General features: G+C 36.9%; 53 protein-coding genes, 2 pseudogenes and 2 riboswitches (2 of these 57 running past the window's edge). Of the genes and pseudogenes, 20 read left to right on the plus strand and 35 right to left on the minus strand.

The window, feature by feature from the left end; genetic code table 11:
• The 4 genes from allC to allW all read right to left on the minus strand — a co-directional run.
• Positions 1 to 1,079, minus strand: partial view of an allantoate deiminase gene (gene allC, locus ABH968_RS11310; protein ID WP_370044125.1) — the 5' portion only. The gene continues 151 nt to the left of window position 1, outside the view; only the first 1,079 of its 1,230 coding nucleotides appear in the window; the start codon lies at positions 1,077 to 1,079; the stop codon falls past the left edge of the window.
• Between the two features lie 287 nt (positions 1,080 to 1,366).
• Positions 1,367 to 2,989, minus strand: coding sequence for a lactate permease LctP family transporter (locus ABH968_RS11315; protein WP_370044126.1), 1,623 nt, complete (start codon positions 2,987 to 2,989; stop codon positions 1,367 to 1,369).
• A gap of 528 nt (positions 2,990 to 3,517) precedes the next feature.
• Complete coding sequence (gene allB / locus ABH968_RS11320) at positions 3,518 to 4,882, minus strand: allantoinase AllB (protein ID WP_370044127.1); 1,365 nt, start codon at positions 4,880 to 4,882, stop codon at positions 3,518 to 3,520.
• Between the two features lie 15 nt (positions 4,883 to 4,897).
• Positions 4,898 to 6,343: an allantoin permease gene (allW, locus tag ABH968_RS11325; protein WP_370044128.1), complete on the minus strand. Its 1,446-nt coding sequence runs from the start codon at positions 6,341 to 6,343 to the stop codon at positions 4,898 to 4,900.
• 149 nt (positions 6,344 to 6,492) lie between these two features.
• Between allW and ABH968_RS11330 the strand changes: the two genes are divergently transcribed.
• Positions 6,493 to 8,106 (plus strand): PucR family transcriptional regulator, encoded by a 1,614-nt coding sequence (locus ABH968_RS11330; protein ID WP_370044129.1) that lies wholly within the window; start codon positions 6,493 to 6,495, stop codon positions 8,104 to 8,106.
• A gap of 193 nt (positions 8,107 to 8,299) precedes the next feature.
• Here ABH968_RS11330 and ABH968_RS11335 read toward each other — a convergent pair whose 3' ends face one another.
• The 3 genes from ABH968_RS11335 to ABH968_RS11345 all read right to left on the minus strand — a co-directional run bounded on the left by ABH968_RS11335 (position 8,300) and on the right by ABH968_RS11345 (position 11,447).
• On the minus strand, positions 8,300 to 9,556 hold the full coding sequence (locus tag ABH968_RS11335; protein WP_370044130.1) for an MFS transporter: 1,257 nt from the start codon (positions 9,554 to 9,556) through the stop codon (positions 8,300 to 8,302).
• Between the two features lie 442 nt (positions 9,557 to 9,998).
• Entirely contained in the window at positions 9,999 to 10,382 is a 384-nt protein-coding gene (locus ABH968_RS11340; protein ID WP_370044131.1) for a cupin domain-containing protein, read from the minus strand.
• 105 nt (positions 10,383 to 10,487) lie between these two features.
• Positions 10,488 to 11,447: a 2-hydroxyacid dehydrogenase gene (locus ABH968_RS11345; RefSeq protein WP_370044132.1), complete on the minus strand. Its 960-nt coding sequence runs from the start codon at positions 11,445 to 11,447 to the stop codon at positions 10,488 to 10,490.
• Between the two features lie 837 nt (positions 11,448 to 12,284).
• Between ABH968_RS11345 and ABH968_RS11350 the strand changes: the two genes are divergently transcribed.
• Positions 12,285 to 12,530: a hypothetical protein gene (locus tag ABH968_RS11350; RefSeq protein ID WP_370044133.1), complete on the plus strand. Its 246-nt coding sequence runs from the start codon at positions 12,285 to 12,287 to the stop codon at positions 12,528 to 12,530.
• A gap of 104 nt (positions 12,531 to 12,634) precedes the next feature.
• Here the strand turns inward: ABH968_RS11350 and ABH968_RS11355 are convergent, their stop codons facing one another.
• Positions 12,635 to 13,222: an SCO family protein gene (locus ABH968_RS11355; protein ID WP_370044134.1), complete on the minus strand. Its 588-nt coding sequence runs from the start codon at positions 13,220 to 13,222 to the stop codon at positions 12,635 to 12,637.
• A gap of 592 nt (positions 13,223 to 13,814) precedes the next feature.
• On the opposite strand from ABH968_RS11355, the gene ABH968_RS11360 reads away from it, so the two are divergent.
• From ABH968_RS11360 to ABH968_RS11380, 5 genes are all read left to right on the plus strand, one after another.
• Positions 13,815 to 14,150, plus strand: a complete 336-nt coding sequence (locus tag ABH968_RS11360; RefSeq protein WP_370044135.1) for a DUF485 domain-containing protein — start codon at positions 13,815 to 13,817, stop codon at positions 14,148 to 14,150.
• The gene (locus ABH968_RS11365) at positions 14,151 to 15,704 is read left to right on the plus strand and encodes a solute symporter family protein (protein WP_370044136.1); all 1,554 of its coding nucleotides are present in this window, start codon (positions 14,151 to 14,153) and stop codon (positions 15,702 to 15,704) included. It abuts the gene before it with no gap.
• A 487-nt stretch (positions 15,705 to 16,191) separates the two neighbouring features.
• Positions 16,192 to 16,530, plus strand: coding sequence for a DUF485 domain-containing protein (locus tag ABH968_RS11370; protein ID WP_053485561.1), 339 nt, complete (start codon positions 16,192 to 16,194; stop codon positions 16,528 to 16,530).
• An 11-nt stretch (positions 16,531 to 16,541) separates the two neighbouring features.
• On the plus strand, positions 16,542 to 18,086 hold the full coding sequence (locus ABH968_RS11375; RefSeq protein WP_370044198.1) for a solute symporter family protein: 1,545 nt from the start codon (positions 16,542 to 16,544) through the stop codon (positions 18,084 to 18,086).
• 99 nt (positions 18,087 to 18,185) lie between these two features.
• Positions 18,186 to 18,368 (plus strand): hypothetical protein, encoded by a 183-nt coding sequence (locus ABH968_RS11380; RefSeq protein ID WP_370044137.1) that lies wholly within the window; start codon positions 18,186 to 18,188, stop codon positions 18,366 to 18,368.
• Here the strand turns inward: ABH968_RS11380 and ABH968_RS11385 are convergent.
• The 9 genes from ABH968_RS11385 to parE all read right to left on the minus strand — a co-directional run bounded on the left by ABH968_RS11385 (position 18,365) and on the right by parE (position 28,262).
• Positions 18,365 to 18,787, minus strand: coding sequence for a DUF5360 family protein (locus ABH968_RS11385; RefSeq protein ID WP_370044138.1), 423 nt, complete (start codon positions 18,785 to 18,787; stop codon positions 18,365 to 18,367). The genes ABH968_RS11380 and ABH968_RS11385 overlap by 4 nt on opposite strands.
• Before the next feature lie 14 nt (positions 18,788 to 18,801).
• Complete coding sequence (locus ABH968_RS11390) at positions 18,802 to 19,377, minus strand: TetR/AcrR family transcriptional regulator (RefSeq protein WP_370044139.1); 576 nt, start codon at positions 19,375 to 19,377, stop codon at positions 18,802 to 18,804.
• A 437-nt stretch (positions 19,378 to 19,814) separates the two neighbouring features.
• Positions 19,815 to 20,564 (minus strand): TatD family hydrolase, encoded by a 750-nt coding sequence (locus ABH968_RS11395; RefSeq protein ID WP_370044140.1) that lies wholly within the window; start codon positions 20,562 to 20,564, stop codon positions 19,815 to 19,817.
• Complete coding sequence (locus ABH968_RS11400; RefSeq protein WP_370044141.1) at positions 20,554 to 21,303, minus strand: ABC transporter ATP-binding protein; 750 nt, start codon at positions 21,301 to 21,303, stop codon at positions 20,554 to 20,556. The genes ABH968_RS11395 and ABH968_RS11400 overlap by 11 nt, the downstream gene beginning before the upstream one ends.
• Positions 21,281 to 22,051 (minus strand): ABC transporter permease, encoded by a 771-nt coding sequence (locus ABH968_RS11405; RefSeq protein WP_370044199.1) that lies wholly within the window; start codon positions 22,049 to 22,051, stop codon positions 21,281 to 21,283. Before ABH968_RS11405 ends, ABH968_RS11400 begins: the two co-directional genes overlap by 23 nt.
• The gene (locus tag ABH968_RS11410; protein WP_370044142.1) at positions 22,051 to 22,341 is read right to left on the minus strand and encodes a thiamine-binding protein; all 291 of its coding nucleotides are present in this window, start codon (positions 22,339 to 22,341) and stop codon (positions 22,051 to 22,053) included. The genes ABH968_RS11405 and ABH968_RS11410 overlap by 1 nt, the downstream gene beginning before the upstream one ends.
• Position 22,342: 1 nt before the next feature.
• Positions 22,343 to 23,338 carry an ABC transporter substrate-binding protein gene (locus ABH968_RS11415; RefSeq protein WP_370044143.1) on the minus strand — a complete coding sequence of 332 codons (996 nt, stop codon included), beginning with the start codon at positions 23,336 to 23,338 and terminating at the stop codon, positions 22,343 to 22,345.
• Between the two features lie 174 nt (positions 23,339 to 23,512).
• Positions 23,513 to 23,622, minus strand: a riboswitch (TPP riboswitch).
• 234 nt (positions 23,623 to 23,856) lie between these two features.
• Complete coding sequence (parC, locus tag ABH968_RS11420) at positions 23,857 to 26,289, minus strand: DNA topoisomerase IV subunit A (RefSeq protein ID WP_370044144.1); 2,433 nt, start codon at positions 26,287 to 26,289, stop codon at positions 23,857 to 23,859.
• The gene (gene parE, locus ABH968_RS11425; RefSeq protein ID WP_370044145.1) at positions 26,286 to 28,262 is read right to left on the minus strand and encodes a DNA topoisomerase IV subunit B; all 1,977 of its coding nucleotides are present in this window, start codon (positions 28,260 to 28,262) and stop codon (positions 26,286 to 26,288) included. The genes parC and parE overlap by 4 nt, the downstream gene beginning before the upstream one ends.
• 694 nt (positions 28,263 to 28,956) lie before the next feature.
• Between parE and plsY the strand changes: the two genes are divergently transcribed.
• The 10 genes and pseudogenes from plsY to ABH968_RS11475 all read left to right on the plus strand — a co-directional run bounded on the left by plsY (position 28,957) and on the right by ABH968_RS11475 (position 38,003).
• The gene (gene plsY / locus ABH968_RS11430) at positions 28,957 to 29,559 is read left to right on the plus strand and encodes a glycerol-3-phosphate 1-O-acyltransferase PlsY (protein WP_370044146.1); all 603 of its coding nucleotides are present in this window, start codon (positions 28,957 to 28,959) and stop codon (positions 29,557 to 29,559) included.
• A gap of 19 nt (positions 29,560 to 29,578) precedes the next feature.
• Positions 29,579 to 29,869 carry a HesB/YadR/YfhF family protein gene (locus tag ABH968_RS11435; protein WP_370044147.1) on the plus strand — a complete coding sequence of 97 codons (291 nt, stop codon included), beginning with the start codon at positions 29,579 to 29,581 and terminating at the stop codon, positions 29,867 to 29,869.
• 128 nt (positions 29,870 to 29,997) lie between these two features.
• Entirely contained in the window at positions 29,998 to 31,545 is a 1,548-nt protein-coding gene (locus tag ABH968_RS11440) for a spore germination protein (protein WP_370044148.1), read from the plus strand.
• A gap of 14 nt (positions 31,546 to 31,559) precedes the next feature.
• Positions 31,560 to 32,759 (plus strand): Ger(x)C family spore germination protein, encoded by a 1,200-nt coding sequence (locus tag ABH968_RS11445; protein ID WP_370044149.1) that lies wholly within the window; start codon positions 31,560 to 31,562, stop codon positions 32,757 to 32,759.
• 3 nt (positions 32,760 to 32,762) lie between these two features.
• The gene (locus ABH968_RS11450; RefSeq protein ID WP_370044150.1) at positions 32,763 to 32,996 is read left to right on the plus strand and encodes a hypothetical protein; all 234 of its coding nucleotides are present in this window, start codon (positions 32,763 to 32,765) and stop codon (positions 32,994 to 32,996) included.
• Positions 32,997 to 33,031: 35 nt separating this feature from the next.
• A complete protein-coding gene (locus ABH968_RS11455) occupies positions 33,032 to 34,729 on the plus strand; it encodes a GerAB/ArcD/ProY family transporter (protein ID WP_370044151.1) in 1,698 nt (565 codons plus the stop codon).
• Positions 34,730 to 35,174: 445 nt separating this feature from the next.
• A complete protein-coding gene (locus ABH968_RS11460) occupies positions 35,175 to 35,519 on the plus strand; it encodes a spore germination protein (protein WP_370044152.1) in 345 nt (114 codons plus the stop codon).
• A 24-nt stretch (positions 35,520 to 35,543) separates the two neighbouring features.
• Positions 35,544 to 36,011: pseudogene (locus tag ABH968_RS11465) on the plus strand (spore germination protein); the annotation flags it as partial.
• Between the two features lie 90 nt (positions 36,012 to 36,101).
• Positions 36,102 to 36,284 (plus strand): hypothetical protein, encoded by a 183-nt coding sequence (locus ABH968_RS11470; protein ID WP_370044153.1) that lies wholly within the window; start codon positions 36,102 to 36,104, stop codon positions 36,282 to 36,284.
• A 33-nt stretch (positions 36,285 to 36,317) separates the two neighbouring features.
• Positions 36,318 to 38,003 carry an endospore germination permease gene (locus tag ABH968_RS11475; RefSeq protein WP_370044154.1) on the plus strand — a complete coding sequence of 562 codons (1,686 nt, stop codon included), beginning with the start codon at positions 36,318 to 36,320 and terminating at the stop codon, positions 38,001 to 38,003.
• 72 nt (positions 38,004 to 38,075) lie between these two features.
• On the opposite strand, the gene metA is transcribed toward ABH968_RS11475, so the two are convergent.
• Entirely contained in the window at positions 38,076 to 39,011 is a 936-nt protein-coding gene (metA, locus tag ABH968_RS11480) for a homoserine O-acetyltransferase MetA (RefSeq protein WP_370044155.1), read from the minus strand.
• Between the two features lie 158 nt (positions 39,012 to 39,169).
• Positions 39,170 to 39,280, minus strand: a riboswitch (SAM riboswitch).
• Positions 39,281 to 39,474: 194 nt separating this feature from the next.
• Between metA and ABH968_RS11485 the strand changes: the two genes are divergently transcribed.
• The gene (locus ABH968_RS11485) at positions 39,475 to 39,846 is read left to right on the plus strand and encodes a nucleotide excision repair endonuclease (protein ID WP_370044156.1); all 372 of its coding nucleotides are present in this window, start codon (positions 39,475 to 39,477) and stop codon (positions 39,844 to 39,846) included.
• Between the two features lie 72 nt (positions 39,847 to 39,918).
• Here the strand turns inward: ABH968_RS11485 and ABH968_RS11490 are convergent, their stop codons facing one another.
• The gene (locus ABH968_RS11490; protein WP_370044157.1) at positions 39,919 to 40,701 is read right to left on the minus strand and encodes a TrmB family transcriptional regulator; all 783 of its coding nucleotides are present in this window, start codon (positions 40,699 to 40,701) and stop codon (positions 39,919 to 39,921) included.
• A 126-nt stretch (positions 40,702 to 40,827) separates the two neighbouring features.
• On the opposite strand from ABH968_RS11490, the gene ABH968_RS11495 reads away from it, so the two are divergent.
• The gene (locus ABH968_RS11495) at positions 40,828 to 41,610 is read left to right on the plus strand and encodes a TSUP family transporter (RefSeq protein ID WP_370044158.1); all 783 of its coding nucleotides are present in this window, start codon (positions 40,828 to 40,830) and stop codon (positions 41,608 to 41,610) included.
• A gap of 544 nt (positions 41,611 to 42,154) precedes the next feature.
• Here ABH968_RS11495 and panF read toward each other — a convergent pair.
• From panF to ABH968_RS11510, 3 genes are all read right to left on the minus strand, one after another.
• On the minus strand, positions 42,155 to 43,600 hold the full coding sequence (gene panF, locus ABH968_RS11500; RefSeq protein ID WP_370044159.1) for a sodium/pantothenate symporter: 1,446 nt from the start codon (positions 43,598 to 43,600) through the stop codon (positions 42,155 to 42,157).
• Entirely contained in the window at positions 43,600 to 43,863 is a 264-nt protein-coding gene (locus tag ABH968_RS11505; protein ID WP_370044160.1) for a YhdT family protein, read from the minus strand. The genes panF and ABH968_RS11505 overlap by 1 nt, the downstream gene beginning before the upstream one ends.
• Before the next feature lie 372 nt (positions 43,864 to 44,235).
• Complete coding sequence (locus tag ABH968_RS11510) at positions 44,236 to 45,930, minus strand: methyl-accepting chemotaxis protein (RefSeq protein ID WP_370044161.1); 1,695 nt, start codon at positions 45,928 to 45,930, stop codon at positions 44,236 to 44,238.
• A gap of 443 nt (positions 45,931 to 46,373) precedes the next feature.
• On the opposite strand from ABH968_RS11510, the pseudogene ABH968_RS11515 reads away from it, so the two are divergent.
• Positions 46,374 to 46,933 (plus strand): annotated as a pseudogene (locus tag ABH968_RS11515) (DEAD/DEAH box helicase family protein).
• Positions 46,934 to 47,009: 76 nt separating this feature from the next.
• On the opposite strand, the gene ABH968_RS11520 reads toward ABH968_RS11515, so the two are convergent.
• From ABH968_RS11520 to ABH968_RS11580, 13 genes are all read right to left on the minus strand, one after another.
• Positions 47,010 to 47,627, minus strand: coding sequence for an MBL fold metallo-hydrolase (locus ABH968_RS11520; RefSeq protein WP_370044162.1), 618 nt, complete (start codon positions 47,625 to 47,627; stop codon positions 47,010 to 47,012).
• A gap of 24 nt (positions 47,628 to 47,651) precedes the next feature.
• Positions 47,652 to 47,867 carry an MBL fold metallo-hydrolase gene (locus ABH968_RS11525; RefSeq protein ID WP_370044163.1) on the minus strand — a complete coding sequence of 72 codons (216 nt, stop codon included), beginning with the start codon at positions 47,865 to 47,867 and terminating at the stop codon, positions 47,652 to 47,654.
• A gap of 19 nt (positions 47,868 to 47,886) precedes the next feature.
• The gene (locus ABH968_RS11530; protein WP_370044164.1) at positions 47,887 to 48,321 is read right to left on the minus strand and encodes a MarR family winged helix-turn-helix transcriptional regulator; all 435 of its coding nucleotides are present in this window, start codon (positions 48,319 to 48,321) and stop codon (positions 47,887 to 47,889) included.
• 609 nt (positions 48,322 to 48,930) lie between these two features.
• Positions 48,931 to 49,320, minus strand: a complete 390-nt coding sequence (locus tag ABH968_RS11535) for a hypothetical protein (RefSeq protein ID WP_370044165.1) — start codon at positions 49,318 to 49,320, stop codon at positions 48,931 to 48,933.
• A gap of 241 nt (positions 49,321 to 49,561) precedes the next feature.
• Entirely contained in the window at positions 49,562 to 51,028 is a 1,467-nt protein-coding gene (locus ABH968_RS11540; RefSeq protein ID WP_370044166.1) for a class I adenylate-forming enzyme family protein, read from the minus strand.
• A 16-nt stretch (positions 51,029 to 51,044) separates the two neighbouring features.
• Entirely contained in the window at positions 51,045 to 51,776 is a 732-nt protein-coding gene (gene fabG, locus ABH968_RS11545; RefSeq protein ID WP_370044167.1) for a 3-oxoacyl-ACP reductase FabG, read from the minus strand.
• On the minus strand, positions 51,760 to 52,671 hold the full coding sequence (gene phaZ / locus ABH968_RS11550; protein ID WP_370044168.1) for an intracellular short-chain-length polyhydroxyalkanoate depolymerase: 912 nt from the start codon (positions 52,669 to 52,671) through the stop codon (positions 51,760 to 51,762). Before phaZ ends, fabG begins: the two co-directional genes overlap by 17 nt.
• Before the next feature lie 12 nt (positions 52,672 to 52,683).
• Entirely contained in the window at positions 52,684 to 53,688 is a 1,005-nt protein-coding gene (locus ABH968_RS11555) for a 3-oxoacyl-ACP synthase (RefSeq protein ID WP_370044169.1), read from the minus strand.
• Positions 53,685 to 54,704 (minus strand): branched-chain amino acid ABC transporter permease, encoded by a 1,020-nt coding sequence (locus ABH968_RS11560; RefSeq protein ID WP_370044170.1) that lies wholly within the window; start codon positions 54,702 to 54,704, stop codon positions 53,685 to 53,687. The genes ABH968_RS11555 and ABH968_RS11560 overlap by 4 nt, the downstream gene beginning before the upstream one ends.
• A complete protein-coding gene (locus ABH968_RS11565) occupies positions 54,701 to 55,573 on the minus strand; it encodes a branched-chain amino acid ABC transporter permease (protein WP_370044171.1) in 873 nt (290 codons plus the stop codon). Before ABH968_RS11565 ends, ABH968_RS11560 begins: the two co-directional genes overlap by 4 nt.
• Positions 55,574 to 55,588: 15 nt before the next feature.
• On the minus strand, positions 55,589 to 56,296 hold the full coding sequence (locus tag ABH968_RS11570; RefSeq protein WP_370044172.1) for an ABC transporter ATP-binding protein: 708 nt from the start codon (positions 56,294 to 56,296) through the stop codon (positions 55,589 to 55,591).
• Positions 56,271 to 57,047 carry an ABC transporter ATP-binding protein gene (locus tag ABH968_RS11575; protein ID WP_370044173.1) on the minus strand — a complete coding sequence of 259 codons (777 nt, stop codon included), beginning with the start codon at positions 57,045 to 57,047 and terminating at the stop codon, positions 56,271 to 56,273. The genes ABH968_RS11570 and ABH968_RS11575 overlap by 26 nt, the downstream gene beginning before the upstream one ends.
• Positions 57,048 to 57,146: 99 nt before the next feature.
• Positions 57,147 to 57,671, minus strand: the 3' end of a protein-coding gene (locus ABH968_RS11580) for a substrate-binding domain-containing protein (RefSeq protein WP_370044174.1). It continues 714 nt past the right edge of the window; 525 of the gene's 1,239 nt are visible here — the last part of the coding sequence; its start codon lies beyond the right edge, outside the window — the gene reads right to left on this strand; the stop codon is at positions 57,147 to 57,149.

The raw sequence follows: 57,671 nt of genomic DNA on the forward strand, positions 1-57,671 counted from the left end.
ATTTGTGAGTCATGACCAGCACCAGATGGCATCACTCTATAACGATCACCTACATTATCCTTGGCCGCTTGTTCAATTATTTGAACGATGTCTTTATCCATCAAAGTTGGTGCCTCATCCATCCATAAATGAATATCATAAGTCATGTCATTTGCTTCAGCGACCAATTTAATTTTATCTTCGATTTCTGCCGCAAAATCATTTAATAGTTGTTGATCAATATGACGGCAGTCTATTGAAAAAGTAATTTCTCCAGGAACTACATTTACTGTGTTTGGTACAGGTACAACGTGACCGAACGTTAACACAAGTGGTTCTCCAATTTCTCTAGCACGTTTTGTTAAATCTGTGACAATTTCACTATACGCAACGACTGTATCTCGACGTAATGACATTGGCGTAGTACCTGCATGGTTTGCTTCGCCTTTTAAGTTGATAGTATAGCGTTTCTGGCCGACGATCCCATTGACAACACCGATCGTTTTGTTTTCTGTCTCTAACACTTTACCTTGCTCAATATGCACTTCAACAAATGCTTTGATGTCATCACGAACGACCTCTGTTTTTCGGTAATCAAAGCCTAATTGACGCATCGCAACTTCGAATTTGATACCCTCAGCATCTTCAATTGTGTCGACATCTGATTTTTTAGCTAAGTTAAAGAAGTTTTTACTACCCCAAAATGCGTAAGGGAATCGACTACCTTCTTCTTCTGCAAGCGATAATACTTCTAATGATCGTAGTGGCTGACCATATTTTTCTTTTAAATATTTCACGGCCACAAGTGCAGATAAGATGCCGAATTGTCCATCTAGATGACCACCTTCAACAACTGTGTCGATATGTGATCCCGTCAAAATCGTTTCTTCCGGATATTTACTTCCAACAAGACGCCCTGATAAATTACCGATGTCGTCAAAACTTGCTTCCAAGCCTTCTTCGTTGAATGTTTTTTCCAGCTCACGAACTGCATCATTCCATTCTTGAGAATATAACAGACGTGTAATTCCACCTTGTTCTAAACCACCAAAACTAGTGAATTTTTTATCTAATGCTTCAAAAGTTGATTGAATACCCATTACTGTTTCACTCCTTCCTCTAACTTACTTTTATTATAGGACCTTACTCACAACCATTCATTGACATAACGAACAATTATGGAAGGTTTTTTTATGCACTATCAACAAATATATTTTTTTGATTAAGATACAAAAGTGAAGTCTTGCTTGCGAAGCAAATTTAATAATTTTCGAACGACTCATAATTAGCATTAAAATAACTAAGGAATCGAATTTTAAAAAATAAAAAGCCGCATAGTAAATCAATGCAAAAACTTTGATTTACCATGCGGTTTAGTTCATTTTCATTATAGGATAAACGATAAGCCATATGTCATGATACATATGAGAAGTAGCAATCCTAAGCTGTATCGTAATGTATATTGAAAGATTTTTGACTCGTTTCCAGTCTCATTAACGGCTGCTGCTGCAATAGCGATAGATTGTGGTGAAATCAATTTTGCCACGCTTCCTCCAGCTGTATTGGCTGCCATTAACAAAGATGGTGATATACCGACTTGCGTCCCAGTAACCACCTGTAAGCTACCAAATAGTGCGTTATTATTAACAACAGACCCAGTGAGAAAGACACCAATCCATCCTAATACTGGACTAACAAATGGGAAGAAGTCACCCGTTTTTGCAAGTGCAAGTCCCAAAGAAGTACTAAGTCCCGAGAAGTCAGAGAGATTTGCAAAAGCCATTACAAGAACGATGGTGAAAACCGGTAACCACAATTCTTTAATAGTGTCACCTAGCAAATTAACGGTTTGTTTTATGTTTAACGCAGGAAATAGAATACTTGTTAAAATAATAGTCACTAGAATCGCTGTTCCTGTTGCTGAAACAAAGTTAAGATTTAAGATTGCTGGCATAGGTATTTCTTCTGTTACTATCGGCGGTGTACGCATGACTTGTTCATGTAATCCTGGGATTTTCAAGGCTACGTTTGTAAAATCAAGTGCACCACCAGCTGCAAATAAATTTTTAAATGCAGGGAGGCTCCAAATGGCTATAACACCAGTGAGCAAATAAAATGGTGACCATGCTACAATGATTTCTTTCATAGAGTAGTTTGTTAAATTACCTGTTGTTTCTACACCAGGTTCATGGTAAATCGTTTTAGGTTGCCACTTTCTTAAGAATACTGCTAAAACTACCATACTAGCTAAAGACGGGATAATATTCGCAAGCTCCGGCCCAATAACAGTAATCGTTAGTAATTGGAGCCCCGAAAATACGCCACTGACGATTAAAATTGCTGGGAATATTTCTTTGATTCCTTTGAACCCATCTAGAATAAAGATGAGGATAAACGGAACGAGAAATGAAATCAACGGTAACATAAATGCTGTCATTCTAGAAAGTTCTATAATTTCCATACCACCTACTTGAGCACCAGTAATAACTGGAATTCCAACTGTACCGAATGCACCTGTAGAGGCATTGGCGATTAGGCAAAGTCCAGCAGCTTTAATTGGTTTAAAACCAAGGGTCACAAGCAATGCTGCACAAATAGCGATTGGAACACCTAATCCTGCTGCTCCTTCTAAGAAGGCATTAAAGCAAAAGCCAATTAGCAATAATTGAAGACGTTGATCCTCGGTAATACTAGCGATACTACCACGTACTGTTTCAAATTTTCCGGCTTTAACAGAAATCTTGTACAACCAAACAGCCATAATAACGATATAACCGATTGGCCATAGCGCTTTGCCTGTACCGAGAAGAATTGCCTCGAAGGCTTTAGTAATTGGCATTCCGAAGACTCCGACGGTAATGATAAGGGTAACTCCTAATGTTAATGCTGCAGCATAAACCCCTTTTAATTTAAAGACTGTTAAACTTAGTAGAAATAGAAGAATGGGAAGGAAGGCTATGATTCCACTCACTATTTCGTTTCCTAGTGGATCGTATTGTTGATACCACATCGTTGTCACTTCTTTCTAAGTAGTTTATTTCTATAATATTTAATTGAGTTAAACCAACTTAATTGTAGATATCGTTTAATGCTTGTACACTATTAACGAGTTTTTTTCTGTTCTTCTTCGTTCATTGGTAATTCAATCACATCGCAATTCCATAGGATATGGCTCCTTTTTTCTGAAATAATAGGTTATGTTGCATCATATACATACAAAGATATTATCAAGGGCCAATACCTTGTTTCGTTGCTCCGCTCCAAGTATATCTTTGCAATACTCCAAAGGCTAAGCGGCGTATCGCTATGTTCACCAACACTATGAGTATGGATGGTTTTCAAAGAGATTTAAAAGTATTCTCCAAGTTTGTATCAAGTGTTTTTTCTACTTCCTATGACATGATGTGAAGGAAGTATACTTAATTCAATAACAGTTTGTACTAATATATTGACTGGTTTGGATAGATGCACAGCCCGCTCCTACTTATCCCTCTTCGTGTGCCTCTAAATCTGGAAATGGAGTCCTACTATCCATTACCTAAGAAATAAATCGCCCTACTTTTTCGTCTACAATCCCTTTTTCTTTGTCATAGATTTCAACACCACGAAGGATTGTTTTCACTACCTGTGCACCGATTTTGCGACCAACATAAGGACTAATTTTGTGTCGGTATGCCAGGTCCTCGGCTTTTAATTCATAAGGTGCATCTTTTTTAATAAATACGAAGTCTGCATCTTTCCCTACTGTGATGCTACCTTTTGATGCTAGATTAAAACGTCGCGCAGGGTTTGTAGCAATAATCGCTGCAAATTGTGCTAATGACATGTTACGTTTTTGTACACCTTCATCGAATAATACGTCTACGTTATTTTGTACACCTGCGATACCTCCCCAAGCTTCAAAGGCATTGTCCTTATCTTTCAAGTCTGGTGAACATGGTGAATGATCTGATGTGACGAATGAAATATCCCCATTAAGTACACGATTCCACATACCTTCCAAACGCGATTGTTCACGAATTGGCGGGGAACATTTGACAACCGGACCGATATCATCTAATTCTTCTTTATAGAAATATAGATAGTGTGTACATGTTTCGCATGTAATATCGACACCTTCTTGTTGCGCTTTTACAATTTCATCTACGCCCTCTTCACAAGCTACATGAACAATGTGCACGCGACAACCGGTTTCTTTAGCAAATAGGATTATTTTTCGAATAGGTTCCACTTCTGTAAATACAGGTCGTGAATCTACATAAGCACGTAATGATGTTTCACCATTTTTATATGCTATTTCTCCTAATCGATCAGTAATTTCAGCATTTTCAGCGTGAATAGATAATATTTTACCTGTCTCCGCAATTTGTTTCATACCTTCATATAGTGCATAGTCATTTACGTTCATGAAGTCACCTTCTATAGAACGGTCACCACATGTCGCTACAAAACATTTATACGCAACGACACCATTGTTATCTAATTCTTGAATACCGCCGTCTAAGTTAAATGGCACTAATCCACCATAGCTTGCAACATCTACGGATAATTTCCCTTCTCCAGCTCTAAATTTTTCTTTGATAGATTGACCATCAATTGTTGCAGGTACTTGGTTTAACGGCATTTCGATAATTGTTGTTACACCACCTTTTGCAGAGCCACGTGTACCTGTATCATAACCTTCCCATTCATCACGATACCCTCCTCCTGGTTCCGTAATATGTACGTGTGCATCTACCATACCTGGAGATACGATTAAGCCTTTTGCATCAATAATCTTTGCATCTTCACCTAAATCTTTACCGATTGCGGTGATTTTACCTTTTTTAATCCCTATTTCGACTTCTTGCTCACCATTTTCTAGAATAACTAATCCATTTTTGATAATTAAATCGAATTTCATGAGAATCATCCTCCTCTATTTTTTAAAAATGTTTAATAATAAAAGTAAAATACCTGCTGTGAAAAATCCGATAAACCATGAAAAATCCAAAATGACGTGGAACTTTGGTATAAAACCTAATAAGGAAATAAATACACCAACGATGGTTGCAATATAAGCTTGTATATTAATTCTCACTTTTGGCCGTTCGTTGCTGTTTCTATCAAAATACAATTCATCGATATCGATCCTACGCTTCGAAATGAAGTAGAATTTTACAATCATGACACCCGCAACTGGACCAAGAATGGCACCAATCATATTTAAAAACATGAAGATACTATCACTATTCTCCATCATCTTCCACGGCATGGTAATAATACTTGCGATAGATGCAATCCATACGCCACGACGATAATTAATTTGCTTTGGAAATAACGCACTTAATTGGTATGCTGCCGGAATAATATTACTTGTTGCATTTGTAGAAATTGTTGTCAATAGGAGTACTCCTGTAGCAAAGAAGATAGCCCAAATACTATCCCATTGATTGATAATATTCAGTATATTCCACTCTTGTTGACCAAAATAAATTGACCCCCCAATTAAAATTGTTACACTTGAAAATGCAAACAAAATATGAGCAGCAACAATACCAGAGACTTGTCCAATAATTTGCGTTCTTGTTGATTTCGCATTTTGTGTGAAGTCAGAAACACTTGCGCCTGGTGCAGCCCAAACACCAAGTAATGAGTTAAACACTAAGATAAATGCTAAAATGGTTGGATATAAAAGATTCCCCTCCGAACTCAGTTCATAGCTCAAAATATTACTGAGTCCACCACCAGCTTTAATGCCCCAAATAGCCATACCACCAAAAACTATATAAATCATTGGGTTTAAAATAGCAGTAAATTTATTTAATGTTCCCCCTCCGCCAATACCAATGGCAAAGTTAATTACCCAGAAAAACAAGAAAGCTATTAATCCCGGAATAGTAATACCTAAAATTGTAGTACCACTCCCAATATCACTGAACCCTGGAAAAATTTTATTCATTAGAATCAATAAAGCTTGTGAACCAGCAAATGTTTGTAAACCAAACCAAGCAATGCCGGCTACAACACCACGTAATACACCTGGTAGTTTGGCACCTATATCACCATATGTATGTCTTAAGTGCATGGCAAATGGGATACCATATTTTGAGCCTGCGTATCCATTTACAACAAGTAGTAAAGCAATTAAGAATGAACTTATAACAAGTGATAACATCACTTGAAATGGTGATAATCCTAATAGTAAGAATCCACCGACAGCTGTATAATTAGGAATGTTATGCACTGCCCCCATCCACAGCGTAAAAAAGTTAAATGCAGATGAATTTCTTTGTTCAAGCGACTTTGGCATGATATCCTTGTTGTAACCGCGCTTTTCAAAAAACGAAGTATCTCGTTGAATACCCTGACCTTGTTCTAGCATAATGATTCTCCTTTCATATTAATAAAGGATTATACGTATAATAACCTTCAAAAATAGTATACAATCAGAGTGATAGGTTATCTTTGTAACATCATACATATTTAATTTTTATTTTGGCTTTTTCAAACAAAGTTAAGGAGAGCGTTCTTATGACAACATTAAAAGAATTAATGTCTGTACAACAATTTTCAGATTTAATATTGTTAAATGACGAAGGTGATTTAGAGAGAGAGGTAGAAATGGTCGATATTACCGAAACACCTGATATCAAAGATTTTACAGCACAACAGTCATTTATCGTAACAACTGGTATGAATTATCAACACGATCAATCTGGATTAATTGACCTTATTCGAGAATTAAATGATATACAAGTTGCTGGCTTAGGTATCAAGTTATCTCGATTTTTAAAAAAATTAGATGATGAAGTCATAGAATTCGCAAATGAATTGAAATTCCCGATTATCGGAATTCCTGATAGTTGGAATCTAGGATCGATTACTCATCACATATCGTCATATATCTTAGATGAAGAAACTGAAAAATTATATTTTGCATTAGATATCCAGCAAGAATTAAATACGATGCTTATTAGGGGTTTAAGTTTGGAAATGATGATTGAACGTATGAGTAGACTCCTCAGAGTGCCTGTGATGCTATTAAATCCTTTCCATCAAATTAAATCGATGAGCCATCACTTCCACGAACACCCAGAACATGTTCAAAAAAATCTTAGTTATTTCAAAAGGTGTTTAGATTCCAAACAGATTACACCAAATAATAGAGCATCTTTCCAAGAAGAACATATTATATTCGAGGTTCCAGCATTCAAATATTTCCCATATTATCTTATGATTTCAAATGTCAATACGCTCAGTTATCCATTTAGTTTGCTAACAATAGAACAAGCCGTAAATACACTCAGTCTCGCAATTTATAAAAATAGTAAAATCAAGGAATCAGAACAACAAGATGTGAGCCAATTTTTCGAATCCCTCATGTCTGAACATCCTGATAACCTCATTTCAATAAAGCAGCACCCTGAATTTTTAAAAAAGCATCATATTCAACTCTCAAATTTCTATCAAGTGATAATTTGTGCGATTGACAAAGAGCAGGATGTAGAAAATAATATCTATTTGCATGAGCGGTATCAAATGACTTTTGAATGGCTAACGCATAAGTTGATTGATATTGATCCCACTATCAGTATATATACGTCTCCAGGTAATCATCGATTTACGATACTTTTACAAACGAGACATCAATATTATTTAGACTACTGCAAATATCTTAATAAAGAGTATCAAAAAATTTTTAATAATTCATTATCATTCGGGATTGGTAATGAAGTCTCTGAATTTTCACAGTTACCACTATCTTATTTCGAAGCAAATGAAGCATTTGATAATAAGTATGAAAATAGTGAAGTTGGATTTATAGAACTCTATAAATCCAAAAGTGTAGAAGAATTATTACAGCTCATTCCAGCTAATAAATTAAAACCGTTCATCACGTATACATTAGGTCCATTAGCCTATCCGAAAACGACGAAGGAAAAAGAACTTAAACATACTTTAAAAATTTATTTGGCAAACCATTGTGACCTCACAAAGACGTCAGAAGATATCTTTATTCATCGTAACACTGTTAAATATCGTATTAAAAAATGCGAAGAAATTTTAGGTCAGTCTGTTGAAGCCTCTGAAGCATCATTGGATATTAGATTAGCATTATTTGCATCAGAAAAAATTACGTTTTAAAAAATCCCGCTAAAAAGCAGTTTTGAATGCTTTTTAGCGGGATTCTTTTTTAGTGCGTAAAAATGGAAATATACTGTATTATCCACCACAGTTAAAAATGAATAAAATGTGCCCAATTAAAAAAATTAAATATATCATAAAAGTAAACCATCAGTGGAAGATGTAGAAAATCTCCACTGATGGAAGTATTGCTTTATTCTTGAGTTAAAGGAGTTAGGGGCTGTTTTTTTTCTCTTAACATAACTACAAGGAAAAATAAAATCGCTGCGACTGCAAGAAGTATAGCTGCAATATAAAATGCTAATACCTTCGAGCCAGTGATATCACCAATATAACCAGTAAGAGTTGGCGCAACAACTGATGAACTCATGCCAAAGAAGTTAAAGAAACCTAATGCTTTAGCAACCCGATCTGATGCTACTGAATCAGATACATACGTGATTAAAACTGGATCAATTGCAAGTTTACCAAATAAGCCATATAAGATTAGCGCAACATAAAGCACTGCAGGGTTAGGTGAAAACACTGTTAAACCAATTGTGACAGCTGCACCAATTAGCAAGAGTAAAATTAAGCGCAGACGCATATGTGAATTTTTGTCAATATATTTAGAAAATATCAAAGCACCAGGTACTGCTGAGATTGCAACTAATGCAGCTACATATCCTACTGAACCTTGTTCAAATCCTTTTTCTGCGACAAGGAATGACGGTAACCATGTAACAATCATGTAATAACCATAACATGTTGCAAAATATACAAAATATACAACTAACTTATTTAGTGAAAATAAATTTGTGCCTTGAGAATCTTCGTCAAGTGTTGTTTTCTTACCTTCAGATGCTTCTTCTGTAGCTGATTTTTTGTCTTGTTTAATGATCAAAACAAATACAAATGTTACTGCTATTATTAAGATAGCTGTCATAAAAAGCATATAATTCCATTTGATTTCAAGACTACCTACTAACACTGATGAGCCAATTAGACCAATTACCATACCTAATGCAGAACCACTATTTATGATAGCATTAGAAAAACTTTTTTTATCTTTTGGCATATGTTTAGCTGATAAGGAGAAAGCTGCACCATAGTATGAACCAGTCGAAATACCTGCAAATAAGGCACCAATGTACACTTGAGTGATTGTCGAACTTGTTCCAATTATAAATGCTGCTATTGCAAAAATGATAAACGCTGGGATTAATACTCGTTTTTGACCGAATTTATCTACGAGTATCCCTGATGGAATTTGCATACCTGTATAGGCAAAGAAATAAATAGAAGCAACAAGTCCTACTTGTGTATCGCTAATATTCCCCAGCGATTCTTGAATTTGTGGATATATTGGCGTAAGTAATGTACGATAAATCCAAATGACTACCCAACCTAAAAACAGTGCAATAATTATTTTTTTGTAATAATTCGGGTCGTTTTTAACTGTTTGTCCCATAATATGACACTCCCATTTTTCGTTTTTGTACTTATGTATTGCTTAATTTAATTTTAGGTTATGAGTAAGTAAATAACATTGTTCACTTTTAACAAAAACAGAACCAGCATTGCACATTTTATACAAAAACTAATACTTAAAATTTATGAAAGTATGACTTTTGGTATGCTCGCTTGCCGATTTCTTCGTAGTACTTTTGTATTTTGTAAACTCTCTGCATAGCAAGGGAGGTCCAAACAAAAAATAAGCCCGACTACCCTTAAGGTTATCGGACTGATCTCAATCTACAGTGCAACACATCAACTTAAATTCCATTTATCTGAGGTGTGACAATCCTTAGTAAATACACGAAAGATTCCTCCTTGGTAGATATTGCATCTACAAGGAGGAATCTTTCTTTTTTACTATGAAAACTAGTTAATCAACAGACGTGATATTTAACTTAATTATGTTTATGCGGAATAAAGCCGATTGGTGTCGGACCCGCAATTCCTAACATAACGAAATCTCTACCAGAATTATTAGTCATTCCGTGCTTTTCACCAGCACGTGCAACAACAACATCACCAGCTTTAATTTGAACCATTTCACCACATTCTGGATAAAAATCTGCTGTTCCTTCAATAACAATCCAAATATCATCAGCTTTCTCGTGCGAGTGAATTGGCAAATTTTGCCCCGGGCGCATACACCATACAGCTCCTACAGTATTAGGTGTTTCATAGAAAATATGTTTTGTCGCTTCCTCTTCTCTAAACTCTTGAATATTTGGCCAATGGAAAATACGGTTTTTTAAATCTTTTCTTGCTATTTTTTTTAATGTCATTGTATTTTCTCCTTGCTTCGAATTTCCAACTAAATTATACCCACATTGTTCAGTTATTCGCATATCGTTAAATATGTGTGAGATTTGTAGGAAAATCTCAAAATATTATCTTTTAATAATGTTTTGGGGTCTACCCTCTAGGAATGCAATGGTATTATCGAATGCAATTCTAGCACGCAATTCCATTGCCTCATCAGTAAGGAAACCAACGTGTGGTGTTAAAATAGCGTTTTTTGCATGTAAAAGTTTGTAGTCTCCAGGAATAGGCGGTTCCATATCAAATACGTCGATACCGGCTCCTGCAATTCGCCCTTCATTTAATGCATCCGCCAATGCATCATTATCAACAATCGGGCCTCGTGCACAGTTGATTAAGATGGCTGTTTCCTTCATTAATTGTAACTTTTCTTTAGAAATTAATCCTTTCGTGCTTGGTAGTAATGGAATATGTAATGACACAATATCAGATTGTGCCAATAACTCATCTAATTCCATATATTCGATACCTAAATCTTTAGCTTCTGGATTTCTGCTGGATTGGTCTGAAGCGATTAAGTTTGCACCAAATGCTTTAAACAAACGAGCGGTCATTAAACCAATTTTACCTGTACCAATCAAACCAACTGTTTTCCCTTTAATTTCACTACCTTGGAATGCCCCGGGGAAGTTATCGGCACGAGTTTCCTTATCACCCTTAGTAATGCGACGATACACATCTAATACTAAACCAATTGTTAATTCCGCAACTGCTTGATTCGCATATCCAGCTGCATTACATAGATTAATATCTTGGTTTCTAGCTTGAGTGATACCAACATGATCAACACCTGTAAAGGCAACATTGATTAATTTTAACTTGTCATTTTGATCAATCACTTCTGTAGGATAAGGATTATTAGCAATCATAATAACATCTGCACCTTCACTACGTCTTGCTAATTCTGCCCAATCAGTCGTTTTCTCATTGTAATAAACAAATTCATGACCGTTCTGTTTGATTGGTTCCGCTAATTTTTCAATGATCGAATCTGAAACATTTAATGGTTCTAATAATTTAACTAACATTCAATCCATTCCTTCCTATTATGTTCTAATACGTCTGTTGATTAAGTAGTTACCATAGTTAAAAGAGAGAATCATCCTTCATCAAAACTGTTATTTCACCCAGGAAGAGGTGGATGAAATTTCAGTTTATTTTTTTGTATACTTTGCACAAATAATGTGGCATTTTCATTTATAGCCACTCCCATTTTTTCGTATTTTCTTATGTTATTGCTTAATTTGATTGTAGAATAGGCGCAAATAAATAACATTGTTCACTTTCAACAAAAATAGAAACTATATTACATATTTTTGACAAAAGATAATACTTAATATTTTATGAAATAATTTCGATACGGGCAAAAATGATATGGTATCTTTAGTTTTGATTTTAGTAGACATAATAAAATTATAGGATAATAAAGGTTGGATAATGAGTTACTATTGGAGGCTTAGAATCGTTTAATATAGGTTTCTTTGTATTTTATTTTTTGACCTATTAGCTATATTTGTTTCAGCAAGCTTGGAGTGTAAGTCGAAGTGCAGCTGCTATCCATCATCTTTAGGTACTCATAGGTATATTGTTAAAACAACAATCAAGGGTATGTTGATAGAGGAAAATACATTGATTTAAGCTCTTCCCACTCTTACTACAATACAGATTTTGCTTCGAAACAAAGATTAAATGTTCGGGGATACAATGACGGATATGCGTATATAAAGGCAGAAAAAGGTGCTTCAGGAGAAGGAATTTCACTCCTTTCTTTTAAATTACAAACGTATTAATGTAATATAAAATCAAAGAAACTAATCTTTTTTATTAGAAATTAGTCTTTTGATTTTTACAAGATAGGAGGAAGTATGGAGGATTTTAATACAATTCTATTTCTTTGGAGACTTTCATTTTTCATTTCGGGTGTCACGTTAATTATAGGTATTGTTAAAAGGTCTTGGCTTTTTATGCTGATAAGCACGATTACTTTTTTGCCTATAGCTTATTATTTTTCAGGTGCAGTAAATGCTTTTAAATATATCGGACTGACACCAGTTGTTCTGCTACTATTAGCAATAAAATTCGGGTTTTTAAAAAGAAAAAAACAAATATAGGTACTCGAACACCTCTACGTTGATTTGATAAGATTTGACCCCTTTTATATTTTCATCCATAAAAAATAACTCAGAAGTCATTCCAACCTCTGAGTTATTTTCTATTATTTAGTTAATGCCTTCATATCTGCCACAATCGTCTCAACTGGTACATCTGTGGTACCGTTATAATCCTTCACAACCATACCATCAGCATCCACTAAGTAATAACTTGCCATATGTGTGACTTGGTCAGAATTTGGATCATTCCTTACTAATGAATTAAACGATTTCTTTGCAAACTGTTCAATATACTTTTGATCATAGCCAGTTAATAGCTGCCATTTGCTTGCATCGGGCACAGAATACGTTTTTAAATAATTCGTTAAAACTTCTGGCTTATCCACCTGAGGATCAACACTAAAAGCTACAATTTGATAATCTTCCACGCCTTTATCTTGAAGTGCCTTTTGCACCTCTGTCATGTTATACGTCATTGGCGGACAAATGGAATTACAGTTAGTAAAGATGAACATCGCTAACCATGGTTTGCCTTTAAAGTCTTTAAGGCTAACCTGTTCATTTTTTTGGTTTGTAACCGAAAAATCTTGTACTTCTATGTTCATTTCTGGTTCAAATTTATAACTTCCGCAAGCAGTAAGTATGCTACTTAATGTTAGTATCAAAACGAGCATGACACTGTTCTTTTTCATTTATTTGCTCACTTCCCTTCAATTTACCATCGTTGTTTATTGTATAAATTATAGTTACTTAATACAAGATATGAGCTTATCCTTTCATTTTTTTATGTCAATTCAATGTATATTGTACGATTTTGGTATATTAATATCCTGTATTTTCTAGACAATTCACACTTTTTTAAAAATTTATTAAAGCTGTTTTTTTACTATTTTGGTTATTTCCCAAGACATCATTTATTTGTTATATAACAAAGTTTTTTTGCCTTTCTGGCTCCTCCATCATATGATGACACACAATAATAAATCCACCAAAATTCTCTTTCATGTTCGAATTTTCTCCTACAGTCAATATTATCATCAGGAAAACTATTTAAGAAATATTATTCTAATAGATAATCCCATTCTCCTTCATACAGATTATTTCTATTAAATCCTTATTATTTCTATGTTATTTCCACATTTTGAAAGTGATTAAAAATTACAAAAACTCAAAATTTAGTATTGCATTATAAGAATATTCCCCATAAAATAAGTGAATATAACGGCGAAAGAAAAAGAAATATGTCGTTTAAAACAGAAATATAACACTTTAGGGGGAATAATAATGGCAAACATTTCTGGGAACAAAAATATAGATTCAGTTGACTATAGTGCAATTGAAGCTATGGAATCGTTCAACAAGTTCGTGAAAAAGAAAAATACCTTCCTTTTCTCGATTACAGCAATTTTTTTAACACTTTATATTTTGCTACCAATCCTTGCTTTCCAACCTGTACTACAACAAAAAATCTTCGGAAATATTACGGGTGTTTGGGTTTATTCAGCTGGATTATTCATTATGACAATCGTTCTTTGTACAGTATATGTGAAAAAAGCTTCTTCATTTGATAAAGCTGCTGCTGCAGTGCTAGCAGAGTATCACGAGAAAGGTGGAAATTAAATGAACTTAGTATCCGTTGGTTTCTTTTTAGGAATCGTTAGTTTAACACTTGTAGTAACATATATCGCAGCGAAGCGTACGTCTTCTGCAGCTGACTTCTATACAGCTGGCGGTGGTCTTAAAGGTTGGCAAAATGGCTTTGCGATCGCTGGTGATTATTTATCTGCAGCCGCATTTCTTGGAGTGTCCGGTGCAATTGCGTTAACTGGTTTTGATGGTTTCTTCTTCTCTGTAGGCTATGTAGTAGCTAACTTAGTTCTTCTTTATGTAATTGCAGAGCCTATGCGTAACTTAGGTCGTTATACTTTAGCAGATATGCTTACTGCCCGTTTTAATGAAAAACGTATTCGCGGAGTTGCTGCGTCAGGCACAATCATCATCGTAATCCTATATATGATTGCACAATTAGTAGGTGCAGGTGCCCTTATTAAACTATTATTTGGTATTGAGTATTGGATTGCGGTTTTAATCGTAGGTGTTATGATGACTACTTATGTATTATTCGGTGGAATGACAGCTACTTCTTGGGTGCAAATTATTAAAGCTAGCCTTCTATTATTCGGGACAGGCGTATTAGCTACATTAGTATTAATGAAATTCGATTTCTCTCTTATGAAAATGTTTGATACGATCGCCACGGATCATGGCGAGAAATTCCTTGTACCAGGGATGAAATATACAAGTACCATTGATTCGGTTTCGATGATGATGGCCCTTGTTTTAGGTACATCTGGATTACCGCATATTTTAATGCGCTTCTTCACTGTTAAAGATGCCAAAACTGCTCGTTCTTCTATTTCATGGACAACTTGGATTACAGCTATTTTCTTCTCATTAACTATTTTCTTAGGGTTTGGCGCATTAAATTTTGTAGGTATCGATAAAATTCTTGCTGAAAGTAAAGCTGGTAACACGGCAGCCCCACTTCTTGCTAATTATTTGGGCGGTGATGTGTTAATGGCATTTATCGGTGCAGTAGCATTCGCAACCATTTTAGCAGTTGTATCAGGCTTAGTTTTAACAGGAGCTTCTGCCATTTCTCATGATATTTATGGTGAAATTATTAAAGGTGGTAAATTAACAGAAAAGCAACAAGTTGTAGCAGCTCGTACTGGCTCGATTTCTATTGCCATTGTATCGATTATCCTTGCATTATTTGCACAAAACTTAAATGTATCGTTCTTAGTATCCTTCGCATTTTGTATCGGTGCTTCAGCAAACTTGCCAGTTATTCTTTACACAATTTACTGGAAGAAATTCAATTCAACAGGCGCTATAACAGCGATGTTAACTGGGTTAGTATCATGTTTAGTTTTAGGTGCAATGGGGCCAAATGTATGGAGTCCTGTTGAAGGTGCGGCAATCTTTGTTGGCAATCCTATCGTACCTTTAGCTGTTCCAGCGGTCATTACAATTCCACTTGGCTTTATCACAGGTTATTTAGGCACTGTTCTATCTTCTAACAAAGTATCACAGGAAGAAGCAGATCGTATTTATAAGGAAATTCGCGTTAAAGCAAACACGGGTGTTTCTGTTTCTGATATCTCTCATTGATCGCCCCTGACAATCCAAATAATTGAAAAAACATCTATCAATTATCCTATTTATCTTAATAAAATTATCATGTTAAAAAACTCGATTTTTATCGGGTTTTTTAACTTTTTATTTCAAAATATTTACCAATTTACTTATCGAACAATACTATTCTCTTTCAAAAAAAACTGATTTTCACTGAGTAAATAGTGTTTATTTTTTATAAAAAACCATTTCTTTTTAGAAATTTTATCCATATTTTTCGCCTAGAAATCTAGAATTGACCTAACTCTACTCATTTATCAGAATTTTCTAAAATTCTTTTATTTCTAGGCTTTGTCATGTATATTCTCTCCTAAGACTATTTTTCTAAAAATTATTTTTTCATAATTTTTCTGAAATGTATTGCAATTTTGTGAACTGTCTCATAAAATGAAGATGTGAATTCACTAAACTAGCAAAATCAAGTCTTTAAGCAGTAAAAATAAACACAAAATGGGGAATGTTAATGGGGAACAATCAAGCAAACAAGGGCGTCGTGATAGACTATGATGCAATTGCAAATCAAGAATCATTTAAAGCGCTTGTGCGAAGAAAGAATTCATTTCTTTGGTCAATGACTGCGATCTTCTTAGCAGCTTACATGTTGCTACCAATTCTTACTTCGTTCACGAAAGTACTACATCAAAAGGCAATTGGGGAAATTACTTGGGTGTGGGTATATGCAGCAGGGCTATTCATCATGACTTGGAGTTTTTGTCACTTATATGTAGCAAAAGCAAATAGATTTGATAAAGAGGCAAAGGCGATTATCGCTGAATACGAGAACGGAGGTGGCCGCCGATGAATAACGGGGGGATGAGTTATACAGCCATATTCTTCTTCGTAGCCATTGTTGGTTTAACATTAGTTATTACATGGTGGGCATCTAAACGAACTTCTTCTGCAAGTGATTTCTATACTGCAGGCGGTGGGTTAACAGGCTGGCAAAATGGACTAGCCATCGCTGGTGACTACTTATCAGCAGCATCTTTCTTAGGGATCGCCGGAGCAGTTGCATTATTTGGATTTGATGGATTCTTCTTTTCTATCGGTTATTTAGTAGCTTACTTAGTGGTTCTATACATCGTGGCTGAGCCATTACGTAATCTTGGTAAATTTACATTAGCTGACATGATCACAGCGCGCTTTGATAGCTCTAAAGTTCGTGGTACAGCAGCTTTAAGCACTATTACAATTGTATTATTCTACATGATTGCACAACTAGTTGGTGCAGGAGCACTTATTCAATTACTTTTAGGAATCGACTATTGGGTTGCCGTACTAATCGTAGGTTTTATGATGACGACTTACGTACTATTCGGTGGTATGACTGCAACATCTTGGGTACAAATTATTAAAGCTTGTCTTTTAATGTTAGGTACAGTTATTATTTCATTCTTAGTATTAAAAGAGTTTGGCTTTAGTATTGCAACGATGTTCAAAGAAATGGAAACTGCAACTGATAGCGGTGCTGCTTATTTGAATCCAGGTCTTAAATATCAAAATGGTGTTGATACTATTTCAATGTTAATCGCTTTAGTATTAGGTACAGCTGGTCTTCCACATATCCTAATGCGCTTCTTTACAGTAAAAGATGCGAAAACTGCTCGTTCCTCAGTTATTTGGGCTACTTGGATTGTAGGTATTTTCTACGTTCTTACAATCTTCTTAGGCTTCGGTGCAGCTAAATTCGTTGGTAAAGAAGATATTATTGCTGCAAACGCTGCTGGTAACATGGCTGCTCCACTTCTTGCGGAAGCACTTGGTGGGGACATTCTATTCTCATTCGTATGTGCGGTAGCTTTCGCAACAATCTTAGCGGTAGTAGCTGGTCTTGTGCTTTCTGGCGCATCTGCCCTATCACATGATATTTACGGTCAAATCATTAAAAAGGGTAAAGTTACAGAGAAAGAGCAAGTACTTGCAGCTCGTATTGGTTCCATCACAATCGCTATTATTTCAATCCTTTTAGCACTTGGTGCACAAACATTAAACGTAGCGTTTTTAGTATCACTTGCATTCTGTATTGCAGGTTCAGCTAACTTACCAGTAATCATTTATACAATCTACTGGAAACGCTTTAATACGGCTGGTGCTATTACAGCAATGTTGACAGGTTTAATCTCTGCTTTAATTCTTGTTGCAGTTTCACCAAACCTTTGGAATCCAGTTGAAGGAAAAGCAATTTTCGTTGGGAATCCGTTAATTTCGTTAACGAACCCAGCAATAATTTCTGTACCACTTGGCTTCCTTGGAGGTTTCATCGGAACATTACTTTCTAAAGAAACAAATGATAAGAAATATCGTGAAGTGGATGTTAAAGCAAATACAGGTATTTCTGTTCAGGACGTATCTCACTAATAATAGGATAACCGCCTCGTAAGTTCATACTTACGAGGTTTTACTTTTTCTTCCGTATTCGGTACGATATTTACAAATGACTATTGGGGGTAAGATAACTTGACTCAATCAAAAGCAAAAAAGAAGCGCATGCATATAAAGCGCACTAAAGGGAAGGATGTTGAAAAAAATCGTCAATCCTCCCCTTTCAGTACACATGAGCGTGTAACGAAAACTAAAAATGAAAGCATTGAACAAAATTTTACAAAGCATAGAAAACACAACCACACTGAGGATGATTAGTGGTTGTGTTTTGCTTGTAATGAAACATCTTGATGTTTAAAAGTAATTAATTTTGGAATAAAGTACAATGGATACAGTAAAAGAAAAAGATTAGGTATCCACCACATAAGATCAAAATCACGCTTTATTGTCCAAAAAGCAATCGCCTGTAATCCAGAGCAACATGTTAGTGTCAGAGATAATAAGGCCAATGCTCTCCACTTTTCATTTTTCACTCTAAATAGGTAGAGACTTATAAATCCAGTAACTGAAATTAAAATATCTAGCGGGAAAAACGACCAATTCCATATTACTAATAATTCATTTTGATAATCCTGATATAAATACTCTTCTGGAATCAAATGAAAAAAAGTGACAAGCCAATAGAGTATAAAAAAGAAATCTGTAACTAAAAATAGTAATCTTAAAGCTTTACTCATTTACAGCCTCCCATTCAGTTTTCTTCATGAACGTCACCTTTAAGAATTCCAAACATAAGAATGTCCACCATTTCGTGCATTGTATCCTGAAGTGAAATCATATTTCTGTTTTTTGATGCATGTTCCATCAATCGATAAAGTCCTCCAATATAGACTTCTATAAATATTTCTTTATTAATGGGACGTATTTTATTTGCGGCAATCCCTTCATCTAGTAACAAAAAGATGCCTGTCCATTGTTCATGAATAAATTGATCTACAGTTTCCCATTGCTTCGGGTAATATCGTTGAAGCTCCTCTAAATATTGGAGCTGAGCAAATTGAAAATCAGCTGGAATGAGTACAAGACATTTCTGTAGTTTTTCTAATAGATTTAAAGTTGAATCATGCAGTATTTCATTCTCTTTCATCTTCATTTCATCAATTGCTAGATCAATCATCTCATTTAGTAGTTCTTCTTTTGAGGGATAGTATCCATACAATGTTTTAGTACTCATACCAAGCTGCTTTGCTAGCTCCCCCATCGTAAATCGGAATCCTTTTCGTTCAGCTTCACTCATTGATACCTTTAAAATTCTATCTTTCAACATGATCACCTACCAATCGGAAAATGAAAAAACATTTTTATTTTCCATGTTTTCCATTTAATAATAGTACCTAATGAAAATAATGTCAATTGAGGTACTCCCAAGTGGAGGATTCCTAAGAACATCTTCGTAACCAAAAGTTTGAAATAGTCTATCCCCGCAGTTCATGCGGTTAGAAGTCTTATTGCTTCATTTTAGATTTTGTCCTACGTTAATATCTATATCATGATTTGTATTTTTATCAGCGATGTTTGGTGCTTTATCAGCGATGTTCGAGGTTTTATCAGCGATTTCGGCTCTTTTATCAGCGATGTTCGAGGTTTTATCAGCGATTCTGGTACTTTTATCAGCGATGTCCGCTGTTCTACCGGCGTTCAACTCTTTTATCGGAAATTGATAAAAAACACAACCGCTCTTTAAAAGAACAGCTGTGTTATCTATTATAAATGATAAAATATTGTCGTATTTCTTGTGATGATGCGCGCCGCTTCCTGTGTTGTAAGCCCCTTTAACGAAGCGATAACCTCGATGGAATGATCCATCATCCAAGGAGATGTTCGTTTATTTTTAAAAGCACCTTCGAATGGCCATGGTCCATCTGTTTCTACCATCAACAGCTCGATTGGATATTTTTTGATCAGCTGTTGAATCTCAGCCTCATACGTACAATCAGGCGTTACAGAAATGAAATACCCATTATGAATCATCCGTTCAATCACTTCCGCATCACCTTTAAACCAATGAAAATGCACTTTCGTTACATGATGTTTTTCTAGCAAATCACAAACAATAGCCGCATCCTCATAAACCGCATGTAACACAATCGGTTTATTTAATTCCTTTGCCAATACAATAAATCGTTCTAACAATGCTACATAAGGACGATCATCAATAGCCTTCTCTTGTCTCAAATAATAAGGCAATCCTACCTCGCCAATCGCCACCATTTCATGAGCGTGTTGGCGTATCCAATCGAATAAAGCTTGTTCCTCCGTATCACTAGGTAACGGTTGTTCGGGATGAAAGCCAAACGCTGCTTTTACCTTTGCATAGGCTTTCGACAGCTTCAACGTCTTCTCACACGATTGAAGATTCATGCTCACGGCAATTACATGTTCAGCTTCCTCTAGCAAAGTTGGTATGTCGTTTTCCTTATATTGATCTAAATGAATATGTGCATCAATCAACATTCGCCTCATCCTTTTCTTCTTTTAAATACGTGAATAGCTGTTGCTTCAATGCTGTAAATGTAGCGGAATGGCGAATTTCTTCTTGTCGTGGCCTTGCAAAAGGTACGATAATTTCTTTTTTAATCGTTGCAGGCCGTTTCGTGAGTACGATGATACGATCAGCTAAAAAGAGAGCTTCCTCGATACTATGTGTAACGAACAGTATAGATTTCCGATCTTTCTCCCATATCGATAAAAGCCAAGCCTGCATTTCAAGCCTTGTAAACTCATCAAGCGCAGAAAACGGCTCATCTAAACATAGAATGGGCTTATTACTGACAATTGCACGTATAAACGATACTCGCTGTTGCATACCACCCGACAGCTCATTGGGATACGCATTTTCAAACGCTGCGAGCCCCACTTTGTCTAACCATTCCTTCGCAACGTTGACATTTGGTTTTCCATGAAGCTCCTCGACCATCGTGACGTTTTCTACTATCGTACGCCATGGTAATAAGCATGGCTGCTGAGGCATATAGCCAATCGTTCCTCTTTTTTGCTGGATATCTGTATCGTTTAATAAAATGGCACCCTTATCAATAGAAGAAACACCGCCAATTAATTGAAAGAGTGTACTTTTTCCACTGCCTGACGGACCGATAATCGCCACAAATTCGCCGTCCTTCACCTCAAAAGATAAATTTCGAATAACCGGAAGAGCATCAAAGGATTTATCAATGTTTTGAATGCTTAGCATGGAGTCCTCTCCCCTTCACAACAAGTTTTTCTAATAATTGAATAGCACTAAATAATAGTAAACTTAAAAAAATGATAGCAAAAATCGCTACAAATACACGATCCGTCCGAAATGAAGATTGTGCCAATGTCATATAGACACCAATTCCCTTTTTCGCACCTAGCCATTCTGCAATGACAGCCCCCATTACGCTATACGTTGCCGCAATTTTAATGCCTGAAAAAATTGCCGGGTACGCAAATGGCCATTCAAGCTTCCAAAAGGTTTGTGCTTTCGTTGCACCAATCATCTCAAAATAATGCTTCAGCTCAGGTGAGGTTTGACGAAAGCCATCCATTGCCGAAATAACGATGGGGAAAAAGCACACAAGACAAATAATAATGAGCTTTGGCAATAAACCAAAGCCAAACCAAATGATTAATAACGGTGCTAGGACGAGCACAGGGACATTCTGCGACATAATGAGAATAGGATAAAATAGCTCCCGCACAAACGTAAAACGATGTAATAGCACGGCAACCGTTAATCCACATAATATCCCGATGGCTAGACCAAGAAGTGCTAATTGAACAGTCGCAAAAGCATGTGGCACAAACGTCTCATACGATTGCAAGCCTTCTTTTAAAATGGCACTTGGTGCGGGCAATAGCCAATGTGGCACGTCTGCAAAACGGACAATTAGTTCCCATATGAATAAGAGGAAGGCGATAAAAATTATCGTCCTTCCTTGTTTGAAAGCCTGCCTCATCACTGATATTTCTCCGTTAGTGTATCCATAGTAATACCGGATGGCTGATATAAAATTTTCACTTGTGTAATGACATTAATAGCGCCAAGCTCAATCATCTTATCATTCATTTTTTCAATGATTTGTAGTAAAGTCGATAGCTCACCCTCCATTGTCGTTTCTAATGGATGAACTTCATATTTCACCCCAGATGCGTCGATAACCATAATCGCTGCATCGACAAATGGGATCACATCTTCATATTTTTCAGTTTTCGGGATAATTTGTACACTTATTAATGAGTTTGCCATACTATTTTGTCTCCTTTTTCGGTAAAAAGTCGTTTGTAAATGCTTGTTTTGCGTTAAATTCGCCCTCTAAAACTTTGTTGCTGGCCATCCATTTCGCATAGTTTTCCCAGACAGCTAGCTTTTGCTCGCCCCATTGTGCAGCGTCGTCTTGATACTTATCTGCTAGCCATTCCTGACTTTTATGCACAAGGTTTTTATCTAAATCAGGTACCGCTTCTAGTAAAATATCAGCTGCCTCATTTGGATGTTTTATCGCATATTCATAGCCCTTTGCTGCAGCAGCGACAAATGCTTTTACCGTCTCTGGGTCATTCTTAATCATTTTTTCATTTGTTGCAAGTACAGGTGTGTAATAATCTAACTGATCACTATAATCTGTTAAATATAACATGTTCAGTTTTTCACCACGTTGTTCTGCTTCGATACCTGTCCATGCATAATAAATCCACGCAAAATCAATATCTTTTTTCATCATTGTGAAGAAATCTATATCGCCTGCATTGACAATATCTAACTTATTAATATCCGCATTTTCTGTTTGCATAAGTGATTGTAGTACTGCCTGTTCAAGTGGTGCACCCCAGCCACCATATGTTTTACCTTCAAAATCCTTCGGTGACGTAATCCCTTTTGATGCAATGGATGCAAAGCCAGAAGTATTATGTTGAATAATCGCTGCAATCGATACTAAAGGTACATCCTGCACACGTGCCTGTGTAACCCCTTCCTGATAGCTTACACCAAACTGAGCTTTACCAGATGCCACAAGCTGATCTGCACCCGCTTCGCCAGGTAATAAAATATCAACATCTAAGCCCTGTTCCTTAAAGTAGCCAAGTTTTTTCGCTACATATAAGCCTGTATGATTTGTGTTCGGTGTCCAGTCGAGAACGACCGATACTTTTGTTAATCCCTTAGCATCCTTTTTATCCTCTTTTTCGCTACAGCCCGCTAATGTTAAAAGCGCAGCCAACAGGATCAATAACCATTTTTTCATGCTGAATCCTCCCAGTAAGTAGTTTGAAAGTGTTCATGAATGAATGTGTTGACCAGAAGAAAGCGTATTCACTTTATGTCTGCACCCAAGTTTTGTGCATACAACAATTGCTTGTAACATAAAAAACGCCTAGGATTCCTCCCAGACGTTTTGTAATCAGTATCAAAAATTTAAATTTTTTGAATAGATGTTCCCTACGCTGGTACGAGCCAAATCAGGTTCAAAGGGTCAGCGTCTATCGGACACAATCTCAGCTGGCAACACCAGCCCCCCTACATTCTTTCCATATGAACTTTTCGTGATTATTATACCCATAACTATCCGGAAATGACAAGGCTCTATTTGCCGAAAGCGCTGTAAATATAAAAGCCCATCTCTATCTTGAATTCTATTTTCTGAATTCAACGATTCCCTCCCTTCTTTAGATTGTATAGATTAGGCATAGCTTAAAGCTTGTTTTTTCAATTTAGATATAAAAAGCCCAGCTCTCAAAAGGAGCGTGGGCTAGAAAATTAGTTTTATTTCTCTTCTTTTTTGGCCGTTAATACATGTGAAATGGCACCGTCTGTAGCAATATCTACTTTAAAGGAACCGTTTGAATGGCGATCTGCTCGAGTTAATGCTTGTACATCAATAATCTCTTGTACGCCTTTTTCTGTTTCGATGATCAGCTGTTCGTCATTAGTAGCCTTGACTACAGCCACGATACGATGTGGGTTCGCTTTTAATTCTGTTAACACTTTTAAACCGCGTTTCGCACGACTAGTCATTTCTACCTCGGCTACATTCATTTTCTTCACTGCACCACGCTGCGTCACAATCGCAACATATGCCGTGTCATTTGGCGGTAAAACATTAACGCCGACTAATGCCTCTCCCTCTTTCAGCGTAATTCCTTTGACGCCGCCTGTTTTTACACCTGTTACTGGTAATTCCTCCATTGGGAAACGAATAGCATAAGCCGTATCTGTCGTTAACATTAGTTCTGCCTCGTCCGTCACGATATCTACAAAAATCATTTCATCGCCTGACTTGACATTCATCGTTTTGATTGGCTTCGAATAGCGTGTAACGGCATAATCTGCTAAAAGTGAGCGTTTAATTTGTCCATCTTTCGTAGCCGTTAAAATATACGTATTGGCCTGTTCGAATGTTTCAAAACCGTATACAGCAATAATAGATTCATCTTCCCCGGTTGGCACAATACTTGAAATATGCTGACCAAGATCCTTCCAACGAATATCAGGTAGTTCATGGACAGGCTGATAGATATAATTGCCTCGATTTGTGAACAGTAATAGATGATGCTGCGTATTTAAATTCGCTTCATATAACAAATAATCGGAATCCTTCATCGCAAAATCTTGACCATTCGAAGCTGCATGTGAACGTGTAGATGTACGCTTAATATAGCCATCCTTTGTGACAGTCACTACGACCTCTTCACTTGGGACAAGAACATCTAACGTAATTTTAATTTCTTCAATTTCTTGTTCGATTTTTGAACGACGTGGCTCTGCAAAGCGCTTTTTAATGTCAAGTAGTTCCTGTTTAATAACACGTACAAGTTTTGCTTCACTATTAAGAATACCTTCAAGCTTGGCGATAAGTTTATTTAATTCATCTTGTTCATTGCGAAGTTCTGTGATATCTGTATTTGTTAAACGATATAATTGCAAGCTAACGATTGCCTCTGATTGCACTTCTGTAAAATCAAACTTCACCTGTAAATTCGTTTTCGCATCTCGTTTATCATTAGAAGAACGAATCGTTGCAATGACTTCATCTAAAATGGACAGCGCCTTGATCAAGCCTTCAACAATATGCGAACGATCTTTAGCCTTTTGCAAATCATAAATGGAGCGGTTCGTCACGACTTCCTTTTGATGGGCAATATAAGAATCCAGTAACAATGGCAATGTCATCATTGTCGGACGACGATTATGGATCGCAATCATATTAAAATTATAAGCTACTTGTAAATCAGTTGTTTTGAACAAGTAATTTAAAATTCCTGGTCCCGGAACATCCTTTTTCAGTTCTATGACAACGCGTAGGCCTGTACGATCCGATTCATCACGAATTTCCGCAATCCCTTCAAGTCGTTTATCAACACGTTGCTCATCAATTTTCTTCACAAGATTTGCTTTATTGACATCATACGGTAATTCCGTAATAACGATTTGCTCTTTGCCGCCTTTAATTGGCTCAACGACTGCTTGAGCACGCACAATGATTTTACCGCGTCCTGTTTCGTACGCCTTTTTAATGCCATCGACACCTTGAATAATACCACCTGTTGGGAAATCAGGGCCTTTAATAACGGTCATTAATTCATCAACAGTGGAGTTCGGCTTATCTAAGCGCATTAGAACACCGTCTAGCACCTCATCAAGTGCGTGAGGAGGGATGTCCGTGGCATAACCGGCCGAAATACCCGTTGAGCCGTTGACTAGTAAGTTCGGGAAACGAGCTGGTAAAACAGTCGGCTCCATATCCTGATCATCAAAGTTTGGTACAAATTCAACGGTTTTCTTGCCAATATCGCGGAGCATCTCCTCTGCAATAGCAGAAAGTCTTGCCTCTGTATAACGCATCGCTGCCGGTGGGTCACCATCAACAGAGCCGTTATTCCCATGCATTTCAATAAGCATATGGCGCGCCTTCCAATCCTGACTCATACGCACCATTGCTTCATATACTGAACTGTCACCGTGTGGGTGATAATTACCGATAACATTACCGACAGTTTTGGCTGATTTACGGAATGGTTTTTCGTTTGTATTGCCCTCTGTAAACATCGCATATAAAATACGTCGTTGCACAGGCTTAAGACCGTCACGTGCATCAGGCAACGCGCGGTCTTGAATAATATATTTACTATAGCGACCAAAGCGGTCACCCATTACTTCTTCTAAAGGTAAATCTTGAAACTTTTCCGTACTACTCATGCTTGGTCCTCCTCTTGTTGGATGAATTCATTTTCTAAAATATTTGAATCATCCTCCATGCCGAAGTCTACATTAGCTTCGATCCATTTACGGCGCGGCTCTACCTTATCGCCCATTAATGTTGTCACACGTCTTTCAGCACGTGCACCATCCTCAATCGTTACACGAATTAATGTACGCGTTTCAGGGTTCATTGTCGTATCCCACAGCTGGTCGGCATTCATCTCACCAAGACCTTTATAGCGCTGTAATATGTAACCCTTGCCAACTTTTTTAATGGCCATTTGTAAATCTTTTTCGGTCCAAGCATATTCAATCACTTCTTTTTTACCAGTACCCCGTGATACTTTATAAAGTGGTGGTAATGCGATAAATACCTTTCCAGCTTCAATCAATGGTCGCATATAGCGATAGAAGAACGTTAATAGCAGCACTTGAATATGCGCTCCGTCAGTATCAGCATCGGTCATAATAACGACTTTGTCATACGATGAATCCTCGACAGAGAAATCTGTTCCGACGCCAGCACCAATGGCATGGATAATCGTTGAAATTTCCTCGTTTTTCATAATATCCTGAAGCTTTGCTTTTTCCGTATTTATGACTTTACCACGCAATGGTAAAATGGCTTGGAACGTACGATCACGTCCTTGTTTTGCAGAGCCTCCTGCAGAGTCACCTTCGACTAAATACAGCTCGTTTTTCGCCGCATTTCGAGATTGTGCAGGTGTTAATTTCCCAGAAAGGATCGTACTGCCTTTTTTGCTCTTCTTGCCGTTTCGTGCATCTTCACGTGCCTTACGAGCCGCTTCACGTACTTGCTGCGCACGAATAGCTTTACGCACAAGAGATGCAGACAATTCAGCGTTTTCCTCAAGTACATAAAAAATTTGCTCCGAGACAACACTATCCACTGCCGAGCGTGCCTCACTCGTCCCGAGCTTACCCTTCGTTTGACCCTCAAATTGTAGTAAATGCTCTGGTATACGAACAGAAACAATCGCCGCTAAGCCCTCTCGAATGTCTGTCCCTTCGAGATTTTTATCTTTATCTTTTAACAAACCAATTTTTCGTGCATATTCATTGAACACACGTGTTAACGCTGCCTTGGCACCAGTTTCATGTGTCCCACCATCTCGTGTACGTACATTGTTAACAAATGAAAGGATTGTTTCTGAGTAACCATCGTTGTATTGGAAGGAGAATTCTACTTCAATTTCGTCTTGAATTCCTTCTACATACTTAACGGGATGAAGTACATCTTTCTCCTCATTCAAATACGCAACGAAAGCTTCAATGCCGTTCTCATAAAAGAAAACATCACTTTTGCCTTCCTCGCGTTCATCGATTAACTCAATTTTTAAGCCTTTTAATAAAAATGCTGACTCACGTAAACGTTCTGCAAGCGTATCATAATTGTATTTTGTTACAGAGAAAATCGTGTCATCTGGTAGAAAATGAACAAGTGTTCCTGTCTGTTTTGTTTGTCCAATTTCTTCTAATGTCGTCACAGGATGGCCACCGTTTTCAAAACGTTGACGATACTTTTTACCGTCGCGGTGAATCGTTACTTCTAAAAAAGTAGATAAGGCATTAACAACAGAAGAACCTACACCGTGTAAGCCACCGCTTGTTTTATAACCGCCCTGTCCGAATTTACCACCAGCATGTAAAACCGTAAAGATAATCTCGGGAGTTGGTTTCCCCATTTTATGCATACCTGTTGGCATCCCACGGCCGAAGTCTCGAACGCTGATACTTTGATCTTTATGAATCTTGACAATGATATGAGAACCAAAGCCAGCCAGTGCTTCATCCACCGAATTATCTACGATTTCATATACAAGGTGATGAAGTCCACGGCCATCTGTAGAACCGATATACATGCCGGGTCGTTTTCGTACCGCTTCCAATCCTTCTAATACTTGAATGGCGTCATCATTATAGACGCTTGGTGACTGTTTATTCGCCAAAAAAATTCCCCTCCAAAAAACAAACGCATGTTCTATTTATATTCTCTTCCTAATCATAATAGCATTTCCTAACAATATCTAGTGGCTGGCCCAATAAATTTTTAAAATTTCCTCACAGCTTCAGCGTTTTGATCTATTTTACTGGAAGAAAAGTTTGCAATAGTTGCTTTAATATGTATTAAGAACTCTTCCATTCCCTTGACGCAGGGCAGTAAACTTTAGTTGCATAAATAAAACAACAAATGGCTAACTTCTGGTCATACTCTTTTTCAAAACGATACCAAATCGCTGAAGGCTTTGACCTTTCATTCAAAAGCATTTGAATATTCTCTGAAAAATATACAGGTACAGTAATAAATGGGTTTCTTCTGTCTAAAGAAGATTCATACTAGCTTACTCTAGAAATTAAAGATAGACTTCTATTCTACCAAAGGAATGTGTGATTGACAAAATTGCCATACTACCTATATTTTTAGAAAGGGCTTTCAAGCTGACTACATGAATCATGTCAAAAAGCCTAACCTCCATTCAAATACATATAAAAATCCTTGAAAAATAGTTATCTTTTGTAATGAATTCAAGATGCACTAAGAAATCTCCTTCATGACATTGTAGATTATAGAGAAAAAGTGTAGAATTATTGATACATATTATTAGTACCAAGTAATAATCAATGAATGAAAGGAGTCCAAATATGCTAAATGGACTTATTATTTTATGTGCTTATCTAATCGGCTCGATCCCTTCAGGCTTATGGATAGGCAAAATTTTTTATAAAACTGATATTCGTCAACATGGAAGTGGTAATCTAGGTGCGACAAATACTTTTCGTATTTTAGGAAAAAAAGCAGGAATAGTAGTAACAATTATGGATGTCTTAAAAGGTACAGCTGCAGTATTACTCGTAGCTCTTCCTATATTTTCTGAGGTGTCTATCCACTCTCTAATACTTGGACTAGTAGCCGTTATTGGTCATATGTTCCCGATTTTCGCAGGTTTCCGCGGAGGGAAAGCGGTGGCAACATCAGCAGGGGTTCTCTTAGGATATTCATGGCCTCTATTTGTCTTACTATTTATTGCTTTTATTGTAACATTAAAAATAACGAAGATTGTAAGTTTAACTTCCATGATTGCCGCTTTAGTAGCACTTATTTATTCAATCGTTTATTATTTTGTTACAGGTGATTTTGCGTTAGGTATTTTAGTAGCTTGTTTATTTACCTTTATCATGTATCGTCACCGAGCAAATATTGCCCGCATTAAAAATGGTACCGAGCCAAAGGTGAAATGGCTGTAACGAGGAGAGGAACATTCTAATGAATATCGTACTAACAGATGAAGCACTACAATGGTTCAAACAAGAGATGGAAGTAGAATCCGGAGATACTATTCGTTTTTATGCTAGATATGGTGGTTCCAGTCCTTTTCACGAAGGCTTTTCTCTTGGTATGACACGTGAAGAACCAATCAACATTGGTGTAAAGACAGTTATTGACGATGTTACCTATTATATTGATGAAAAAGATTTATGGTTTTTCAATGATCACAATTTACATGTAGATGTGGATGCTACAAATGACGAATTAAAATATGAGTATAAAAAATAAAGCAGTGTTTCCTTTCGTTTATGCGAAGGGAACACTGCTTTTTTTAATGAATACAATTCCAACCTTGGTTTATCTTCTCTCAAAGTTGTACATTCTATATTTACGTAAAAACTTGAGGAGGAAAGAACATGTCTATTTCTAAAATTGCTGATACCTCCCAAAACAATGACCAACTGTATACTTCTCTTTCTCAAAATTTGAAGATGATTAAAAATACACTCGGGAATAGTAATGACCTTGTCATACGAGAAATTACCATTGGAAAAGTTGAAAAATATACGTTGGCGATTATCTATGTAGATGGCTTATCCGATAAAATAAGCATTTCTAATTCTGTGATTTCTAAACTAATGCTTGATATTGAGGATAATCAGGATGAAGAAATAGAAAAGATTATTCGATATTTAAGAGATTCTTGTTTAACAGTCGGCGATGTGAATGATATTTTCAATTTTTCAGCACTGTACAATTCTATTTTGAATGGTGATACGGTCATCTTATTAGATGAATCTTCAACTGGTATCGTGACAAGTACAAAAGGTGCAAAAGATAGAGCGGTAATGGAGCCATCAACAGAGTCGGTCATTAGAGGACCAAGGGAATCCTTTACGGAAACGTTACGTACTAACACGGCCCTTGTCCGTCGAAAAATTAAAAGTCCGAATCTTTGGATCAAGTCCCGTATTATCGGTGAGGTAACGAAAACGGAAGTTGCCGTTATGTATGTAAACGGCATTGCGAATGACAAAATAGTATCGGAGGTTCTTGCCCGATTAGATCGTATTAACATTGATGGCATTTTGGAAGGCGGCTATATCGAGGATTTTATTCAAGACTCTAAATCCACTATATTCCCTACAGTTTATAATTCTGAACGACCTGACGTTATTGCTGGTGAACTATTAGACGGTAAAATTGCTATTTTAGTGGACGGTTCACCGTTTGTCCTAATTGTACCGGCCCTATTTACATCTTTTTTACAGTCTGCTGAAGATTATTATCAGCATTGGATGATTAGTTCTCTTGTACGTTTATTGAGATTTTTTGGAATTGGCTTAGCCTTGATAGCGCCATCGCTTTACGTAGCGATCACCACCTTCCATCAAGAAATGCTACCAACTCCTATGCTAATAAGTATTGCATCTCAACGAGAAGGAGTCCCCTTCCCTGCCGTTGTAGAGGCGCTCATTATGGAGATTGCCTTTGAGGTGTTAAGGGAAGCAGGTCTTCGAATGCCAAGAACCATTGGACCAGCCGTATCCATTGTTGGAACATTAGTGATCGGTCAAGCTGCTGTAGAAGCAGGAGTTGTATCAGCCGTAATGGTCATTATTGTGGCACTAACAGCCATTTGTAGCTTCTTGTTCCCTGCTTATGGCTTATCCAATACCGTTCGTGCTCTTCGTTTCCCATTAATGATTGTAGCAGCAATCGTCGGATTGTTTGGTGTGATGTTTGGCCTGATGATCATCCTCCTACACTTATGTGGCATACGAACTTTCGGTGTTCCATATTTAAGTCCATTCGGTCCATTAATTTTAAAGGATCAAAAAGATGCACTAGTGTTGTTCCCGCGTAGAGCTTTATTGACTCGACCACGCTTAATTAGTCAAAAAAACTCTGTCAGAGGTCATAAATATTTTAATACGAAAAAAAGGAATCAAACGAATGTGTAAACGAGGAATGAACCATGGCAAAATTTAAGGCAATATGTTTACTAATGATTCTTACTTTATTTTTAAGTGGTTGCTGGAGTAAGCGTGAACTCAATGAATTAGCGATTGTCGCAGCATTAGGAATAGATAAAGTAGATAATGAATTTGAAATAACTGTTCAAGTTGTAGATCCTGGTGAAATCTCCTCAAAACAGCCTACTTCAGGACGATCACCTGTTATTACCTACCATTCAAAAGGTACAACGGTTTTTGAGGCTATTAGAAAAATGACAACAGTAACTGCTAGAAAACTTTATTTTTCTCATCTACAAATAGTTGTGCTCGGTGATGAATTAGCAAAAGAGGGAATTAGCGAACCGTTAGATTTAATTTCAAGAGATCATGAATTCAGAAATGATTTCGATGTCATCGTTGCTCATGACGCGACTGCCGATGAAGTTTTAAATGTATTAACACCTATCGAAAAAGTACCCGCTAATAAAATGCTAAAATCTCTTAAAACATCAGAGAAAACTTGGGGTACAACTCAATCCATTAAAATTGATGAATTGATCAATACTTTAAATAACAAAGAAAAAAGTGTAGTCATGTCTGCCATTGAAATCCATGGGGATAAAAATGTTGGAATGGAACAGACGAATGTTAAAAGATCGAAATCTCCTGTGCTATTGAGGTATACGGGCTTAGCTGTATTTAAAGAAGATAAACTCATTGGGAATTTAACGGAAGATGAGAGTAGAAGCCTAGGTTATTTAAGGGACAAAATAGAAAGTACAATTGAAATTCTTGCTTGCCCTAAGGGAGGTACGTTATCAACTGAAATTACACACTCAAAGACGAAAATAAAAGGTGAATTTGAAAAAGGAGCTCCCAAAATCAATGTTTCTATAGATGCTAGCCAAAATGTCGGAGAAGTTGAATGTAATATAGATCTTACTAAAGAAAAATCGATTCTAAACGTCAATAAAAAAACGGAAGAACTTATTAAAAAACGAATCGAAGAAACAATCCGAACAGTTCAGCAAAATTATCGGGTCGATATTTTTGGATTTGGTGAAGCACTTCATCGCACAAATCCTAAAGAGTGGAAAAAAATAAAAAAAGACTGGCTAACTATATTTCAAGAGCTACCAGTTAAAGTTGAAGTACATGTGAACACACAAGGATTAGGGACGTTGGAAAACTCATTAGTGAATAAGACGAAGGGAGAATAAGCTATGATTATGACGATATTCATACTAATCATTTCTGCTGGTATTGCCTTTGCCTTCATTCCAACATTAAAAAAAAATAAAGAAACGAAAACGATTGTTATTTTTTCGATTTTTTTATTGCTCGGTGCTGCATTAAATATTGCGGTCTCATTAAGGCTCAAAATTCCGAGCCCACTCGACTTAATTACCTTTATTTTTTCACCAATTAAAGATTTAATCGTCTCCCTGACAAAATAATAGGCAACTTTATATTAAGAAAAGGGGTATCGTTCATGATGGAAAAAGAAATAATTAGTTCAAGACAATTTATGATCATTACCCTTCTCTTTTCAGTTGGCACAGCCATTTTAATTATCCCTGCAAGTGTAACGAGCGAAGCAAAGCAAGATGCATGGATTGCAGCGATCATTGGTGTCGTTATAAGTTTGCCCATAGTAAAGCTTTTCGTTGCTTTAGGAAATAGAACACCTACCCTTACATTTGTAGAGGCTAATGAAAAGATACTAGGTCGTTTTTTCGGAAAAATCACTGCAATTGGCTTTATTATTATATCCTTACTTTCTGCTGGTGAATTATTATATTTCATTGGAATTTTCATGAAAACGGAAATAATGCCAGAAACACCTACGATGGCCTTTGCATTAATGTTCAGTATTATCATTATTTATGCTGCATTTCTAGGAATTGAAGTTTTTGCCCGTTCTGCAGAAATACTATGTCCAATTTTTATTTTAATTTTTATTTTCTTTGTAATTTTTATTTCACCATCCATCCATATTGAAAATATACAGCCAATAATGGAAACACCAAAAAAATCATTATTCTTTAGTATGATTCGATTTATAAGTCTTTTTTCATTCCCGCTTGTTGTATTATTAACGATTTTCCCTTCCGCAGTTAACGTCCAAAAATCTGCACAAAAAGGTTTTTACATTGGCACAATTATTGGAGGGATTGTCTTAATTACGATCATCGCAATGTCTATCCTTGTCCTAGGTCCGGCAAATACTGCTGCTCGGACATTTCCTAGCTATTCATTAGCTCAAAGAATTTCAATCGGGAATTTTCTGCAGCGTATTGAAGTGATTATGGCAGCCATGTGGATCATATCAATTTATATTAGAACTTTTATGTATTTTTATGCTGCGGTTATCGGTATCAGCCAACTATTTAAAATTAAAAATCATCGACCGCTCATTTTTCCACTCGGCATGATTATCCTTGGGATTTCACAAATTGTTCATCCTAATATCATTCATTCAGATATTTACAATAGAGATACATGGCCAATATTTTCCTTCGTTTTCATGATTTTATTACCATTAGTTTTATTACTTGTCGCGATGATTCGTAAAATTAATGGTAATCAAGGAAATGCTACACAATGTAGTAGTAATACACAAAATGAAAATGGTAGTAATAACGGAAATGCTACACAAGGTGCAGGTAGCAATAATAACGATAATTCTTCACAGAATGATAGTAGTAGCAATGCCGGAAATGCTACACAAGGTGAAAGTAGCTGTAATAACGATAATTCTACTCAAAATGAGAGTAGCAGCAATGCCGGAAATGCTACTCAAAATGCAAGTAATATTAATAACGATAATTCTACTCAAAATGAAAGTAGCAGCAATGCCGGAAATGCTACTCAAAATGCAAGTATTAATAATAACGATAATTCTACTCAAAATGCAAGTAGCAACAATGCCGGAAATGCTACTCAAAGTAATAGTAACAGCAATGGCGGTAATACTACACAAAACGAAAGTAATTGTAATAACGATAATTCTACTCAAAATGAAAGTAGCAGTAATAACGTTATTCCTACTCAAAGTGATAGTAGCAGCAATAGCGAAAATCCTTCACCGAGCAAAAGTGATAACGCTTCAAGCAATATTACACAGAATGACAGCGATACCGGCAATACCCCAAACAGTGATAAAAATAAAAATTCTCCAGAAAGTTAATAACATAGTGGCATAAAAAAATGATGACCCTGATCATTTCATGGTCATCATTTTTTCTTTACATTTGCTATTGAAAATTAATCAATTATGTCTCGGCATAATTGCGTCCGGGGTCGGCTTTGTGCTTAGGCCTGCAGATGTTTTTTGTGCGAAAGCGCAGTGCTAACGCAGCAGCGTCAGCAACAGGATGCAGTTCAGTTAGCCGTTATCGCATGGATGCGATGATTTTAGGCTAACATCCTTTAAGAACTCCTTTCCGATTCCGTGACATCCGCCGGAGGCTTTAACTTCTTTCAGCGGATGTCTTTTGTACCGAAAGCCTAGCGACAGGTACAGATGTTTGGACACCGCTGAAAGATGTTATATGAATTCAATCCCAACCTTGGTTTATCTTCTCTCAATGTTGTACATTCTATAGTTATGTAAATCTTGAGGAGGAATGAAAATGTCTATTTCTAAAATTACTGATACCTCCCAAAACAGCGATCAACTGTATAGTTCTCTTTCTCAAAATTTGAAGATAATTAAAAACACACTCGGGAATAGCAATGACCTTATCCTACGAGAAATTACCGTTGGAAAAGCTGAAAAATATGCTTTCGCGATTATTTATGTAGATGGCTTAACCGATAAGATAAGCATTTCTGAATCTGTAATTGACAAACTAATGCTTGATATTGAGGCAACTCATGAGACAGAAACAGACAAGATTATTCGCTGTTTAAGAGATTCTAGTTTAACAGTCGGCGATGTTAATGATATTTTCCAACACTGTACAATTCAATTTTGAATGGTGATACGGTCATTTTATTAGATGTTACCAACTCCTATGCTAATAAGTGTTGCATCTCAACGAGAAGGAGTCCCCTCCCTGCCATAGTCGAGGCACTCATTATGGAGATAGCCTTTGAGGTGTTAAGAGAAGCAGGTCTTCGAATGGCCAAGAACCATTGGACCAGCCGTATCCATTGTTGGAACATTAGTAATCGGTCAAGCTGCCGTAGAGGCTGGAATTGTATCAGCCGTAATGGTTATTATTGTGGCATTAACAGCCATTTGTAGCTCCCTGTTCCCTGCTTACGGCTTATCTAATACAGTTCGTGCACTTCGTTTCCCATTAATGATTTTAGCAGCCATAGTTGGATTGTTTGGTTTAATGTTTTGCCTTATGATCATCGTTCTACACTTATGCAGCTTACGAACTTTTGGTGTTCCATATTTAAGTCCATTCGGCCCATTAATTCTAAAGGATCTAAAAGACGCACTAGTGTTGTTCCCTCGTTGAGCTTTATTGACTCGACCACGCTTAATTAGTCAAAAAAATAATGTCAGGTGTCATAAATATTTTAATACAAAAAAAGGAATCAAACGAATGATTCCAAAATTTAATTTAAATAAAGAAACGAAAACGATTGTTATTTTTTCGATTTTTTTATTGATCGGCGTTGCATTAAATATTGGGGTCTCGTTAAGAATCAAAATTCCGAGCCCACTAGACTTGCTTACTTTTATTTTTTCACCAATTAAAGATTTAATTGTCTCCCTGACAAAATAATAAGGAACTTTTAAGAAAAAAGGTAGTGTTCATATGGAAAAAGAAATAATTAGCTCAAGACAATTTATGATCATTACCTTTCTCTCTTCAATTGGGACAGCCATATTAATTAGCCCCGCTAGTGTAACAAGTGAAGCAAAACAAGATGCCTGGATTGCAGCGATCATTAGTGTCGTTTTAAGTTTACTCTTAATAAAGCTTTTCGTTACTCTAGGAAAACGGACACCTACCCTTACATTTGTAGAGGCTAATGAAAAGATATTAGGTCGCTTTTTCGGAAAAATAACTTCGATTGGCTTTATTATTCTATCCTTTCTTTCTGCCGGTGAATTATTATATTTCATTGGCATTTTCATGAAAACAGAAGTTATGCCAGAAACACCTACGATGGCCTTTGCTTTTCTGTTCAGTATTATCATTATTTATGCAGCATTTCTAGGAATTGAAGTTTTTGCCCGTTCTGCAGAAATACTATTCCCAATGTTTATTTTAATTTTTATTTTTTTTGTAGTTTGTATTTCACCATCCGTCCATATGGAAAATCTACAGCCAATAATGGAAGTACCAACAAAATCATTATTCTTTAGTATTATTCGATTAATGAGTATTTTTTCATTCCCACTTGTCATATTATTAATGATTTTTCCTTCTATTGTTAACGTCCATAAATCAGCACAAAAAGGTTTTTACATTGGCACAATTCTTGGAGGTATTGTCTTAATTGCTATCATCACACTGGCTATCCTTGTCCTAGGTCCAGCAAATACTGCTGCTCGGACATTTCCTAGCTATTCATTAGCCCAAAGAATTTCAATCGGGAATTTTTTGCAGCGTATTGAAGTGATTATGGCAGCCATGTGGATAATATCAATTTATATTAAAACTTTTATGTTTTTTTACGCTGGGGTCATCGGCATCGCACAAATATGTAAAATTAACAATCATCGACCGCTCATTTTTCCATTCGGAATGATTATCCTTGGACTTTCACTAATTGTTCATCCTAGTATCATTCATTCAGATATTTACAATAGAGAAACCTGGCCTATTTTTTCCTTTATTTTCGCAATCTTATTACCATTAGTTTTACTACTTGTCGCAAAAATTCGCAAAATTAACGGTAATCAAGGAAATAATACAAAAAGTAATTGTAGTACACAGAATGAAAGTGGTAGTAAAAACGGAAATGCTACACAAGGTGCAGGTAGCAATAATAACGATAATTCTTCACAGAGTGATAGCAATTGCAATGCTGGAAATGCTACTCAAAATGAAAGTAGCAGTAATGGCGGAAATGCTTCTCAAAATGTAAGTACTAGTAATAACGATAATTCTACTCAAAGTGATAGTAGTAGCAATGCCGGAAATACTACTCAAAGTGCCAGTAATAGTAATAACAATAATTCTACTCAAAATGCAAGTAGTAACAATGCCGGAAATGCTACTCAAAGTGCAAGTAGTAGTAATAACGATAATTTTACTCAAAGAGATAGTAATAGCAATGCCGGAAATACTACTCAAAATGAAAGTAGTAGCAACACCGGTAATGCTACTCAAAATGTAAGTAGTAATAATAACGAAGATTCTACTCAAAGTGCAAGTAGTAGTAATAACGAAAATCCATCGCAGAGTGATAGTAGCAGCAATACTACACAAAATGATAGCGATACCGGCAATACTCCAAAAAGTGATAAAAATAAAAATTCATTAGAAAATTAACAACATAAAGGCGTAAAAAAATGATGACCCTGTAATAAAAAGGTCATCATTTTTAATAGCTATTAAATAGCATTATATATGATATTCAATTTCATCAACGAAATCCCACTCGTAAGGTGTTTCTTGGTATACATAGTAGTTCAACCAATTCGAGAATAATAAATGTGTATGGGCACGCCACGAATTAATCGGTTCATTTGCTGGATTATCATGTGGGAAGTAATTCACAGGTACATCAATATCTAATCCTTTCGCAACATCACGACTATATTCATCAGCTAACGTTGTCGCATCATATTCAAGATGGCCAGTAATCATAATGTTTTTATTATCCTTAGATTGCACAATGAAAACACCAGCATCTTCTGAATAAGATAGTAAACGTAAATCAGGATGATTGAGTACTTCATCAATTGATACAGATGTATAACGTGAATGTGGTGCCGTAAATGAATCGCTAAAGCCACGTACTAAATCCACTGTTAAATCCGTAATGACATGAGAATATACACCTGAGCATTTAGCAGGAAGCTCAATTTTACCGATACCGTAATGATGGTATAACGCCGCCTGAGCACCCCAACATATATGTAAGACTGATGTTACGTTTGTTTTGGACCAATCCATAATTTCTGAAATTTCCTGCCAGTAGTTCACTTCTTCAAATGCCATTTTTTCTACTGGTGCACCCGTAATAATCATGCCATCATAACGGCGATGACGAATTTGATTGAAGGTCGTGTAAAATAACTGTAAATGTGATTTACTGACATTTTTCGATTCATGCGTAGCTGTATTTAAAAATGTAATATTCACTTGTAACGGTGTATTACCTAATAAACGTAGTAATTGCAGCTCTGTTTTTTCTTTTTCCGGCATTAAATTAAAAATTAATATATTTAACGGACGGATTTGTTGAGTTTTTGCTCTATCCTCTTCCATTACAAAGATTTTTTCCTCCCGTAAATGTTCTCCAGCTGGTAAGTTTTTCGGAATATTAATTGGCATCTTGCATTCCCCTCTCTTTAATTTCTCTCTGTTAAAATCATTTAGTGCTTTAATATCAATGCACGGGCCCTGCGCAAAGTTGATTATGTCAAACGATGAAATTAAAAAATCCCCCTCATTCCAGTTGAGATAGAATGAGAAGGATTTTTCCACGTTCACTCTTATCTCTCAAAGGACAAATCCTTTGCTGGAATTAGCACCTTTCTAACTTTTGTTAGAGGTTGCTGAAGCGTCATCGGGCCAAATCCCTCAACTTCTCATGATAAGATTATTTAATTAAAAAGAATTGTAACATGAACAATTAAGAATATCAATAATACATAGAATATTTTGTTATTAATTATGCATGTCATTGGGTAATTTGTTTAACACTAATCTTGAATGTTTACATCATGAATTGATGGTAAACATGCTGTATTTATGTTAACATATACCTTTAGTAACAGAGAGGAACGTGAATAGTTTGATTAAAATTGAATTTCCAAAACCAGATTTAGTGATTCGCCAACGCGAACAAGATTTAAAGCCAGGTGATGTACCAATCACACCGTACCATGGTTTTATTGATTTCCATAAAATCACACGTGAAAACGGTGGTATTTTCTTATTCTACAATGAAGAGAACGAACTATTATTTGTCGGTAAAGCACGTAAAATCCGTCAACGTATTAAAAAGCATTTCGAGGACAATGTGTCACCGATGAAAAATCACCGTAATGAAATTTTCAAAATTGAAGTGTATGAAGTGGAAGATCCAATGGAACGTGAAATTTACGAAACATACGCGATCAATTCATTCCGCGCTAAATACAATGTTGATAAAGTTTTTTATTAATATTTAACGAAAAAAGAATCTGCTTGCCCTCTGTAATGTACATGATGGCTTGCAGATTCTTTTTCAATACTTTCATTCTAAGAAAAAGGCTTTACGTTCTTTAGTAATCCATTCTCCAAGCTCCTTATCATCGCGCTTTAATAGTCGATTGACAAGCACGTCATGCCATATATAATCTTCTAATAAATAAATATGAACAGGATCATTTGTAATAAAAGCCGTTTCTTGATTTGACGGTGAGTGACCATAAATCATTTGCTTGCCATCTATCGATAAAATAAACCAATGAGGTGTAGACGCATTCCTCGTATAGCGAGTGATACGGTGCTGGTCAATGGAAGCTAAATGGTCCTCCACATACAAGGTAATCCCATGAACAGGGATATGCTTCGCGACCTCATGTATATCTTCTCGCAATTCTTCATACATATCTTCCCACATTGATAATAGTACTTTTTTCTGCGCTTTTTTTAATAATGACTGACAGTAATTGACGATTGCCTCTTTTCCTTTTAGCGTGACAACCTTATGCTCCGCTTCCTGCTCTTTTACCTCTAATTTTTCTAATTGATCACTAATCGACGTAAAATTCGATTGCCAACGTTGCTGAATTTGTTGTAAAAACACAGCAACAGGAATGGAAGAGTAAGTCGTTTGATCGACAGTTTCTTCTTTTAGTACTAACCCTTTTTCAACGAGTACATCAAGTATGTCGTATATTCTTGCACGTGGGATACCAGAATTTTTACTTACTTGATAGGCACTCACATGACTATTTTGGACGAGTGCAGTATAGGCCTTTGCTTCATATTCTGTGAATCCCAGTTCTTTTAATTGGGCGATTAATAATTCCATCGAATCCCTCCATTTCCTCTATTATAAGTTAAGGCTATGAAGATAAGCCAATGAAAAAAATTAGTCTTTACAGCTTCGCGAAATTTAGTTACTATTTCAGTAGTAACTATCAGAAGAGGTGTAAGCATGCTATTTGAAGTAGATTTAAATGTAGTCATATTATTAATATCTTTTGGATTTTTAGCCGCCTTTGTGGATGCGGTCGTTGGTGGTGGTGGCTTAATTGCATTACCTGCCCTTATGTTTGCTGGTTTAAATCCAGCAGCAGCGGTTGCGACCAATAAACTTGCCGGTACCATGGGTTCTTTGACATCTACCATTTCCTTTTATCGTTCCGGTCAGCTAGAAATTCGTTCAGTTATCAAATACTTTCCTTTAGCCTTTGTGGGATCACTTTTTGGAGCTTGGACTGTACATTTAATCAATCCTGAATTACTAAAACCACTTATGCTCCTAATGCTTGCTGCTGTTGCAATCTATACAATCTTTAAAAAAGATTGGGGTTCAGTAGCTGCGGTCAAAAATTTAAAGTTTACACACTTAGTTTTATTCATGCTGTTGTTATTTAGCATTGGGTTTTATGATGGGTTCCTTGGTCCAGGAACTGGCTCATTTTTAATTTTTAGCTTTTTATTAGTCGGCTTCGATTTCTTAAAGGCTGCAGGAAATGCAAAATTTCTAAACTTAGCAAGTAATTTTGCTGGTCTTTTAATGTTCGCCTACCTAGGTCAGATTCATTATGTTTATGGATTACTGATGGGTATAGCTCAAATTGCCGGTGCAATGGTAGGCTCGCGTGTTGCGATTAAAAAAGGTAGCGGTTTTGTCCGCGTATTGTTTATTATCGTAACGATTACTTTGTTAACTAAGAATGCTTATGATTACATAAAAAACGCCGTAGATATCTAGCTCTACGGCGTCTTTGCTTGTCGACAAACTTTGGCGTTCTATTTCTTTAATTCGGAGAGGTTTTCCGTTATCTCGGAGGTTCTATCCGTCGCTTCAGAGGGTCTTTCCGTCACTTCGGAGGTTTCTTCCGCCGCTCAGGAGAGGCTTTCCGTCGCTTCAAGTTACTTCCGTCGTTTCAGTGGTTCTTTCCGTCACTTCGGAGGTTTCATCCGTCGCTCAGGAGGGTCTTTCCGTCACTTTGAACTTTCTATCCATCATTTGGAGGAGCTATTCGTCACTTCGAAGGTTCTTTCCATCAATTCAGAGATTCTATCCGTCACTTCGGAAGTTTCATCCGTCGCTTCAGAGGGTCTTTCCGTCACTTCGAACTTTCTATCCATCAATCCAGAGATTCTATCCACGACTTTAGTGATTCTATCCACGATTTCGAAGGTTCTATCCACGATTTTGGACAGTCTATCCATCATTTCGAACATTCTATCCGTTGCTTATTGTCTACAGTAAAAAACGCCGTAGATATTCTATCTCTACGGCATTTTATAATTTAAATAAACAACTTTTCATCTTTAAATTTATGGCTCGTTAATAAACTAACAATAACAAATATCAATAAGGATGCGACAATCGGAATTGTCACAGTATGCATGCCAAAGACGGAAGGATAAAAACGATCAATGATAATATAAAGGATCATACCTGAAATCATTGACGCAATAGCACCATACTTATTGGCTTTTTTCCAATATAGACCTAATACGACGGTCCAAATAAAGACTGCCTCAAGTCCGCCAAAAGCAAATAAATTAAGCCAAACTAATAAATCTGGTGGATTAAGTGCAAAAACGACGACGGCTAAACCGATCACTGTTGTGACAATAAAGCTTGCACGCTTAATTTCCGTATCATTAGCTGTTGGTTTTATATAATTTAAGTAAATATCTTTCACTACTGTAGAGCTTACAAGCATAAGTAGCGCGTTGACTGTAGACATCGTTGCTGCCATTGGTGCTGCTAAGACAACGCCAGCTAAAAATGGCGGCAAAACCTTTAACGTCAGCAGCGGCATTACTTTATCACCAATCTCAATACCTGGTATTACTGGACGTGCTAAAACACCAATTAGATGCATTCCAAACATAATTGTCCCTATGGCAATAGTGCCAATGATAATGGCTAAATGCATGCTTTTTGAATCTTTATAGCTCATAGCACGAACTGCGATTTGTGGAAGCCCCACAACTCCCACACCTATCAAAATCCAAAATGTAGAAACGTATAATGGCGTTAATTCACCTTCTGCTCCAAATGGAGACACAAGATTCGGATTCTCAGCGACAAGTGAGGTCATAATATTATCGATTCCTCCACCAGCGATGATTGTCCCAATTAATAAAATAATCGTTCCAATGACCATAATCGAGCCTTGCACCGTATCCGTCAATGCAACCGCACGGAAGCCTCCAATAATAACATAAACTAATACGGAAATCGCAAAAATAAAGAGTGCAGTTGTGTAGTTTAAGCCAGTTAATGATTCAATTAATCGAGCACCACCTACCCATTGTGCCATCATTGCAGAAAATAAAAAGATAATGATGCTAATGGCAGATAAGATGACTATGGCATGACTTTTATAGCGCTCACGTAAAAAGTCTATTAACGTGATGGCTTGATAACGTCTTGCGATAATAGCAAATTTCTTCCCTAAAATCATTAAAACAAAATAACCTGCAGGAAGCTGGGCCATCGCCAGTAATACCCAGCCAAGCCCTTTCGTATAAGCAACGCCTGGACCACCAATAAAGCTACTTGCACTACCATACGTAGCAATCATTGTCATCGCAAGGATGAAGCCTCCCATTTCACGACCACCAAGGAAGTATTCCTGTAAAAATGAATCGGAAGAGCGTATATGCTTATTTGACCATATCCCAATACCAAAGATAATAACTAAAAATAATAGCAGTGGAAAAATAACTTGCCAGTGCATTATTGATCCACCTCCTCATCATCAAATGCTACCTCTTTGAAAAAGAGTTTCATGACGACCCAGATTAAAATAATCATAAAGCATGTCCCTGCAATACAGCTATAGAAAAACCATGCAGGGAAACCGAATACATACGTATAGCTTGTTGGATCACCAGAGCCTAGTCCATAGGCAAAGCCAAACCAAATCGCAAAGTTGACGATAACAAGCCCGATACCGATAAGCGCCTCTCGATGCGCAATTTTAAAGCGTTGATCTTTCAAAATATAGTCCCCCTAACCTACTCTATTTTACTGATATGTTCGTATTATGGGAACCTTTGTGAGAAAAATAAATGTTTGATTAAATAAGATTTAATTCTTTGCTTTTCTCTCGGGACATTATTTAGATTATTTAGCATAGCCACTACAAAAAATGAAGACAAAATGAAAAGGCATGAGTCCAGTAAAATACCGAACTCATGCCAGCCAATTAGCTGCATAATAAAAACTCTAACTTTAAGGGGTCACTACCTTATTTAAGCTCTCCTATCCTTTTAATCAAATTTTATTACAATGTTCGTTTAGAAAAAACTGTTCCCTTTGTGTACTTGTTTGTACTTCAAATCGTTAGGATATCACCGTTTTTCAACATCTTTAATATTGGAATTTCTTTAATAAGCTTTGAAGTTCGTCTGCCTGTTGTGCCATCTCTTTGGCTGAAGAAGCCATATTATCTATGAAAGCTAATTGCTCTTCCGCTGTTAACGTAACGTGTTCCGTACTTTCAGTTGCCTTGCTCGCAATACGTGCCATTGCTTCTGTTGAGGCAGTAACTTCTTCAACACTCGCAGACATCTGCTCCGTCACAGCAGAGATGTCATGCAACTGTGTACTTACCCCCTTAATCGACTGCATGATCTTGTGGAAAGCTAGCTTTGTATCATCGACAACATCCATACCTGCGGCAGCTTCTTTCGAGTTACTAGAAATAGCCGTAATAACATTGGCCGTATCACTTTGAATTGAATGAATAAGTGATGCTATTTGGTCAGCAGATTCCTTTGATTGTTCTGCTAATTTACGAACCTCATCCGCAACGACAGCAAAGCCTTTTCCTTGCTCACCCGCACGAGCCGCTTCAATGGCAGCATTCAAGGCAAGCAAATTCGTTTGATCGGCGATGCTTGTAATCACATCAACGATATTGCCAATTTGCTGTGACTGATCACCTAATATTCGCACCTGCGCCTCTACATGGTCAGATGATTTATTAATAATTGTCATTTGATTCAATACACGATTCAAAGAGTCATTTCCTTGGGCAGCCTCATCACTCATTAAATCAGCAGCATCTGAAACTGTTGAAGCAGTTTCAGCAACTTGTTGAATGCCAATCGCCATTTCTTGCATGGCCGTTAAGCTATCACCTGTACTATGTAATGTTGTTTTTGAACCATCTGCTAAATCTTGTAGTGTTGAAGTTAGCTGTCTTGTCATATCCGCCGTTTGCTGCGATTTAGTTGTTAAGCCATCAGACGATAAATCAACCTGTTTAGAGGATTGGGCTATTTGTTGCATTAATACTTTTAAGCTTGTCAGCATTTTATTAAAGGATTGCGCAAGCTCACCTGCTTCATCCTTGGAATTAATTTGTAGCTGTTTTGTTAAATCTCCTTCTCCATCCGCAATGTCTCGTAGTTGATTATTTATTTCACGAAGCGGTTTCACAAATGCTCTTGTGAAAAGGAAACTGCCTAATACAGCAATGACAGCTCCGATGAACAATACAATGAGAAGCTTACCGATAAATGCAAAAATAATAGCATTAACCCCATCTATCGTTTCACCGACAAACCACATTCCAATGATGTCTCCATTTGCATCTTTAATGGGTGCATAGAGTGTTAAATATTTCGTTCCTACTACATCTGCTTCACCTATAAAGGTTTTCCCTTTATTCATTACACTTTCAACGACTATTGGATCAGCATCTTTGCCAACTAAACGTTCTCCATTTAGCTTTAGATTGGTGATAAGTCCTTTTGTGCCTTGGAAAATGGTTACACCACCATCGATGCTTTCACCTACCTCATCAACAAAGGCTTCCTGATTAACTATTTTTGTATCCCCTTTGTAAAGATCCCCATCTTTTATAGCCCAGTCTCCCTTAAATCGTTCCTCTAGCAGCTTATAACCGACCTTTGAAATATGGGTTATGCTCTGCTCAAAATTGTTACGCATAATTTGTTTCACTTGTATATGTGATACAAATCCAATCATAACGCTTAAAAATATGATGACTCCAATTAAAAGCAAATTAAATTTTGTACTTATTTTAAAAGTGCGCAATAAATTTGTCTCTCCTTTCTCATATTTATTAGGAATATTATGTATAAAATGTAAACCAAGTTAATTAAACATTATTCTATAAATAGTTTCAATACCTTATCAATAAATTAACAATTTTAATATAAATGAGCTGTTAATGAGCAGTGGCAATAGGAAAGACAATAATTCTCTAATATTTGTTGAATAACAATTTATTAAAACATGTTTCTGTCGCTCCATCTTTCGCACAGAAAAAATACTCTCCGTTCATAGTTTCGCCTTCCGATAAGTTTTTCTCTACGACGAAAGTTAGGATTATATTTTCCTCATCAACACGCCCGAAGCTTTCGATATTCCCAAAGAGAATCTTGAAATTTATGTTAATATATCTATATATGGTTTTTATAACCAAATATACATAAAAAGATATTATATGGATAAGTTGATTGGAGAGGAGAGAGATTATGAAACTTGTTTTAATATTTGGTCCTCAAGCAGTTGGAAAATGACTGTTGGACAGGAATTAGCTAAAATAACGGATTTAAAGCTTTTTCATAACCATATGACGATCGATTTAGTTAGTCATTTTTTTAGTTATGGTACGACTGAAGGAAAAAGATTAGTTAATTTGTTTCGTCAGGAAATATTTGAAGAGGTATCGAAAAGTAATTTGTATGGTTTAATTTTTACTTATGTCTGGGCTTTTGATATGCAGGAGGATTGGGATTATGTCGACGACCTTGCAAAGCTTTTTGAATCTAGAGGAGGTACTGTTTATTTTGTAGAACTTGAAGCTGATGTAGTAGAAAGATTGGAACGAAATAAAAGTGGTAATCGACTTGAGCATAAACCTTCGAAAAGAGATATTGAATGGTCTGAAAAAGATTTGAAAAGCTCGATGGAAAAATACAGATTAAATTCCTTAGAGGGCGAATTAAATTATGCAAATTATCTCAAGATCAACAACACAAACTTGAGTGCCAAAGAAGTTGCTTTGAGCATTAAGGAAGCATTTCATTTATAGAATTGAAAAACGCCTGGATCTCCAAGCGTTTTTTTTCGGTTCTATAATGGAACTACATACCGCTTACAACTTTATTTTAATCAACTGATAATCCGTTAATAAAACAATATACGATTTCTTCTTCTAACTGACTTACTTTACGATTTAGTTGAGTAGATAGTTCATTAACCAAATTCGAGTGGTTTCTTTGATGTTTTTCTGTTAAGTCACAAATCAACTTCAACAACATGATATACCCCATAAAATCCTCTTTAGATAATGGGGGTTCATGCGAAAGTACATAAATTTCGGGATCGAACATTTCAATGATTTCTAAGAGATGTCTAACATTTTCAATTTTATATTGTGGTTGTTGTGTGTAAATACTTGGATACAAGCAATCCCCTAAGAAAAGTACTTTTTCTTCCTCTACAAAAATAAGTGATGAGTCATCAGAGTGATCTCCACCTACATGTTTGACTATACACCGAATACCACCTAATTCAATCTCATATTTATCTTTAAAAGTAATATTAGGTAAAGTGATGGTAATATTTCTGTCTTCTCCATATTCTTTTTTTATCATGTCGGAGCAAAACTGATTCTCTAGTCCTTTTTCGACACGATTATCTAAAGCTTCATCTGACCAATCATAGTTCATCATTTTTTCAAGATGCATTTTTGTATTTTCATGTGCTATGGTTACTAGATTCATCTGATTTGTTCCAAAGCTATGATCTCAATGCCAATGTGTTAATACTACAGAATGAAAATTATTAATTTGATATTGATCTAGTTCACCAAGAAATAACTTAGCATGTTTATTAGAATTTCCTGCATCTACAATTAATGTTTGGTGATTCCCGCATATGGCGGACAGTATTGGTCGATCTGTTTCAGAATCATGCGGTAAATAATGTATACGATTGGTTAGTTGTTTCAAATTTTTCTCCATTATCTTAACTCCCTTTGTTTTAATTAGTTCCGACAATCTTATTTAATGTATCAAGAACATTTTTTAACTCTGTTAAGCTAACTTTCGAATAATATTTTTCCACAAGAATGGCGTCAATTTTATTTAGAAGCTGATGAAACTCTTGACCTCTATCCCCCAGATAAATAAAGGTCTCTCTACGGTTTATTGAATTCTCTTGACGATAGATCATTTTCATTTCTTCTAACTTTGAAATTACTTGGCTAACCGCACTTTTTGAAATACCAAAATGATTTGCAATATCATTCGCAATTACGGGCTCATTGCGAATGATATAAAACATTATAATTTCTTGTTGAGGGGTTAAGTGAAAGTTCTCTAATTCCTCAACCTCTTTGGTTTCTTGTAAAACTAACAACTTGAACTGCTCAAACTTTTGATTGATTTTGTCTATCATTGTTAAATAATCGTGCACAGATTTATCAGCCCCAATTCATCTTTAGTTAAGTTCAGTTTACTTAACTATTAATCGTTTGTCAATTATTGTATGGGCTTATTAAAGATGGAAATCGTTCTTTTCCCCTAGATATTATTTTTTCATAGCCACTGCTCACTAACAGCTCATTTATATTAAAAATAGTAAAGGTTGTTAGTGAGCAGTGGGAAGACAGTAAATTCACAACGTAGAGTTGATTTCCGTTCCGACTGGGTGCTTTCCTGGGGCATCGGGGCAACAAATGTTTTTTGCGCGAAAGCGAAGCGGCAGTGTATGTTCTTTAAAAGGATTACAATGATTTCTTACTAAAGCTCCCGATACTCTATTTAGTTAGATAAGTTATTTAATCAATTATGCCTCGGCATAATTGCGTCCGGAATCGGCTTTGTGCTTAGGCCTGCAGATGTTTTTTGTGCGAAAGCGCAGTGCGCAGCAAAAGGGTTTTATCTGCGCGAAAGCGAAGCGGCAGCAGCAACAACATGTTGCAGGTCAGTTAGCCGTTATCGCATGGATGCGATGATCTTAGGCTAACATCCTCTAAGAACTCCTTTCCGATTCCGTGACATTCGCCGGAGGCTTTAACTTCTTTCAGCGGGTGTTCGGACACCTGCTGAAAGAAGTTAAATGCTCATCAATCCCTTGAACAGCTAGTTTCAACGCTTTAATTCTTCTTTCTAAAAGCGTTCTTTGGGGACTACCAATCTTTGACTTCATATATATGTTCTCAATTGATGGTAATAAACCATCTAGAACATTGCGCGCTTCTGCTAAATCTTCCTGGTTATAATGATGAGGGCTTTGATTCCAAACGTTTTCTAGCATTGCTAAGCCAATGCAAACAGCTTTGAGTCGTTTCTTTACTAATGTAGTATTTGCGCCTTTCTGGGTCATCTGGGACAAGGCATTTTCGAGTTTGCTGATTGTCGATTGTAAAGATTTTATTGATTCCAATTTTTCTACATTTGATACGTTTTCCATAGTACTACTGCCCTCTCTTCGTTTCTGAAATATATTCTTTGATACTGAAAATCATTAAAAATCTGACTTCACTCGCAATATTTTATCATAATTACACAAGGGAATCTCAACAATCTGGCCCAATTGAACAGCTTCTTATATCCGTTTATTTCCAGGGGTATTATTCCTTCCTCGAATGGAGAATTAAGGAGACATTTCATTTATTGAGCAAAAAAACGCCTGGATATCCAAGCGCTTTTTGTTATTTCACAGTTTTCGCATACATTTGTAATGCTTTTTTATCAATTTTTCCGACACTTGTTTTTGGCAATTCATCGATGACGATTATCTTTTTGGGGATTTTGTAGCGACCTAGATGCTTGCTACAGATTTCTTTGATTTCCTCTAATAAAGTATCTTCCTGATGCTTACAAACGATAAAGGCTGCCACGATTTCTCCCCAATAATCATCAGCTACTCCAATCACTGCGACCTCCTGCACTAGTTGATGGCGCAAAATACATTGCTCTACTTCCTGCGGATAAACATTTTCTCCACCAGAAATAATCATCTCTTTACTGCGACCAACAATAAAAAAGTCCCCATCCTCATCCATCAATGCTAAATCTCCGGTTTTTAACCACCCATCATGAATGATTTTTTCAGTTTCCTCCTGATTATTCCAGTAAAACCGAAACATATGCTTTCCTTTAACTAATAGCTCTCCCACTTCGTTTGGCTCACAGCTTTCTCCTACACTATTGATAATTTTAGCTTCATTGAATTGCATGCTCTTCCCCACGGCACCTTTTTTCAAATAGGCTGCCTCTCGAGAAATATAAAAATTATTTGGCCCCGCTTCTGTTAAACCATAGCCCTCTTTAAAAAATAGCCCCTTCTTAAAAAACGCATCATATATTGGATACGGGCATGGTGCCCCCCCTGATAAAAATACTTTCATTGAAGGGAAGCTACTCTTCTGAAAGTAATCCGTCGCAATCATCGCTTGGTACATTGTTGGCACAAAAAGCGAAATCGTTGTCTTATACTGATTAATCGCCTGAAGAGCGTTTTCTGCCTCAAATTTATCACCAATTACAACTGTACCGCCAGCCATTAGCAGCGGTATACATAAGGCATTCAAACCTCCTGTATGAAACAAAGGCATAAAATTTAACGTACAATCACTATCACTCAAGCCCCAGCTAATAATTGTATTAATAGCATTCCAATTCACAGAATTAAAGGATAGTACAACACCCTTTGGCTTTCCAGTTGTGCCCCCTGTATAAATCATTAACCAAGGATCATTAAGGTCTACTGCTCGAATGCTAAGAGTAGCTCCTTCATTAGCTAAACGAAGTGAATGCATGTTTTCTAAAGATAAAGGGCAATTCATTGCTTCATCGTAAAGCAGTAAAGAAGGCATAGCATCCGTCAAAATATCATGTAATTCCTTCGTACTCATACGCCAATTCAATGGGACATAGATCAGTCCTCTTAATCCACAGGCGAATAAGACCGCAAAAAGCTGGATGTGGTTTTTCGCAAATACAGCTATACGACTCCCTGCCTGCAAGTTTTGGCGCTCAAAAAAATGACTCCATTTTGCAATTTCCTCTGTTAACTGCTGATAAGTCCACTGCTCCTTTGTTTCTAGGTTCACCAATGCTAGACGTTTAGGTGTTAGCGATGCACGTTTTAAAATCCAGGATTGCTCTACAAACATCTTGAAAGCCTCCTTATCACATCATAATTGCTCCATCCACATGAAGCGTGTGACCGTGGACATAGGAAGCCTCATCAGATGCTAAAAATAAATAGGCATTGGCAATATCTCTAGGTGTCCCTAATCTTTGCAGTGGTACGATGGAGCGCATTTGTGCCAGCACATTTTCTGGCATTTTCTTTACCATGTCTGTTTCTGTAAAGCCAGGAGCCACCGCATTTACGTTGATCCCCTTGCGCCCCAATTCCTTCGCCCATGTTTTGGTCATGCCGACGATAGCCGCCTTTGTGGCAGCGTAATTCGTTTGACCAACATTTCCATAGACACCACTAACAGAAGATGTATTAATAATTTTGCCCCCACCCGCAGCAATCATATGTGGAATTACCTCTTGTGTACAATGAAAAACGCCAGTCAAATTCACATCAAGTACCTGGTGAAACTGATCTTCTGTCATTTTTGTTAACATTGCATCACGTGTAATACCTGCATTGTTCACTAAAATATCGACACGGCCCATTTGCTCTATAACTGTTGCCACTAAGTTCTTAACGCTCTCTCTATCTGCAACGTCTACTTGCACAAATAATGCTTGATCCCCTAAATGCTGGGCAGCTGACACACCAGCATCCTCATTAAAATCTGCAATGACAACGAAGGCACCCTCTTCAATAAATCGTTCAGCAGCCGCATAGCCAATCCCGTTCGCAGCTCCCGTAATAATGGCAACTTTATTGTTTAAACGCATACTTTTTTCCCCCTATTTCTAAAAACGTTTCAATTTCAGAAGTAAGCTGTGGTAAATCATCAATTAATGGAGAGTGACCACAGTCTTTTAAACTGACAAATTGTGCATTTGCCCCTAGATCAAGCATTGTTTCATCATTCATTCCTTCTGTAATAACGTAATCACGATCCCCTCTTAACACTAAAACTGGAATCGTAATTTGTTGTACCTCATGCGTGCCTTTTGCGACATCATGATCAACAGCACTTATATTGAAGACATTTAAGGCATGATAAACTTCCGCTAAATTTCGTTGCGTCAGCATATCCTCCACATATGTCTGATAGTGTTCTGGGCTAGGCTGCTTATGGGTGTAAATAAGTGCGTTCCAGACCGATTGTAAGCCTTGCACATTTTTCGAATCATAGAAGCCTTGTACTAATTTTGTTTTAGATGTATCGACGAGTACTTCTTCATAGGTAAATGCCCTCTTTAATGCTGCTTGATTGCCAGTACCTAAATCCGTGTAAAATGGATAGCCTCTCGTAGATGCCGAGGCTAGTAAAATAAGCTGCTGACAATAGCCGGGATAAAGAGCGACAAACTGCATACATACTGCTCCGCCCGTAGACCAGCCAATCATGTCAAACTGTTTTAATTGAATGGCGTCCACAAAAAGCTTCACGTCATCGCTAAAATCTTTAATCGCGGAAATCGGTTTATGATAAGATGAACTACCAAAGCCCCGTAAATCCATCGCATAAATTGTATATTTTTCATCCAATTCATCGATTAGAACGTCCCAATGCTTGGAGGATGTCATATTGCCATGAATAAGTAATAAAACACGTTCTCCCCCTTGGCGCTTACGATAAGCAATCGTTTCTCCATTTGATAGCTGAACAGTTTTTAACATCGTATTTCCCCCTTATCCCCATCGAATCGTAATAGCACCCCAGACATAGCCAATACCTGCACTAACAAGTGTAACGATATCTCCATCATGGATACGCCCTTCCTCTAATGCCAGCTGCAATGATACGATTTGGTCAATCTGTCCGATATGACCATACTCTTGTAAGTATATGGACTGCTCCTGCCCTAACCCTAGTTCAGATAAAATATAATCATGAGCAGATTTTTTCATGTGAAGCATCGCTAAATAACCAATATCCCCCTCAGTTAATCCACTTTTCGCCAAGGATGTTCGAATTACCTTCAAAAAATTGCTTAAAGATTTTTGTTCTAAACGCTCCTTCATCCCAATTGGATCTATCACATCGAGCTGATACAAATTATTCTCTAAAGCATCAGGTGTCAAAGGTTTTTTTGTACCACCAACAGGCACGACTACATCCTCTGAGAACGAACCATCCGTCATAATATCTGCCTCTAATAAATGATTCTTGTCATAGTCTTTTTGTAAAAGGATAGCGCCACCCCCAGCTGCTAAATTATACATAAAGCGTGTTCGAGGATTGCTGTAATCGATAAAATCAACGTTTCGATAGCCACCAGCAAGGAGTATAGTACGAATTGAATCATCCGACGCCATTAAACTTTTCGCTATTTTTAATGCCATAATGGTCGTGCCACATCTTAATTGCACATCGAATGCCCAAGCATTTACGGCCCCTAGCTCCTCCTGCATTTTTATAGAGGCAGTCCATAAGGGATACTCCTTATGCTCCTCTCCTATATAAATCACAACATCAATGTCCTTCGGGTCGATATTAGCCTTTCGTATAGCATCCCGTGCTGCCCATATCCCCATTTGAACCGTATGATCATGCTCTCCAGGAATAGGCTTCTCATAGATACCCATTTTTTTTCGAATAATATCCTCTGGAATATTGGAAAGCGCTGCAATTTCTTTAGATGTCATTTTCGTTTGTGGAATATAGATTCCTGTACTTACAATGCCTACAGTCATTCAAATCTCTCCTTTTTCTGTGGCAGGGTAACCGATGTTTGGCCTTTTTCCTTGTGCTTTAATCGCCATTTCCAAAACATCAGGCGCAGTGATCCAATAATTCCTTTTGGGAAAAAGATAACAGCTAAAATATAAAGAATTCCAAAGAAGATAATCCAACGTTCAAATATTGGATAATCACGAGCTAACCCTGAAAGTGCATGCTGTGCATATTCAATAACAGCAGATCCTAGTAATGGTCCAACTAATGTGCCCACACCGCCAATAATCGTCATTAATAATGCATCTAGCGTAATGTCCATTGTCATCACACTCGTATTGACAAATCGTAGTGACACAGCATATAAGGACCCCGCTAAGCTTGCAACGGTTCCTGCGACAACGGATGCAATCACTTTATAGTACAAAGTGTTATAGCCTAATGATTTTGTTCGTTGTTCATTTTCCCGAACAGCAATTAAAATCCGACCAGTTGGCGAGTTAACAAAGCGATATAGGACAATAAAAATAACGACTAAGCATGCCAGTACAAAGAAATAAAACGTCATTCGATCTCTAAACATTTCTGGTGCTCTAAACGTAAAGCCATCATTTCCATATGTGACAGAACGCCATTTTTCCGCCACTACTAAAAATAGCCCCGAAAAAGATAATGTCAGCATCGCAAAGAAATGACTTTTTAATCGTAGTGTCAGTAATCCTACTAAGAAACTAATGAACCCTGCTAGCAACATCCCGACAACGATAGATAATAAAAATGTTGAAAGTGTTGGCACCATTTGTTTCAGCATGACAGCCGTTGTGTAGGCACCTAAACCAAAAAACATAGCATGCCCGAACGACACAATTCCTGTATAGCCAAGGAGAATGTCATAGCTCATCGCTAAAATACCGAAAATAAAGATTTGCGTTAATAAAATAATGAGCGTCCTTGAATCATTGACGAAAGGGAGAAGCACTAAAATAGCTAACATGAGAAAAAAACATAGATGCTGCAATGAAAGCTTCATTTTCATGTTGATCTCTCCTTTCTCATAGCAAATAACCCTTGTGGACGGAAAATTAAAACAATAGCCATTAAAATCATATTGACCGCGAGTGATAGCACTGGCACATAATAAGCCATAAAACTACCTGCTAAGCCGACTAATATTGCTGCCAGTAGCGAGCCTGAAAAACTGCCCATTCCTCCGATTACAACAACGATAAAACCTAAAATCGCATACTCCATGCCCATTTCCGCATAGATGACACCTGAATACGGAGCCATTAACATGCCACTAAGTGCTGCTAGTGCCGCACCAACCATAAAGACATATAAAAATACCCGCTTTATATGAATGCCAAGTGCCTGTGCCATTTCTTTATCCTGTACACCAGCCCGAACGATGAGCCCAATCTTCGTCTTCTTTAACATGTATTGGAAAATACCGAAAATGATAAAACCTACTACAATAATAAATAATCGATATTTTATGATAATAACTTCTCCAATTTCCCAGCTACCTATTAAGTAACTCGGCGTTTTCACAGCCACACCATTTGGACCAAAAACAACTTTAATCATCTCCTGCAAAACAAGCATCAGCCCTAATGTAATTAAAATTTGCTGAACATGATTGCCATAGACAGGTGTTATAATTAATTTTTCAGTAATGAGTCCGAGTAAAGCCCCTGTTACGATGGCACCTACAACTCCAATTAAAAAGCTCTCAGTGAACATATAGGTAAAGATCCCAGCATAAGCCCCCCAAACGAATAAACCACCATGTGCAAAGTTCAAAACATCCATTAGTCCAAAAATTAACGTCAGACCTGCCGCCAGTAAAAAAATTAGCATGCCAGTTGCAAGGCCATTAATGACTAAATTGACGAATAGCTCCAATAAAGTACACCACCTTTATCCGATTCCAAGATATTTTCTTTTTAGTTCTTCATGATGGATAAGATCCTGCATGTTGCCCGAGTGAACAGTTCTACCATCGTCAATCAATGTATACGTATCGCCAATTCGGCTCGCCATCATAAAATTTTGCTCTACAAGTACGATGGACGTTTGCTTTTTCATTTCAACGATGGCCTCCATTACTTTCTCTACCACTATGGGCGCCAGTCCTTTAGAAGGCTCATCAATCAACATTAATTTACTATCATTGATAAATGCCCTTGCCATGGACAGCATTTGTTTTTGACCACCCGAAAGATGTCCACCAGCCTTCTTCCAAAACTTCTTTAAATCCGGAAACAGCTCCAGCACATAATTTTGTCGCTCGAAAGTAGCTGTATCTTCTTTACGCATAGCCACTTTCATATTTTCCTCTACTGTTAAATCTGCAAAAATCCCTTGATTTTCAGGTACATAGCCTATTCCTAATTTTGCAACTTTATAGGTTGGGCTTTTTTTAATCGAATGTGTGCGAAATTCTACCTCTCCTTTTGAAGCAGGCGTCAACCCCATAATCGTTTTTAAAGTGGTCGTTTTACCGGCACCATTTCTGCCAAGTAGTACACTTACCTGCCCCTCCATGGCCTCAAAATTGACTCCCTGCAAAATATGGTATTGACCGATATATGTGTGGACATCATTTAATTTCAGTAAGGTGTTCATCGTACAGACCTCCTAAATATGCATTTTGTACGGTTTCATTTTTCATGATATCCCCTGGTGTTCCATCCGCAAGAAGTTGGCCGTTAAATAGCACCATAATCGAGTCCGACAAATCTAGAATCATATCCATCTTGTGCTCAATGAGGAGAATGGTTTTATCACCCTGATTTTTAATCGTGCGAATAACTTCTAAAATCGTTGGCACCTCCTCTAAGGACATGCCTGCCGTTGGTTCATCAAGTAAAAGGATTTCCGTATCAAGTGCTAACAGCATAGCAATCTCAAGCTTCCTCTTTTCCCCGTGGGATAGCATTGTCGTAAGAGCATCTCTTTTATTGTCAAGCAATACAAGTGTTAATAGCTCCTCCGCTTTTTCGGTAATCGCCTTATAGCTTTTGTAATGGCGAAATAATTGGTAACGAACTTTCTCCTTGGATTGCACAGCCAAACGGACATTTTCCAAAACTGTTAAGTTCGGAAAAACATTCGTAATTTGAAAAGAGCGCCCTAGACCCATTCGAGTTCTTTCAATAGCTGATTTTTGCGCAAGTGACTGTCCCTTAAAATAGACATCCCCGGCAGTCGGCTTTAACTCTCCACTAAGCAAATTAAAGAAGGTTGTTTTTCCAGCTCCATTTGGTCCAATAATTGATTTCAAATGCTTTTCCGGCATATTAAAATTCACATGGTCGACAGCTGTGTGTCCGCCAAAACGAATAGTTAAGTTTTCTGTTCGTAAAATGGGTTCCATCGTATTCTCCTTTCTAGTACTTCTATCTCTCTTCACCCATTCTCATCTGAAAGTGGGTGAAGAGAGACAGAATAATAAAGCTATCTGTCTCCAATTTCACTATTTCATAACTGGAGGGGCTGTTTCTTCAGGGCTAAGCTCACGAACTAGCACTGGTACCGGATAATCTACACCATCTTGCTTTTCTAAACGGATAGAATACATCGACTGTAATGCTTGATGGTCTTCTTTTCGGAAAGTCATCGTTCCCTTTGGTGTTTCAAATGACATCCCTTCCATAATGCCGATAAGTTTTTCCGCATCTGTATCGCCATTTGATTTTTTCAGAGCATCAACAATAGATATGGCTGCAGACATGCCTCCTGGCGTAAATAAATCAGGAACTTCATTGAAGCGTTTTTGATGTTCCTCCACTAACCATTTATTCACATCATTTTGTGTTAACGTATGATAATAAACAGAGAATCCTTCCATACCAATTAACGGATTCATAAATTTTAATGCAATAATATCTGGTGCTCCCGTTGAAATTTTAATGCCCTTTTCTTGAATTTTTAAATCTGCAATTTGATTCCATGGTGAGTTTGCTCCAGCCCAGACAACAAATAAATAATCTGGTTTTGC

It is taken from the genome of Lysinibacillus sp. RC79 (assembly GCF_041262405.1).
Classification (GTDB): domain Bacteria; phylum Bacillota; class Bacilli; order Bacillales_A; family Planococcaceae; genus Lysinibacillus.

What these genes read in the sequence shown, in the direction of transcription:
- ABH968_RS11315 (WP_370044126.1), bottom strand. Translation starts at nt 2,989, where the DNA reads ATGTGGTATCAACAATACGATCCACTAGGAAACGAAATAGTGAGTGGA.
- allB (WP_370044127.1), bottom strand. Translation starts at nt 4,882, where the DNA reads ATGAAATTCGATTTAATTATCAAAAATGGATTAGTTATTCTAGAAAAT.
- allW (WP_370044128.1), bottom strand. Translation starts at nt 6,343, where the DNA reads ATGCTAGAACAAGGTCAGGGTATTCAACGAGATACTTCGTTTTTTGAA.
- ABH968_RS11330 (WP_370044129.1), top strand. Translation starts at nt 6,493, where the DNA reads ATGACAACATTAAAAGAATTAATGTCTGTACAACAATTTTCAGATTTA.
- ABH968_RS11335 (WP_370044130.1), bottom strand. Translation starts at nt 9,556, where the DNA reads ATGGGACAAACAGTTAAAAACGACCCGAATTATTACAAAAAAATAATT.
- ABH968_RS11340 (WP_370044131.1), bottom strand. Translation starts at nt 10,382, where the DNA reads ATGACATTAAAAAAAATAGCAAGAAAAGATTTAAAAAACCGTATTTTC.
- ABH968_RS11345 (WP_370044132.1), bottom strand. Translation starts at nt 11,447, where the DNA reads ATGTTAGTTAAATTATTAGAACCATTAAATGTTTCAGATTCGATCATT.
- ABH968_RS11350 (WP_370044133.1), top strand. Translation starts at nt 12,285, where the DNA reads ATGGAGGATTTTAATACAATTCTATTTCTTTGGAGACTTTCATTTTTC.
- ABH968_RS11355 (WP_370044134.1), bottom strand. Translation starts at nt 13,222, where the DNA reads ATGAAAAAGAACAGTGTCATGCTCGTTTTGATACTAACATTAAGTAGC.
- ABH968_RS11360 (WP_370044135.1), top strand. Translation starts at nt 13,815, where the DNA reads ATGGCAAACATTTCTGGGAACAAAAATATAGATTCAGTTGACTATAGT.
- ABH968_RS11365 (WP_370044136.1), top strand. Translation starts at nt 14,151, where the DNA reads ATGAACTTAGTATCCGTTGGTTTCTTTTTAGGAATCGTTAGTTTAACA.
- ABH968_RS11370 (WP_053485561.1), top strand. Translation starts at nt 16,192, where the DNA reads ATGGGGAACAATCAAGCAAACAAGGGCGTCGTGATAGACTATGATGCA.
- ABH968_RS11375 (WP_370044198.1), top strand. Translation starts at nt 16,542, where the DNA reads ATGAGTTATACAGCCATATTCTTCTTCGTAGCCATTGTTGGTTTAACA.
- ABH968_RS11385 (WP_370044138.1), bottom strand. Translation starts at nt 18,787, where the DNA reads ATGAGTAAAGCTTTAAGATTACTATTTTTAGTTACAGATTTCTTTTTT.
- ABH968_RS11390 (WP_370044139.1), bottom strand. Translation starts at nt 19,377, where the DNA reads ATGTTGAAAGATAGAATTTTAAAGGTATCAATGAGTGAAGCTGAACGA.
- ABH968_RS11395 (WP_370044140.1), bottom strand. Translation starts at nt 20,564, where the DNA reads ATGTTGATTGATGCACATATTCATTTAGATCAATATAAGGAAAACGAC.
- ABH968_RS11400 (WP_370044141.1), bottom strand. Translation starts at nt 21,303, where the DNA reads ATGCTAAGCATTCAAAACATTGATAAATCCTTTGATGCTCTTCCGGTT.
- ABH968_RS11405 (WP_370044199.1), bottom strand. Translation starts at nt 22,051, where the DNA reads ATGAGGCAGGCTTTCAAACAAGGAAGGACGATAATTTTTATCGCCTTC.
- ABH968_RS11410 (WP_370044142.1), bottom strand. Translation starts at nt 22,341, where the DNA reads ATGGCAAACTCATTAATAAGTGTACAAATTATCCCGAAAACTGAAAAA.
- ABH968_RS11415 (WP_370044143.1), bottom strand. Translation starts at nt 23,338, where the DNA reads ATGAAAAAATGGTTATTGATCCTGTTGGCTGCGCTTTTAACATTAGCG.
- parC (WP_370044144.1), bottom strand. Translation starts at nt 26,289, where the DNA reads ATGAGTAGTACGGAAAAGTTTCAAGATTTACCTTTAGAAGAAGTAATG.
- plsY (WP_370044146.1), top strand. Translation starts at nt 28,957, where the DNA reads ATGCTAAATGGACTTATTATTTTATGTGCTTATCTAATCGGCTCGATC.
- ABH968_RS11435 (WP_370044147.1), top strand. Translation starts at nt 29,579, where the DNA reads ATGAATATCGTACTAACAGATGAAGCACTACAATGGTTCAAACAAGAG.
- ABH968_RS11440 (WP_370044148.1), top strand. Translation starts at nt 29,998, where the DNA reads ATGTCTATTTCTAAAATTGCTGATACCTCCCAAAACAATGACCAACTG.
- ABH968_RS11445 (WP_370044149.1), top strand. Translation starts at nt 31,560, where the DNA reads ATGGCAAAATTTAAGGCAATATGTTTACTAATGATTCTTACTTTATTT.
- ABH968_RS11450 (WP_370044150.1), top strand. Translation starts at nt 32,763, where the DNA reads ATGATTATGACGATATTCATACTAATCATTTCTGCTGGTATTGCCTTT.
- ABH968_RS11455 (WP_370044151.1), top strand. Translation starts at nt 33,032, where the DNA reads ATGATGGAAAAAGAAATAATTAGTTCAAGACAATTTATGATCATTACC.
- ABH968_RS11460 (WP_370044152.1), top strand. Translation starts at nt 35,175, where the DNA reads ATGTCTATTTCTAAAATTACTGATACCTCCCAAAACAGCGATCAACTG.
- ABH968_RS11470 (WP_370044153.1), top strand. Translation starts at nt 36,102, where the DNA reads ATGATTCCAAAATTTAATTTAAATAAAGAAACGAAAACGATTGTTATT.
- ABH968_RS11475 (WP_370044154.1), top strand. Translation starts at nt 36,318, where the DNA reads ATGGAAAAAGAAATAATTAGCTCAAGACAATTTATGATCATTACCTTT.
- metA (WP_370044155.1), bottom strand. Translation starts at nt 39,011, where the DNA reads ATGCCAATTAATATTCCGAAAAACTTACCAGCTGGAGAACATTTACGG.
- ABH968_RS11490 (WP_370044157.1), bottom strand. Translation starts at nt 40,701, where the DNA reads ATGGAATTATTAATCGCCCAATTAAAAGAACTGGGATTCACAGAATAT.
- ABH968_RS11495 (WP_370044158.1), top strand. Translation starts at nt 40,828, where the DNA reads ATGCTATTTGAAGTAGATTTAAATGTAGTCATATTATTAATATCTTTT.
- panF (WP_370044159.1), bottom strand. Translation starts at nt 43,600, where the DNA reads ATGCACTGGCAAGTTATTTTTCCACTGCTATTATTTTTAGTTATTATC.
- ABH968_RS11520 (WP_370044162.1), bottom strand. Translation starts at nt 47,627, where the DNA reads ATGAATCTAGTAACCATAGCACATGAAAATACAAAAATGCATCTTGAA.
- ABH968_RS11525 (WP_370044163.1), bottom strand. Translation starts at nt 47,867, where the DNA reads ATGGAGAAAAATTTGAAACAACTAACCAATCGTATACATTATTTACCG.
- ABH968_RS11535 (WP_370044165.1), bottom strand. Translation starts at nt 49,320, where the DNA reads ATGGAAAACGTATCAAATGTAGAAAAATTGGAATCAATAAAATCTTTA.
- ABH968_RS11540 (WP_370044166.1), bottom strand. Translation starts at nt 51,028, where the DNA reads ATGTTTGTAGAGCAATCCTGGATTTTAAAACGTGCATCGCTAACACCT.
- fabG (WP_370044167.1), bottom strand. Translation starts at nt 51,776, where the DNA reads ATGCGTTTAAACAATAAAGTTGCCATTATTACGGGAGCTGCGAACGGG.
- phaZ (WP_370044168.1), bottom strand. Translation starts at nt 52,671, where the DNA reads ATGTTAAAAACTGTTCAGCTATCAAATGGAGAAACGATTGCTTATCGT.
- ABH968_RS11555 (WP_370044169.1), bottom strand. Translation starts at nt 53,688, where the DNA reads ATGACTGTAGGCATTGTAAGTACAGGAATCTATATTCCACAAACGAAA.
- ABH968_RS11560 (WP_370044170.1), bottom strand. Translation starts at nt 54,704, where the DNA reads ATGAAAATGAAGCTTTCATTGCAGCATCTATGTTTTTTTCTCATGTTA.
- ABH968_RS11570 (WP_370044172.1), bottom strand. Translation starts at nt 56,296, where the DNA reads ATGAACACCTTACTGAAATTAAATGATGTCCACACATATATCGGTCAA.
- ABH968_RS11575 (WP_370044173.1), bottom strand. Translation starts at nt 57,047, where the DNA reads ATGGAACCCATTTTACGAACAGAAAACTTAACTATTCGTTTTGGCGGA.